The organism is Ensifer sp. ENS11 (genome assembly GCF_014851895.1).
In the GTDB taxonomy this organism is placed as follows: Bacteria; Pseudomonadota; Alphaproteobacteria; order Rhizobiales; family Rhizobiaceae; genus Ensifer; species Ensifer canadensis.
The window spans coordinates 115,344-173,014 of record NZ_JACVAN010000007.1 but is presented as its reverse complement, the minus strand read 5'-3'; the positions used below and the strand labels follow the sequence as shown (position 1 = coordinate 173,014).

Here is a 57,671-nt window from a genome sequence, read left to right as displayed (position 1 = left end):
GTTGCTGAGCTGAGGAAGCTTCGCAAGACTATGCCAGTTTCGAAACCGAGCGATCCTGTGGTCCGCTGGCTCTCCACCTATCTATTTAAGAGAGCGCTCAAAGCACCCGACGGCCGGCAGCTTCACCGCTACAGGATGACTGACACCGAATACCTCGAAGCGCAGGAGCTGCTGCGCACTTCGAAGGCGAGAATCTTACGCGAGGATGGATCTGCAGCGGCACTGTTCGTCGTCTTCTGTGCCGAGTGGTTCCGTCGTGAGTCCACGACCTTGTTCCTGAAATGGGACGCCCTTAACCTGGATGTCTTGACCAACGTCCCTCACGACGTCCGACGACACCTCTCGGAACAAGGCCTGAAGTACTGGAAGCGCCCTCTCCTAAGATTCGACGGCGGTCGAGAATTCCTGCTTTCGCTTGCTGTGGAAGGTGGAATTTCGGCACATGTAATCGCAGACGGCGGGTCAAGCTGGCTCTCGGACTATCTTCGAAACATCATGCGTTTCTCGCTAATGGACGCCAACGCGGATCACGTCAAAGGATTCGCCCATGACATGTCCTGGATGGTCCGCAAGTCCTACAGGCAGGAAGGATTCGTCGACCTCTGCACGGAGCTCGTACTGACGTTGGTCGACTGGCGTCGAACGGTGGAGACCGCGCCCGCAGGAGTCGATCCTGTAGCCTTCCTCGACGCGCAGAGCCCCGAATGGAAGTCCACGCTACCCATATTCATCCCCACGAATGACGAACAGATCGCGCGTCGGCTTTTGGGCGGTCTGCTGGTCGAGAAGGCGGAAGCTGGAACGGCAGGGAGCGGGGTCGGTGCCGAACGCTATCTTGTTCTCGACGGGGACGTATGGCGCCCTGCGCTGCTGCTGAAGGCGCGCGGCGACATTCCCGCCGGCAAGCTCCCCTGCGTTTCCTCAAAAGGACGATGGAAGGCGGGTCCGTCTGGCAAGCTGGCTGACTTCCTTCCAAGCCAGGTGGCGCTCTTCGAGCCGCCCACCGAATTTGAGAAGACATGGCGCGTGCGCCCGACGACGCCGCTTGACAGAGTGCTCGTAGGATTTGAGTTCAACCAAGGCGTCGTCGTCAATCTTTCGTGCGGATCGGAAGTTCAGTCCTTCGCATGGCCCGGTGGTTCGCCTGTCGTAGCGAAAATCATGGCATTCGTCGCAGACGGTTCGGGCGACCAGACCGCGCCGAGGAGACTTCGCCTCGCCAAGACGGGGTCCGCGAGCCTGCCCGCGCCGACAGTCTACGTGCTCGCACCAGCGGACTGGATCGCAACCACGGAGGAAGGAACTGCTGTTGCAGAGACCTGGCCGGCAGCAGGCAAGACCGTCGTCCACGTCGTCACTGGCACCACCTACTTCCAAAAGCCTGATGCATCGATCGGCGAGCGGTACAGGATAGAGGCCGGCAAGGACGAACGGCAAGAAAGTCTCGCGCTATCGGCTGCAGACACCTCCCTGCTTCAGCCTGCTGACGAGATCGAGATATTCGAAGGGTTGGTCACGATCGAGATCAGTTCGCAGACCGGCGTGCGCCAGATCCGTCCAAATGAAGTCCTGATCCGTCAGCCAGGCGGATCATGGACGCCAGTCAAGGAGCGTCGATTATCGCGCCTCGGCGTCTTCGACATTTCCTGGCGCGATCCGATCGCTGACATACAGCTTGAGCGAAGGCGTATCGCGATCGTGCCAGTCGGCGCGCGGCTGCATGGCAGGATGACCAGTGCTACCGAAGCACAGATCATCCAAGAGAACTTTGACGGATGGAGCATCGGACTGGGATCTGGCGACATCGCGGCTCGAAACGTGCGCGATGGGGAATACCGCCTCTCGTTCGCCGGGCGTCCCCGGTATCGGGTCGAGGCAGTTCTTCGTGCTCCGGAAGGCCAGCCGTTTAAGGTGTCCGTGCCGATAAAGAGCCGGTTGGCCTCTGTCATTTCCAGCGACGGCGAGATCGTCCAGCCTGGCCAGGAGATCGATGTGACCGTCCTTAGAGGAGCAATTGCAGAGTCTTCTTCGAAGGCCACGCTCACGCTCACTCCTCGGAATGAACGATCGAGTTCCCTTCAATTCAGCTTCACTGGAGAAATACCGCTATCCGTCTTGAAGCCGGTCGTCGAAGAACTGATGGCGCGTATCAGCGATCAGGACGCCGTCCTCGACATGGACTTTATCGGAGACGCTAGAACGTCGATCAGATTGAAGCGATATCGATACCCCTCTCTTCGCTACCGCGACGGACTCGTCGTCCTTGACCGGACGCTGCCGTCGGACCCTGTCGTGCGTATGATCCTGCGGCCGACCGAAGAGCACGCGCTGAACTCCCATGGAGATGGAACGTTCGCGCTTCCTCATTTCTGCGAGGGTCCGTGCCTTATCTACGTCCGGGATGGCCCGGACGTCGTGTCGAGACCGCTTCTAGTGATCCTTCCCGCGAGCGAGGCGAACGGCTCTGTCCTCCGAACGGCCCTGTTCTCGCCCGACACTAAGTCGAGGACTACAGCCTTTACCGAAGCACTCGCCGAGTTCGAGGCTGGGACGCTGGCGGCTGAAGACGTAAAATATCTACTCGACCTCGCCAGCAACCTGAATGGTCTTCCTGCCGCAGCCTTCGACGTTCTCAAAGTCATGGCCCGCCGGCCGCAATCGTTGCTACGTCTGCTGTTCAAGGCTAAAGACGATGCGCAGAGACAAGCGATATGGGGCCTGCAGGATCAGTTGCCCTTCCTCTGGCTCGCACTCCCTTCGAAGGCCTGGCGGGACACGCTCGTTTCCGAGAGAGATGAGTTCGAGCGGGCGCTGTCGTTCGTATCCCTACCGCCGGAAAAGCTTGTCGAGCTACTTGCCGGCCACTTTCAGAGCTTGCGCATTGCTCTCCTCTCGATCGAACCTGCACTGACCGCGGTGTTGGACGCCACTCGCGCGCAGTTGCAGCCCGCATTGGACATCGTGCTGATGGAGTACGTCCGCGACCAGCACCTCTACGATGACGAGGCGGCGGATCGGAAGGTCGGACGCAATCCGGTGCTGGAACTTCTGTCGCAGTCCTCGATCCGCCTTCCGGTCGAGTTCGACAACCACAGCGTGGCCGAGTTCGAGGGAATCGCGGTCCCCGCGTTCCTTGCAGCCGCTGCGACCGGCAAGATTGCTTCAAGCAGTCTTTCCGATATCGTAGTGCGCCGGACGCTTCGCGAGCATGGCCGGTACATCTCCTTTGCCTACCCGCACCTTTTACGTTTTTACGAGGCCCTTTCTTGAAGCCCTTTCATACGCTTTCCGCTATTCGTCGCAGATCAGCCGAAGCAATCATCGCGCAGTCCGGGATTAGAGACGTAGCGCTCGCCGATCATATGAGGCGCATGTTCGGCTCCGACTCGTCAGACACGGGCGCCCTTCTACAGCAGCCGGTCATCGAGGGGTCTCATCCTTATGTCACGGCCAAAGAAACGATGGCCGACGTCGAAGCGTCCGTGCTTCATCCCCGTTTCGTTTCGATGCTGGATGAAATTCCCGAACCCAACGACTACCGGTTTCCCAAGAGCCGCCGCCCGTTTGCCCACCAGTTGAAAGCCTGGGAACACCTCGCGAGCAGCGCCTCGCCCCAGTCCGTGCTGGTCACGTCCGGTACGGGTTCGGGCAAGACCGAGTGCTTTCTCTTTCCGATTCTGAGTGACCTTGTCCAGCAGCTCGATACGACGACGACGCCTCTCGAAGGCGTCCAAGCGATCATGCTGTATCCGTTGAACGCGCTGATCGAGAGCCAGCAGGAGCGTCTTTCCGCGTGGACGACGCCGTTTGCCGGAAGAATCAGGTACTGCCTCTACAACGGCAACCTCCCTCAATCGGAAAAGAACTCGGTGCGTCGCGAGACGCCCGAGAAGCTTCGGGATCGCGAGCAGCTACGTGCAAGCCCTCCACCGATTCTGGTCACGAACATCACAATGCTCGAATACATGCTCGCCCGTACGGACGACCAGCCCATCATCGAGAGGTCCAAAGGAAAGCTGAAGTGGATCGTTCTCGACGAAGCTCACTCGCTGGTTGGCGCCGCAGCGGCCGAGATCGCACTGTTGCTGCGCCGCGTCCTCCTTGCTTTCGATTGCAAGCCTGAAGAAGTTCATTTCGTGGCGACCTCTGCAACGATCGGCAGCGGTGACGACATCCAATCCCAGCTCAAGCGGTTCCTCGCCGACGTGGCAGGGATCGAACATGCGAACGTCAATGTTGTCGAAGGTCACCGCCAGCTTCCTGGCCGTCCTGCAAAACGCGCCAGGATCACGGACGTCGAGCCCCTTTTCGACGCCCGTCCTGATGAGCGGTACGAAGCTCTTGCGGGCGATGATCGCGTATGGAGCTTCATTTCGGAAAGACTGTTCAAGGAACCGCTGACACTCGCTGAATTCGAACGTTCCGCGCAGACGCTGGGGCTCGATGCGGAACGATATCTTACGTTACTATCGAGTGCGGTGAGGCCGCATCCAGAGTCGAAGGGCGACGAGGAGCGACTGGCGCCTGTGAGGGTGCACAGCTTCGAAAGAGCGATACCCGGCCTCTGGGCCTGCGTTAACAGCGGCTGCCCGGCGTCTCCCGCCGATTGGTCGTTCGGTGCAGTATATCTCGATCGCTGCGACTCCTGCCCCGCATGTAGCGCTCCCGTCCTTGAGATCGTGAGCTGCTCGGAGTGCGGCGAAGTCCTTCTGGAAGCGGAAGAGCTTTCGAACGACCGTATCCGTTCCACACGCCGCGACCTCGACAAGGACGAGTTCGAGCTCGAGGCCACCAGAGATGACGACGGCATGGGCGATGATGTCGACGCCGATTTGGCGGAAGAGGGCGAGAGCCTGGCGGAGATCGTAGCTACCGAGATTCTAATCGGCCCGGCCTCTGGTCCCGAGTTTCGGGCTTTGCACCTCTCCCGGATCGATTGGACCATAGAGGCCGTCGAGTCCGCGGATTCGGTCTCGATGTACTCTGCGTTGAAGCTGGATTCCTGTCCCTGCTGCCAGACGAACGCTGCCAAAGACGTCGACAGGCTGCTGCGTCCGATCCGTTTCGGCGCGCCATTCATGATAACGAATGCGGCGCCAATCCTGCTCGAAGGCGTGGATCCCGAGACGACCAGAGAAACAGCGCCGTCTCAAGGCAGACGTGTCCTGTCCTTCACCGACAGCCGACAGGGTACTGCGCGCATGTCGGCGAAGATCCAGGCGGAAGCCGAACGAAATTTCGTTCGCTCGTTCGTCTTTCACACTGTTCAGCACTCATTAGGATCCGGAAGCACGGTTGACACTACTGATATCGAGAACACGATCGCCGGTCTGGAAGCAGCATTGGCTCTTTCTCCGAACGCAGTCTTGCAAGGTCTCCTCGATAAGGAGAGACAGGCGCTCGCCGATACGAACAAGCCGTCTCTCGGCGGTATTGCATGGGACGACATGGTCACCCGACTTTCGCAGCGTAAAGAAGTCGCTGAGTGGGTCAAGGAAGTCTGGCAGCCGCGCGATCCGGAGCTGTTCCACGACAGCAGGAAGCTCGCCGAATTCCTTCTGCTCCGCGAGTTCGCGAGACGTCCTCGTACCGCGCTCTCCCTGGAAAGCCTGGGGCTCGCCAGACTTCGGTTCGCAGCCATCGACAGCCAGACTGTCGTACCGCCCGCGTTTGCCCGCTACGGAAAGGGCGTCGAAGACTGGCAGGCGTTCCTTTATGCGATCACGACGTTCTTCCTACGCGCCAATGCTGCCGTCGCGATCGACGAGGGCGTCATGCATTGGATCACTCCGAGAGCGAGGATTCGATCCTTACGCGCTCCCGGACGAACCACGGATGGCGACCGCCGATACCTGGCATGGCCGATGGTTCCGAAGAACCCATCCAATCCTTCCACGCCTCAGATGCTCTTGATGAACGGCTTGGGATTGGATCCGTCAAGGCCAGATCACCGCGCCGATTTCGAAGAGATCTTCGATAGGGCTTGGAACCAACTGCAGGCGGTTCTAAACAATAATCCAGACCACCCAGCCTTGGATTTGCGCAAGGCCCACATCGCCCCTCTGTTGGACGGGTTCTTCTGCACACTGACGCGCAGGATCGTCGACATCGCTCCTTTCGGTGCGAGCCCGCTTGTGAGGGCTTCGAGGCACTTGGCCCGACGCCTGGCGGAGCCGAGGAAGCTGCCTACCCTGCCATCGATCCTTCTAGGCGACGTCGATTTCGAGGAAGGCCGGCAGGCGATCCGCGACTGGCTCGAGAGTTCCGACAAGGTGAAGGAGCTGCGCGCCGACGGTGCCTGGAACAACATTTCGGACCGTGTCGCTCTGTTCGCCGAATATTCTCGTTCGGCAGAGCATTCGGCGCAGCAGGACGCTTCTGTTCTTCATCACTACGAAGGACAGTTTAAGGCCGGGGCGATCAACATACTGAATTGCTCGACGACGATGGAGATGGGCGTCGACATCGGATCGGTATCGACAGTCCTGATGACGAACGTTCCGCCGTCGGTAGCCAACTACAAGCAGCGGGTGGGACGCGCGGGCCGCCGTAGACAGCCATTCTCGCTCGCCTTCACGTTCTGCCGGGACAGGCCGCTCGACCGCGAGGCGTTCAATTCGCCGGCACGATATCTTGCCCGCAGTCTGGCCGCGCCGAAGGTGGCCCTGAGCAGCCGGCCAATCGTACAGCGACACGTGAACGCATTCCTGCTGAGGCGCTTCATGCTCGAGCGCGGTGGCAACGCGATCAAGATGGAGATCGGGGCGTTCATGGGCACGCCGGCGGTGGTCGGTGAAAACCGACCCCTTGTCGACCAGCGACCGATCGCGGCTTTTTGCGAGTGGCTCGCGCTGCCGTCGACGGAAGGCGCGGTGGAGAAGGATCTTTCAAGCCTCGTTAGGCACTCGGTTCTCGAAAGCCAGTCCGATCTCGTCGAAAGCTGCCTCGAGATCGCAACCGTCCTCGAGACGGGCTTCGTGAACGAATGGACGGGACTGCAGGCTCTGGCCAAGGACGAAGGAATCAAGGAGGCGGCGAAGGGGAGGATGGCGTTGGAGCTGAAGCGGCTGTGCCAGGAGTTCCTTCTGAGCGCACTCGCCGACCGCGGCTTTCTTCCCGGTCACGGCTTTCCAACCGGCGTCGTCACATTTGTCCCGCACAAGGCGAAGACCAGCGAGCCGCAGGATGGACGGCGGACAACGCGGCTTGTTGGGCCGCAACGTTCTCTCGACCTCGCCATCCGCGACTATGCTCCCGGCTCCGAGATTGTACTCGACGGTCTGGTGCATAAGTCGGCCGGCGTGCTCCTCAACTGGAAGCGACCCGCAAGCGAAGAGAACGTGCGGGAAGTCCAGAGCCTAAAGTTCCACTGGGTCTGCCAGACCTGCGGCACGAGCGACACGGGCCGGGAGTTCGTCCCTGAATGCCCGGTCTGCGCCGGAGCGGTCAAGAACGACCAGTATCTCCGGCCGGCCGGGTTTTCGGTCGACGCGCGAGATAAGGCCCACGCGGAGACGGACATCATCTCTTACGTGCCGCCCGAGGAGCCGAGCGTTTCCGTCCGCGCGAGCGCATGGACGTCGCTGCCCATTCCAGATCTCGGTCGGTTCAGAAGCACAAGGGAAGGATCAGTCTACTACAGCAATCGGGGACAGTCGAAGAACGGCTATGCCCTTTGCCTACATTGCGGACGCGCGGCACCCGATCACGAAAACCTTGAGAACGGCGATCCCAATCCTGATCTGCGGTCGCCGCTCCAGCTCCATCTTCCGCTGAGGTGGAAGAAGGGAGAGAGCCGGATGTTCTGCGAAGGCAACGACAGTTCTTGGGCGATCAAGCGAAATCTGGAGCTTGGCTACGAAATCACGACGGACGTTTTCGAACTGCAACCTTCCGCTCCCTTGAGTAGGGCCGCGGCGACCGCGCTCGTCATAGCCTTACGCGAAGGGATCGCTCGCGACCTCGGCATCGAAGCCGACGAGATGGGTTTCGCGACGCAGAACTGGGAAGGTACCCTCGCCCAGCGCGTCCGGTCGATGCTTTTATTCGACCGCGCGGCAGGCGGCGCTGGGTTCTCATCCGCGATACCCGCGCGGCTGCCGACGGTGCTGCGAGAGGCTCGGGCGGTCCTAAACTGCTCCAATCCTGGATGCATGACAGGATGCGCGGCATGCGTCCTGGTGTCCGACGCTCCGTTCGAGGAAGGAAAGCTCGATCGAAGCGCTGCTCTGAAATTCCTTGACGCGCATCTCTCGTTGAACGACGCCCTTCCGGACGACGAGCGTTTTGCAGAGGACGCCGTTCTCTCCACGTCCGCCCTGGATGAAGTCAACCGGCTTCTCATCGACTCGGCGAAGCCCGTCGTGCATGTCTTCCTTCCCGAAACGACGGACGCCGGACTGTTATCCGAATGGGCGGCACTGACTCAGTTCGCAAAGTGGCACTCGCAGGGACACGACGTTCGTTTCGTCGTCCCGGACGTCGCTCTGCGTGCCTATGACGGCGCAAGAAAGCTGGCGCTCTACGACCTCGGACAGCGGTTCAATAGGACCGGCGGCGCGTTCCCGATCCTTTCTGGAACCACGACGACGGCGGCCAATGGCGCGGTCGCTGGCATTGCCGTGACCTCGGGATCGAGAACTACAGCGTGGGCGTCGAGAGATCTGTCGTCCTGGCTTCCAGGAGCGAGCTGGGGCGAGCCGGCGACGAGGCCGGTCGTAAAGGCGACAGTAGACTGGGCGCCCTCGCCCACGTCGATAGACAAGAAGTCCCTGCTCCCATCGGCGGCGTCGAAATACGACCAGATCGAGAACGAGCTTGATCGGGCGCTGACGATCTTCGGCGGCAGCATGGCTTCAAGGATTCGAGGTCTTCTTGAGGACCTGGGAATCCCGAAGACGACCACGATCGAGTCCATCGTTTACAGCGACCCCTACGTGAAGTCGCCGTTGGTGGCGAAGATGTTCGTCGACACGGTTTCGGCTCTGACCAAAGGGGCGACCCCTCGTCGTGTTGTCGAGCTGCTGACTGGAGATCAGCCGGGAAACAAGCCGGGAATGCAGAACTCGATATCGAACGACTGGCGGGACGGTACGATCGCCGAAGCGGTCTTGAAGGAGTACGCTAAGAAGAAGGACGTTGACGTCCGCGTCACGTTCAAACGCGTCGCCCACGGCCGTTACATGCACCTCCGGTTCGACGGCGGCAAGTCTGCAACGATCGTGTTTGATCAGGGTTTCGGCGCATGGAAGACGGCTGGAAACGGTGCGTCGTCGTCGGCCCGGTTCGACTTCCGTGACTCTGCCGTAAGGCAGGCGGACGCGATGAGCAGATCGAGCGCGATGGTTAGCAAGAGCGGTCACGGCCCGACGTATCTCGTCGCCAACATCGACTAGGGGGGCCAGACGCCAGCGGTCGCCAGCCACGTGATTAAGGCACTACATTGTCTATGATTTCATTGGTGGCTTTTGCGGCATGTAAGTGGGCTCTCAGTCGCGGAAGAACTTCTCGAAGGACTGGAAGTCCCGGACAGCCACCGGGACGTCGGCAATGGTCATCTCGTCGATCACTCGGGTTTCGGTCAAGTTGACGCTGAATTCATCTTGAATCGCCTTCGCGATGCTGGAGAAGGCCGCCTTGCCACAACGACCGTCCAAACAAGGACTCGCGTCGCTAGAGGAGTCTCTTGAATACTTGCGGGATGCCTGTTCCACCCTCCGGAAAATCTCGCGGAAAGACCGCCTCGGTCGCATGGCGGCGAACAAGGAGCTCCGGAGTTAGCCGCGCGCTCGCTGCCGATCTCGCCTGGATTGACGAAGTCCGTCATGCCGAACCTGCGCGCCATTTCCACTTTGTCGGGATTCAAATCGATCCCGACGATCTTGTCCGCGCCGACCATTCTTGCGGCCTGGATGACGTTCAGGCCGATTCCCCCGAGACCGAAGACCGCGACGTTGGCGCCCGGCCAGACCTTGGCTGTGTAGACGACGGCGCCTATTCCCGGGGTGACGCCGCAGCCGATGTAGCAGATCTTGTCGAAAGGGGCGTCCTCGCGGACCTTGGCCAGGGCAATTTCGGGCAGGACGGTGAAGTTGGAGAACGTAGAGCATCCCATGTAGTGGAAGAGATCGCCTCCGCTGCAACTGAAGCGGCTGGTCCCGTCCGGCATGAATCCCTGCCCCTGGGTTGTCCTGATCGAAGTGCAAAGGTTGGATCGGCGGGAAAGGCATGTTTTGCACACCCTGCATTCGGGCGTGTCCAGGGGAATTACGTGATCGCCCACTCGAAGGCTCGTGACGCCATCGCCGAGCTCTCTCACCACCCCCGCGCCTTCATGGCCAAGAATGGCCGTTCACCTGCCACGGCCACTTGAGCTGCATGGCAACGCCTATTCTCAATTCCCGCGGCTAGATTCTCGGCCTGCTGGACGCTTCGTGCGCCCACGAAGCACGTCAGGAGCACACCCACGCGCTTGTGCGGATGGCGGCCGCCCAGATCGAAAATGGATTGATCTACCAGGAATGTTCGGAGAGCTTCATTTTCGCCTTCCACCCGCGCGTGGAATACCTCGATACATTGTCCGCCGGACTGCTGTCTGTCAGCCGGGACGGACGCGTGATCTCGCTGAATCGACCGGGGCGCGCGCTGCTGACCGGGTTGCCCGCAATGATTGGCAATCACTTCGACGACTTGTTCGAGGCCGGATTCGGAGCCGCGATGGACGAGCTCCTCGGCGGTGGCGCCATTCGCATCCGTGACAAAGCCGGAAGCGGCGTCTTCATGGTCTGTCGCCAGATCGGCCTGCGCAAAGCGGTCATAGCTTCCAAGCCCGTGCTTAGGTCACCTGCCCTTCTGCCGCGTGCGGGCGCACCTGACTTCGTGTGCGACGACCCGAAGGTCAGTCGGTCGATTGCCGACATTGCCGACGCCGCAAAGCTGCGCATGCCGGTCCATATTACGGGTGAAACGGGTGCCGGAAAGGATTTGATGGCTCGCCATGTGCACACATTGAGCGGCCGCAAGGGCGAGTTTGTTGCCGTGAACTGCGGGGCTTTACCGGAAAACTTGTTTATCGCCGAGATCTTCGGCCATGAACGCGGAGCGTTCACAAACGCACGGACCGAGGGCTCGCCAGGCCTGGCCCGCGCTGCCGACAAGGGAACGCTGTTCTTTGATGAGGTTGCCGACATCCCATTGTCTGCGCAGACGTCGCTTCTGCGGTTCCTGGACAGCATGGAGGTTCGGTCCGTAGGGGGACAGAAGACCGGAAAGGTCGATGTCCAGATCGTGTCTGCCACAAACCGAAATCTGCAGGAGATGGTGGCGGCCCGAGAGTTTCGCGCCGATCTCTACTATCGCCTCAACGCCTTCACGGTGAGTCTTCCGGCGCTCAAGGACCGCAGCGACTTCGCCGGCGTTCTCCGGCACCTAATGCAAGGACTCGCTCCAGACACGCCTATTACGGATGCGGCGATCGCCCGTCTCGCCACGCATTCCTGGCCAGGCAACATACGTGAACTGAAGACCGCACTTCAACGTGCCCTCGTGCGCCGGCGCATGGACTACCTCGACGAAGATTCCTTCGACGACATCGGAGTGGGTGTGAGGCACACCGACGACATTTGCGACAAGTGTCACTCGCGCCCCCCTGGATCGAAGCAAATGCAGCGAAATACGGTCGACGTTCCATATGACCGGGGAGAACGTCGCGAAGACGGCGCGAATCCTGAAACTGTCGCGAACCACCGTCTACAAGCACGTCCGCTAGCCCCTCGTTGGCACCGGGGTGTGTCTGCGAGTTCTGATCTAATGGATGTCGATGGCAACCGGGCTTGTCGGATTGGACAGCTCGCCATCAGTGCGAGGACGTCATATCCAGAAGCGACTGAACTAGCTGAAGCGCTCCACTTGCGATCAGCGGGGAGATCACCGTGACAACGCTCCCCATCAGTTTCCAGATGCTGTCGAATCCTGACATTTGGATCCTTGAATTCGGGATCGAGAGTTCCGTCGGAAAATAGGCAGAGCACATGGCTAGCGAGAAGACAGTCCCCCAGTACCAGGTCATGGCATTACGCAGGTTGGAGTAGTTTTCGAGGGCGCGAATCCCTGTCGCTGGCAGCTTGCCGTCTGCTCCGTCGGGCAAATAGGCGGCTAAAATCATGTCCGCTCCTGGCTGGAACAGCAAATGAGCTGTCACAACGCTCATCAGGAATGTCGCGGCGGCCAACGTCGTCAGGTTCTGAAATGACCTTCGTCGAGTTTCTTCGTCAGATTCGCTCCAAACGATCGCCAATGCTGCCATCCAGTAGGCAGTGCCTCCAACGGCGACTATGCCCATTACAACTCCAACGACATCCGCCAGGCTGTTGCCCGTGTTGCCAATGCCTTGGTCGCATCCGCACATCGGAAGGAAGTACAACGTATTTTTGATGAGGTACTGCGCGATGGCCGCGGGCAGGTAGTCGTCGTTGGCGTAGACATGTCTAAGCCCAATGGCCATCGCGACCATGAAACCGCATGCCACGGCAGTCGCGATCCAACAGCGGAGATTTGCCTGAAAGGCAACCGCACCATAGATGGCGGTTGCGATACTCAGAACCGATGTGAGACAGGCTAAGAAACCGAACGCGTAGAGCGAAAGTACGACCGACGACGGAACGAATGGCATGTGAAAGGGGTGATGGATGTCCGGATCCAAGAAACGGTACTGTATCGTGTGCGAAAGAAAGCCGAAATCGACCTTTCCTACCTCGATGATATTGTTGAAGATCCAGGCGGCCAGCCAGATGATCGCTGGCGGTGCGACCAGCACCAACAGTAGCCACGCGACCTTGACACCATCAATCTTCGCCTCTTCGGCCATCTGCGCAAAGCCCCACTGGCGACCCCGCCTCCCGGGCGGCAGGTTTTGCAACGTTTTCCAATACCCACTCGCGATCTGCGATGGGCGCAGCCCGGCTGACACGCTTCAAAGCTAGTTCGCGTTCAGCACGCCCACCGTTGGGCAATGGTCACTGAGCTTTTGGTTGTCGTCACCGGCGTAGCGTGCGTCGTCTGCGAAGGGTATGCCAACCTTCTTGATTGTTGTGGGATCCAACCTCGGAAGCAGCGACTGGTCGTAGGTTATGAAGTCGATGCTGTTCGGGAAGAACGCCGCGTGCGGCGACGGCCAGCAAACGGTGTTTGGTTCCGTTGGAGCCTTCACGAAGCCGAGCCCCTCCGGGGTGCCGTCGTTCAGCATCTGCCACATGTGATCCGTCGCACCCTCCCTGTTGAGCTGCCGATTGAAGTCGCCAAGGACGATAGTTTGGATGCCTAGCTCCTGCCTCTGTTCCAGCCAGTTCTCCAGAATTGCGGTCTGTGCGAGCAGCGTCCTGCAGTCGTAGCGGCTGGGATTGACCGAGCCGTCCTGGCGCTCGTCGAAAATCGGGCTCAGTGAACTGGCATTGCAACTCGACTTGAGATGGACGTTTAGAACTTCGATCTGCTTGCCGCCTATTGTCAGCGGCAGGATTAGCCCAGACCTGACAGGTCTGTCGCTGGCCTTGCCATCCCTATCGACCTCGAGATGGACGATGTGCAAGGCCTCGAGCGTTCGAATGTCCGGCACGCTCGGAAAGACCGATTTCCGGAGCGCGAATGCAGTGTATATATCGCGCTGATCCGCTGGCTGGTTCTCGGCCCCGTCGACGTAGTCCTTAGACAAAATGAGATGATATTGATCGCTCGGAAACACCCGCGAGAGAGCCTTCGGTGATCCGATCTCCTGCAGGGCGACGATGTCGAGGCTCAGGGATGCCGCGAAGTCCTTCAGCCGGGCGTAGTCGATGTCGTCCCGAGCCTTGGCATCCCCGCGCAGCGGAACTCCCGTTTCATGGTGCAGATTGGTGATGTTCCATGATCCAATTCGGAAGGCCCCCGACTGGGCGAATGCCGCGTTCGGCAAGCACATCAGTCCAATGACGGCGATCGCTCTGAACATGCAGCTCTCCCCTGTTGGAATATATCGATGCAGATCGACGGCGTCCTATGCGCGCACGCGGGGCTTATGACCCTTGGGGAGCTTCCGGAGTCTCGACCCCGCGATCCGGATCCCAGTCTTCAACTCCATCGAAGAAGTCCTTCACTGCCTCGATAGCCTGGTTCCAGAATGCTTCGCCTGGGAGGGGTTGAACCTCCCCGCCGCCGGCTTCAATTTTGGTTCTGACGTCTTCCGGAGTTTCGCGAACGTACTGGCGCTTCCCTCCGATATCGAGAGCGGAATTGATCCCATCCTTCCCCGGCGAGGCTACCGGAATAGGCCCGCTCGATTCCGCGGGATTGAACCAAACGGGAGAACCGCCCGGTTGGGTAAGAGAATCCAAGCCCGGAAGCTCCGCCTTGGCCAGCGCTGCAACAGCAGATGCCTCCTCCATCACAAACAAGGCTCGGGCCGCGTTTACCAAGGTGTTTCCCAGGTCATTGTCCCAATGAGCGACTGTCTTTCTGATGCGAAGCACAGTGGTCCCATCGAGGTCCAGCGCGTCGCCATTCGATTGCGTAAGATTGATCATGTGATCCTCCCTTGCCTCGCGATCAGACGTCAATCAGAGATTGCTTGAATAACGAAGAGTTGTCGAGTCGCATTTCGCACGGTGAAGTCGCGAAATAAGCCAGGATGTCAGGCTCTACAGATCGAAGCGAATCGCGCAAGCAATACTACTATCGGGCGAATTTTTTTCAGAAACGCGCTGACATACGATGGGGTCTCCCTGCAGGAGGATGGAGGTCCCCGGATGCAAGTTCGCTCGACAATCACGCGTGAGGACCTCGCCGAGATCATCGAGATCGAAGGCGAAGGTGAGTACATCTACGAACGCCAGCTAGAGGTGACGGAGCACGATGGCTATGTCGTCGTTTTGCTGGAGAAGTTGCGCGGTGTGATTAAAACGCTGGACAATCCGGGAAACTTTGTGGGTGATCGCTTGAAGGGGCGTGTTGAGCTCTACATACTCAACGCCAAAATCGAATTCAGAAGTCTTAAGCTGCGGGTAGAGTCACAGGCCGGAGCAGCATTCCGACTAACGATGGCGTTCTTCCGGAAGACTGTCACGAACATAAAAGAGGAAATGCCCTGCAAGTTGTGCAAGGCCGCCTGCAAGGTCACCTTGTCGGTGATCCTCGCCAGTCTCGGTATTCCCTATCTTGACCTTGAGGAAGCCCAAGCCGGGATCAATCTAACTGGGTTTAAGGATGAGATAGGTCAGTTTTTGGACAACCCTCAAGCAGCCGCACATGGGATAGTCGCGGAGTTGCTTGAGCAGACCGGTCTCGTTGGGGCCATCAGGATTGCGCTGGAGGTCCTGGGCTGGATTTGCGATGCTGAGGATCGCCTTTACACGTTCGCCTGCTCGCAGGCGGGCTGCTGCCCCTAGGAATAGGCTGGCGACTGATCAACACGAAGGCGATTGCCTCGCGCGCTGCGCCCGCGCTTCGCAAGGCAACTGGAACTTCCCTCGCTAGATGCCCAGCGCCTGTGCTCGATCCTTGCCTGTGCGTCAGCGAAGGCTCCTCGGCCATAGCGCGCCCAGTCCACTGCCAGACCGCTCTCGACGAGCCAGCTATTGACCTCCACGCCGTCGGCGCGAAAGCAAACACCCACGAAACGACGGTATCGATCACGTTCGACAAATTCGCAGCGCTTCGGTCGGAAACTCCTTCGAGAAACCGATCGAGCATCATGGCCGCATCGATATCGGAGGCCGTCGCCGTCTCGCTAGGCACCCTCGAACGCCGAATTGATGCCGGGATCGCCTTCGAACCTCGACGAGTTGATGTCGCGCGAGACACGGTGGAACTGCAGATCGGCATCCAGTTTGCGCTGGATCAGCGCCTTGGCGTCCGGCGTGCCGGTATCCGGCGAAAGCCAGTCGTCGTAGGCTTCAGGTACAAGAATGACTGGTTGACGGTTGTGGAGCCGCGTCATGGGGCGCTTGCCGCCATCCAGTAAACTTCGTTGCAATATTCTATAAAGCAGTATTGTTGCGGATTGTGATGTACCAAGAGGGGAACAATGGGCCAAGGTTTCGAGAGTGAATTCAAGTCTATTGATCTTCTGCTAGTGTCGGACTGCGACAGCAGAGGTGTTGATACTTTCTGTCTCGCCTGGATCAAGCTGGAGAAGCAACTGAGGAAGATTTCCGCGAACCTGATTTACCAGGCTTCGGATGTCACAGCCGCCGACCAGGCGCGAATGCGAGCGGCTCTCTATAGCCATGGAAACCTGTCTCACACGACCTTCATTGGCGCGATACGCCACTTAAGCGGCGTCACAGTCAATGATTTGATTGGCAACCGCTACGCCTTCTTGAAGAGGGCCGTGGATGCTTCGTACCAAAACAGGCAGAAGATTTTCCACGGTCAGCAAACAGGCCAGAGCCTCACCCGTGACGCGCTCATCAGCCGCGTAGGTGACATTCGCGAGTGGTGCGAATTGCTTTCTGCCGGAGCGGATGTTCGTTTTGGCTATGACGGTTTCTCCGGGACGACATCGCTTTTCAAGTCCGGTCGGCCCGACGTTGTGCTCGCCGTGGACAAGGCCCTCAATCCCAAAGGGTGGGAGGAATACGCCCGAACCTTCCAGCGTTGACCTCTGTCTCACCGTTCCAGCGACCATTTTCTTTCGCACCCCCGCCATGCACCCAGTCCGCTGTGGGAAAGACGCGAACGAACGACGAACACAGTTGGCAAACTCAGCAAATCACTGCACGCTTGCGTAGAAAAAGTTCGCCTCACTCCGTTTACAGGCATTCATGGCACTCACTGCTGGTACCGAACTCAAACGCCCCGACACTTACGACGTCTTCGAAACCCAATGCATGAAGTTGGGCAAGGTGATGATCAACGCGCTGACCATGAACAAGAATGGTCGTCGCGGCCAGGCGCAAAAGGGTGTAGACGTCTGGGGGAGGCGCGACAACCACGTGGATCATATCGTCGGGATCCAGTGCAAGCAGAAGGGGTTTGGACAGGAACTCGAAGAGAAAGAGGTTCGCGACGAATGGGAACAAGCCTTGAGGTTTGTCCCCCCGATCAGGGAATTCTTCATCCTCACGACGGCCGATAACGATGCAAAAGTGGAGCAGCTCGCCCGAGAGCTTAGTCTTGAGCTCCTGATGGCCACCGGGCGTTCCGTCCCATTCGACATCTGGGGCTGGGGTCGTATCTGCGACGAACTGATTGATTACCCCGACCTGATCAAGGCCTTTGACCCGGACTACGGTCTCTATTCCCAGCAGCATTCCGAAAAACTCGACAGCGTCATCGAAGGGCAAGCGCGCACCGAGGTGCAACTGAACGCCATTATGGCAGTGGTCCGCAAGTCGGCTGGTGTCGTCATGCTTGATGGCGTCGACGATGCCTCCAGCGCGAACGAGATTGACAAGATCCTGGATCAGCAGATCGACGGGTATCGGTCTATCCTGCAGGGCGGCCGCCCCGTGACCGCCCTGCCGTTGTTCGAAAAGATGCTTTCCGATGTCGAGCCAACGGGTTCCGATCGCATCGTCTTCCGTATCAAGGCAAACATCGGCGCGTGCCACATAGCACTCGAAAAAATCGAAGTAGGCTGCAAGTTCCTTCTGGAGGCATACGAACGCGCGCCTGAAGAGCCGAAAGCAATCTCGAACCGGGCGCTGGCCTACCTCCTGCTCGGTGACTTCGAGAAGGTCCTCGATATCGGAAGAGAGCAATTGTCGGCTGACATCGCCGACGAGGGGTTGTGGCCGCATGTAGTGCAGGCCGCGGCACAAAAGGGCTTCGAGGACGACCCGCTGTCTCTGGTTCCCGAACGACATCGTCAGTCGGAAGGAGTCCTGGTTGCAGAAGTGCACTTCCACCGTATTCGAGGTGACGAGAACTGGAGAAACAAGGCGGCTCACGCCCACGCCCTCTTCCCGGAAAGCCGATACGCCAGGCAGTTTTTCGCCGATTCCCACCTGGACCAGGTGGGCAAGGCTGCGGATAGCTGGGCGACAGGTGCCATCCCATCTGCGTTGCGGGGTCATATCGAGGCAGCGGCCGATACATACGCCGACATCTGGCAGGAAGCGACGCGTGGCGAAGCCGCAGTCGGACCTGACGAGTTCGTAGTTCTCGCGAACCTCCTCGTCGCGCTGCGATTGCTTGATCGGCATGCCGAAGCCATCGCTCTGATCGTGCGCGAGCGCGCTCACATCGAACGCGATCAAGGTGTGCTCGTCAGAGCCGCCATTGTGGCGTACGAGGGAGACAGCGAGCTTGCCGACGAGTTGCTTCCGCTTTTGCCGGAAGGCTCCGCTGCGTCCATGCTGACGCTTCAGCTTGCGCTCCGCCGGGCGGCCTGGGCCGAGATCGCTGAGTTCGACGACAACGTAGCAGACACAGTTGATGAGCCTGAAAGGCTGGCCTACCGCACTGCGATCGACATGTGTCGGATCTGGAAGGCGGCCGGAGGATTTCCTGCTGCAACCGATCTCGAAGCGCCGGTCGCCGGCGCGTCAACCGACCCGAGAGCCAGCATCCTGGCTGCAGACATTTGCATGGCCTTCGGGGCGCGGGATGTCGCCGACAGGGCCTGGGAGAACAGCCGACGCTTGGTTACGCCCACGTCTCATTGGACGTCTCGTGTCAGCGTCGCAAAACATGCCTTCCGGCGCCATAGATGGAGGGATGCCGCCGACCTCTATCTAGGGGCGATCGACCAGAGCCTCGACACCGAGGAGCTTCGTCAACTGGCAATTTCCTTGGCATACGAGGTCCCGCAAAGCGGTAGGGGTGCACGCTTCTTTCGAGAGCTGTCGCCCGAACTTCGCAAGGACCAGTTCTTCCGCCACTTTGAAGCCGTGATGTTCTTCAATGCCGGCGATATGAAGAGAGCGGAGAAGGCAGCTCGGTCACTTCTCAAGGATGCGCAGCGACTAGACACATTCAAGCTTCTGGCATTGACGCTGCAAAGAAGCGATCGGCTGGACAAGATCAAAGACTTCCTCAAGGACACCGATGTCTTGTCGTACGAGGGGTCGCCGGGGGACCGGATGGCGGCGACCCAAGTCCTTCACCAGGCCGGACGGGTGCCTGAAGCGCTGAAAGAGCTGTATCGCCTGTATCTCGCCAACCGAGACAGACCGGACATCGCTCTCGCATTCTTTGGGATGATGGTGCAGGAGCGCTCGTTCAAGCACGTTCCGCGTCCGCGTTCGGTCGCCCTCGATGTGTGGGTTCGCGCAGAGGATGACGCTGGGCACTCTTTCACGTTCATCGTCGGGGAGGATTCGTCCGTCGCCGATGGGATACTATCTCCGACGCACGCCTTCGCCGCACAGGCGATGGGCAAGAAGATCGACCAGTCATTCTCGCTTCCGCGCGACGTAGGTGGCGAGATCGTATGGACGATCAAGGAAATCCGCCACCGTTGGTCTCAGGCCGCGAGAGACATTGGACAGAACTTCGAGACGCAGTTCCCAGACGAGAACGGTGTCTATTCGTACACGATGAGGGACAACGACATCCAGCCTATGCTTGACCTCATCCGGCAGCAGGCGGAAGCCAACAAGCAGTTTGCCCAGCAGTACGTTGATGGGCTGCCACTTGCTTTCGTGTCTGGAAGGTTGCATCGCGATCCCGTCAGCTTTGCGGAATACGTCCGGTCTCTCGGGAACGAGATCAGGACATGTTTCGGCAGTGCCCCGGAGCGGGAGCAAGCTTTCACGATCATCGGACGCCATCGCGCGTCTGGTGCCGTCCTGGACACGTACACCGCTTGGACGGCAGCGACACTGAGCCTCTTCCCCGCGCTGAAAGGGCTGTTCGGATCGTTGTTCATACCGCAGTCGGTGCGGGACGATCTACTTCTTCTCAAAGGGATCGATAAGCCCTCAGGGAAGTCGTTCTCGATCATCTATCACGACGGCCAGTTCCTGAAGCACGAGACCACGCGGGAAGCGGCGACAAAGCGTCGTAAGTTCATTGAACAGCAGCAACAGAAGATTGAAGCCTTTTGTGAAATCCTCGCTGTATCCGCTCCAGAAATAACGGGGGACGGTTCCGAGGAGAGGATCGAGTGGCTCGAAGTGGCTGTCGAGAATTTCGGCTCGGGCGTGCTTGATCCCGCGGCCGTGGCGGCGAACGGGTACGTCCTCCTCAGCGAGGACATGACCTATCGAGTCCTCGCGAACAGCATCTGGCCAATAAAGAGCACATGGCTGCAGCCGGCCCTGACCAGCGCGGCAATCCTTGGGATCATTTCCTACGACGAGTATGTCGCCAACGTCGTAGCCCTCGCAAAGCTTCGCCATGGATTTGTTTCGATCGACCACAACATTCTATTGAAGACCCTTGGGAACGGCGATGACACCGCCCTCGCCGACTTCGCGGCTGCGGCCGAGTTCATTGGGACGCCGACTGCCGATGTTCACTCGCATATCGGTGTTGTCAGTCGCTTCATCGACGCCGTCCTCGAAACCAAGTCGATACCTTACCTGCTGCGCTTGAACGCGATCTCAATCCTGTTGGAGAAGCTCGTTCGGAACAGGCCGCAGCTCTATGCGAAGATTCTGGTGGGCGTCATCGTTGGCTGCGACGACAAGGGACAGGCCGCGGTCGCACACTGGATCCAGGGCCATTTCATGATTCCCGAAGTGAATGACGCGTACAGCGAGTTCTGCAGGCAAACATTGCACCACGCGATCCGAAACATCATCGGCAGTGATGACAGCTTTGTTGGCAACGTGCAGCAGCTATGGGCTTCGCGTCCGATCCGATTACCCGCCGCCTTTTCGAGATGGCAGAAGTAACGATTACCACAAGCATTTCTATCGCCGCCGTGGCTTTCACTCGTCATATGCAAGCCCTGAAATGATCGCTCGGAGACAAAATTGAAGAAAAGACGCGGGACACATCGTCATACGAGGCGACCAGGAAAGGCAGTGTCCCAGAACAAGCCGGAACGCGGATCTGGCGTCCGCTTCTCCGAGTTTGCAATCGGTGGAGAAGACAGGGAGGAATATAAGGCGGCGATGCTCAAGGCTTCGGCTCAAGCTGTGGCCGACCTCCCTTCCCTTCTGAAGAAGTTGCGGGACATGCTTCACGACCGCGATCCATTCGACATCCTCTCGATCTTCACTGGCTACGGCCTGCTGACGACGGTCGATGACAAAGGGGTGACCAACAAGAAGGCCCTGGCAAACATCCTGCCCCACCACGGCGAGTTGCTTCAGGCAATCATGCTCACTATCCCGGTAGACAAATTAGGTCGCAAGCCCGTTGGCCCCGACATTATGGAGACGGTTTTTGAAACCGTACCATTGATCGCGAAGGCCTTTATTCACCAGCGAGTCCTTGAGGGCGCCAAGATCAACGATGAACAGCAGATGGTTGTGCTTTCTCTGCAGGAACGCATCAGGATGCATACCCATGCCGTGAGGAATTGGGGATACTATGGCGACGTCAAGCAGATTTCTCTCGACCTGTACCAGTCAATTGACCAGGACGTTGCGAAACACCATGGGTTCAGTTGCACCGATCTCATCGAGTTGATGGCCGCACTTGTAGCGGAATTCGAACGACGTCAATCCGAGCGCTGGGATACGCTGAGCAAGATCCTGCAGGGAAGAAAACCGAGCAAGGTCTTTGAACTGTATTTTCAACTTGTGCCCGGGCTTGTCGGCACTGCCGACGAGATTATCGCAGGGTGGCCAGGCGTGAATCTGGAAGCGGCGCGAGCGATGGTCATGTCGCACTTTGATCTGCGGATGAAGGAAACCGCCACCTTCGAAATCGAAGATGTTGCAACGATCACAAGCCGCCCAGCCGATCAGATCGAGAAAATGCTACGGTCCATCGCCCGTGAACCAGGAAGCCTTGTTGGAACGAAGGACGAGTTCCTCTTTCTGGGGAATCCGATCTGGGATGCTCCCGTCGTCGACATGGGGGAATCCTTCTTCATACCGATGCCGCAGGCATTCTTTAGCCACATACATCGGATCATGGAGAGGCTGGCAACCGAAGCCGGTGCAAAGGAGAAGCTCGAAAGGGCACGGAACGCCTATCTTGAGGGGCGGCTCGAGCACGCCTTGAGGTCCGCGTTTCCTCACGCCACCGTTACGTCTGGCTCCAAGTGGAAGATCGGCGTCGAGCAATATGAAACGGACGCTCTGGTCGTCATCGATCGGACGGTGTTAATCGCCGAAGCCAAGGCGAACCGCGTCACTCCAGAAGGCCTCCGCGGCGCGCCGGACCGCGTGAAGAGGCATGTCCGAGATATGGTGCTGGATCCTTCCGTTCAGTCAGAGCGGCTGGCCAAGCTCATCAACGACGCGAAGGCGGGTGACGCGACCGCAACCTCCACGGTCAAGGAACTGGGCATCGATCCGAGTATCGTCGACCAGATCGTTCGGATTTCCGTGACGCTGGATGACATGTCCGTACTCAGTTCGGCCGTCGATGACTTCAAGAAGGTCGGATGGGTGCCGCAAGATCACGAACTTGCGCCGACGATCCTCATCGCAGACCTACTCTGCGTGATCGACATTCTCGACAATCCCCTGCTCTTGTTGCACTACCTGAGCGAAAGGGTTCACTTCCAGAGCTCGTTCGAACTGATGGGCGATGAACTGGACTTCCTGGGCCTCTATCTAGCGACAGGATTTAACCTCGGTAAAGGGGACAAGACCCGGGTCTTCGCGCCCTCAGGAATGTCCGAGCCGATCGACCGATACTTTAACAGTCGCGATGCTGGCATCAGCATTTCGAAGCCAACGGCGCGCCTTTCGCAGCACTTTCGAAAGATCGTTGATCGCCTGACAGACCGGCGGCCTCATGGCTGGACCACGGTAGGGCTTCATCTGCTTAGCGCAGCGAGTCCTTCCGAGCAGCGCGCATTGGAAAGCAACCTGGAAAGACTCAGGAAAAACGTGCGAAAGACCTATCAGAATCCCAAGCACATCAACACAATCCACATCCGCCCGCCCCTGGCTCGGAAGGCACAGGTTGGATTCTACCTGTTTCCCGAGGAGCTGCGCCCGCAGCACCGTCACATCATGGAGGGTCTCGCGGCAGAAGCCTTGTCACGGGACGGCGTCGAGACCGTAGTGATCTTCGGACGTTCGACCGAAAACTGGTGTGTCCCCTACGAGACGGTCATGCTTACCAAAGAATGCCCGCCTCTAACAAGCTAGCGCGCCGACGCGGAGCAGGCGTCTCAACAGTCCCCCGCGTTGACAAGGGGCGGCCTATTTTTGGCCCTCGTGCCATCGCTTCGCGGTAGGCGCGTTCCATGCGATCGATCTTCGTCGACTACAACCGGCCAATCGAGAGGAGAAGGGATAGCAAGCTCCTGCGGCCAGCCTCGATCGTTTCAGTTTGTTCAGGAGAAATCCCGCCATGTAGGGTCTGACGCAAGGGCCATTGGGTCAGCGACGGAACCAGCTTGAAGGGGTCTCAAGCTTTCAAGGTAATCTCGCGTCGCATTGTCCGCGCGGGCCTGCGATTGTCTCGCAATTCCGTAGCGGCGTCGAATAAGATGCTTCTCAGCCATCCCGCATCTGGCGTGTGCCGCCAATCTTCCAAACATCCAAGTGAGGCAAGCAGCTCCAGTTCGGCGTCCCACACGCCATCTACCGCCCAGCGACGGCAGAGCTTATAGACAGCACGGTAATCGCCATAGCGCTCAGGCATCGAAGCCCAGGGGCAGCCGACCCTCTGCATGTGCATCACAGCGTTGAGGACGTTTCGCCTGTCTCGCCTTTTCGCCGGGAGCGATGTGCCGATAATTCCCCACTCTTCGTCGGTCAGGTCGCTTAGCTCCTGCTGGTACGGTGTTTTCTCATACTTCATGTCACACCTCACATTTCTATGCGGGATTTCGAAACTGAAGGCATTGGGCTGCCCCAGTTCGTCTTGGATCTGGAAGTCGCCCAAACATCTGCGAGGGGCTTGAAACCGCGGCGGCTATTCTCCTTTGAGCAGCTTGACGCAGTCGTCCAATAGCCCACCTCTCGTGCTTTGCCTGTTTTGAGTTCACAATGGCCATCAGCTTCGACGCGAGCCCTGTGGCGAGCCGTCATTCAGATTGTAGTGCTCGTTAATGACAGCCAACGCGCAAGGAAGCCGGCGCTCCGCTATGTTCATCGCCACGGCCAATCGCAGATCTACGCCATGGGCGCAGGCCCACTCGTCGAGGGCAAGAAACAAACGTCCGTCACCCACTAGGTAGACCATTCTTGGGTAGCCGGATTTCCGAGACACCCGGTCCAAGGTTTCCTCGATGTCCCGGCACCGCAAGCTTGAACTTGCAGAAACATCGAGACACGTGCGTGTACCGATTTCGAAGACACACAATATCTCTACCTCTTGACCCGCTATGTCACAGGGGATGATGTCTACAGTCCATAACGCATCGGCACCGTTTCATTCGGACGCTTACTGCCCTGATTGTAATATCTACGCTCCATGTCACACCTCAGCTTTACCAGGTTTCGAAATTGATACCGACCCGGCCGCCCGGGGATTGTTCGCCTATCAGCCCATTCCGCCAATGCACTTGATCCAAGTGCTCTCTGGTTAGGCACTCGCCAGAACATCTGCGATGGGTTTGAAGCGGCGACGACTGTTGTCCTTGAGCAAAGTGGCCCGTTCGACCAACAGACACCTCGCCAACCCACTCCCTGCTCTGAGTTGCCTGTGTCCATCTTCGATTTTCGGGAGAGGCCAATCAGCCAAGTTCAATGATACCAGCTCACCCAGTATTCGATCCCAGGTGCCGTCTTCGGCCCAAATCTGAAATCGGCGTCTCAGATGTCCTAGCCGCCCATGAACCTTACCAAATGAGCACCAAGTGCTGCCCGAACGAAGAACGGCAAGCATATCCTCCAGATCCCGACGGTTCTCCTGGTCGCGGTCACCTCTGGATCGGGTTAAAGTCGAAACCAGTGACCGGAGCCTTAGCCATTGAGTCTCAGATAGTTGCGAGCGCTCCGGCGGCTTACGCTCTTCAATTGCCGCTTGCAGTGAGCCAAAGTCTATGGACTGACGGAACCATATGAATCGCTCACGTCCTGTAAGCCGGAGTGCAGGCGACACACCTCGCGCAGCCAGTAACTTTCGGAGGGTATAAACGTCGACATCGCAGCCTCGAAGACCAAGCACCGTCTGGATTGCGGGCGTCGATATATATTGATCAGCAAAGCGGCGAGCTTCATCGATCGTCGGCCTCTTGGAAAGAAGTCCGTATTCGACGGCCAGAGTGATGGTGTTGGGATTCTCGCCCGCCAGGAGAGCGACCTCGCTTTGCACAAGGCGAACACCTCGCTTGTCGTGAAGATAACTCGCTAGTCGACTTATGTCCTCGACTGCGAGAGACGTCATGACTGCTAATAGTCGTCCGCGAATCTGCCAAACCGGAAGCTCGCCTTCCAGGATCGCTTTGAATATTTCTTCCCAGCGCGCATTCAGCTCCCCGCCGAGCCGGTTGATACCGACGGTGATCCGGATCGCGCCTTTCGGGGGCGGTCCAGACTGCGCCGTCTTCATCATGCAAGAAAGAAGGCTCTCGAGACTGTCCTTGTGATAATAGGCCTTCCCCGAAGAACAACTGACGATAGGCCCCCGCTCCCGGACGATCAGACCTGCGTCAGCCAAATCGGCGACTGCCGATGGAGGGATGCCCAACGCTACCGCCGCTTTCGTTGACGGTTCGAGCTTCTCTTTCAGTGAAAATGCCTGCTCGAGTTCCGACGCCCTGAACAGGGTCGGCCCTTTGCCTCCAGCAGTCCTTATGACCGTGAAATCGGGACTGGCAGCAATCTGGTTCGCCACGAACTTTCGCGTGCGTCCCACCAATTTTGCCGCCGCTTGCGTCGTCACTAGATCGTCACGATGGCGGTTTTCTGCGCGCCTGACCGTTGGTAGCCGCGAGGCGCTTCTCTCCATGTTAGCGTCCAACTCCTCACGGAGAAGTTTGCGAAGATCGGGATGAACATGCGGGTCCAACGTGACGGATAACAGTGGGCCAAGTTCCTTGTGGATCCCGAAGAACCCCTGCCGTCGCAGAGCACCCTCCCGGATTTCCTCAGCGATCCCCTGGATTGTGTCGGGCCAATCGATGAGTGCGCGGCCGACGCGCGCGAGTAAATCCGGAGTGAACCGCTTGTAGTCTTTCGCAGCGAATGGCCTGTTCAGTGTTTTCCCACGAAACTCGGAAGGCGTGGTCATCGCACAAACAATTGCTAGGGCCAACTCGAACAGATCTCCCCTGTCGAAATTTGATAGGACAGTGGCAGCCGATGTCGATATGCGCGCTCGAAGGACTGGGCTTGGATCGATCAGACCGGTTAGATAGTCGAGCGCGGCTTCATCGTGAACGTGCACAAGCCGTTGCGGATAGGCTGCTAAATCGACCCCACTTCGGACGAATCCCTCGCCGTCCAGTTTCTCACAACGAGGGCAATGAGACACTCCCAGGGTGCGAGCGAAGTTAAACGGAGCTTTGCAGACGGGGCACGCGTCTAGTAACCATTCTCGACTCTCCGGATCAAAAGACAGCACTTTAAGTCGCCAGATGGATCGGAGATAAGGAGAATGGCGCATCGATCGGGGGGCCACCCGGAAGCGGGTCCACGTCAGATGTACGGCACGTAAAGCGGTCCCAAAAAAGTTAATCCAACCTGGCCGGTCTTTCACCGGAGTGGGCCAGATCACGTCGTGCAAAACGTCACTTGCAGAGCCCCCAAAGAGGTTCGCTATGCGTTGACGTTCGTAAGTAGAAGCCCGCCCCAGATCCTTTAGAAAAAACTTTCGCATCTCTAAAGCACGCATTATGTCGACCGGCCCTTCGTACGAGTTCTCAGCGCTGGCACGAACCATCAACTCGGCGATGCCCTCGCCGGGTCGGGGCGATGATGCAACGGGAAGCCTCGCGCCATCAGACCGGCGTTGGGCTGTCATCAGGGCGCTCATTTTTGATAACCTTGATTGAGCGAGGATTGACGAAAGGATTGTGATCGATGAGACCAGCTCCGCGCGCCCATTCGTCCGTAGCTTGGACGAGGTGTTCACGCTGGACGCAGCGGGCACCTTGCTCGAAACCAATTATGCAGGCGGCTAGAACGACGCCTGAAACGCTGCCAATTTTTCCCCGGGAGATGATGTGCAAACACGCCGGGACATCGCCGCTGAGCAGGTCAGTTTCATCCGGGAAAATCCCGTGCTGACGCAGCTTCAGACCCAAGCGACCGCAGTATTCGAGGAATATCTTTCGCTCCTTGGGCTTGAGTAGATCGAGGGGGGCAAAATCCAGTTCTTTTAGGCAGCGCTCCGCCAGTTGCGGGTCGCCGAACAGGTGATGCCTTGCCTCCGGAATTCCGATGAAAACGATTGGCACAAGACCCACGATCAACATGATTTTCATGGTATCTGTGACAGCCGTGGAATCTGACGTGCCAGCAGATCGTTTACGTTGTCGATCGCCGGAAAGATGCTGGATCTCGTCAATGATCAGAAGTTCCGTCCCAAACTTGCGCATGAGATCGTAGGCGCGTCTCTTCATCGCCGCTTCGGTGCCGTGTGGATACGGGTCACCCAGGGCGACCAGCACATCATGCACAAAAGACTTCGTCGTGGCTTTCGCCGTAAGCGTTACATGCAGTACGATCTTCTGTTCTCGGGCGATCGTCTCGCAATCTAAACTTTCGTCGAATAGGCCTGCTTTGATGACGTCATCGACGACCTTCGTATCGATGTACGTCCTGACACTCATAGACTTTCCCGAGTGCGTCGGCGCGAAAATTGATATGAACTTCTTGGGGCTGCGGGGGCGCTTGCGTTTGGTTTCTCTGAGGATGTCAAACCACATGTGCGCCTCCTCAAGCCGCGGATGCTTGATCCGAATGCAATCGAATTTGTTCAGGATGTCACTGATGGAAGTTGCAGTTGACATGTTACGTCCTCCTCAATCGAGATCTTCCGCCAGGCAGCGGAGAGCGGCATTAGAATCCTCAACCATCGTCGGAGCTCGAGGTATGTCCACTGACGGGGCTGGGACGTTGTGGCTAGGCAACTTGGCCTTCGCGGCCTTGCTCTGCCTGGCACGGGCGGAGGCACGAGTTGCCTTCTTCCCGCCTCGGCGGAAGCTCTTTGCTGCGAACCCCTCGTCCTCCCGGTATTTCATCGGGAGGTCCACGAAGAGGTTGCAGCCGTCCATGCCGGTGACGCTGGGGTCGTCGAAACTTTCGACAATGGTGTCACCCGGCACCAGGCGCATTTCGCTGTGGTAGGCGCGGGCTTTCTTGCGGGCTTCACGATACGGCCCGGACTTGGCTTCGGACTCAAGGCGGCGGCGGAACGCAGCGCGCGCTGCGCATTTCTCTTCGTCCGTATGAAAAGCGAGGTTCTCCCGTTCAGCATATTCGCGAATGAGTTCTGCCGTGCGCCACGAACATCCGGCCGAGAATCTTGCATCGACGTTCGGCAATCGAACAAGCCGCTTCCGATGGTAGTCCCAGACATCAATGTGAGCGCAAGTCGGCAGGTCTATGGAAAATTGCACCGGCACCTTGCCCGTGCTGAGCGGAGTGGTTCGCTGTTGTCGTGGTTTCGAGTAGCGAAGCAAAGAATCGAGTAGGTTGGAGGTCTCCGGGCCGGCGTGGAATCTGTGCCTCTTGTAGGTGACTCCTTGATTTGTAAGCTGACCGTGTCTGACACCGCCGAACAATCGATCGACCATATTGATGTCGTCAACTAGATGGCGATTTCCCTTGGCGACCCCATCGCGCCACTCCTGCGCCGGAGCGCGACCAACCCCAGAACCCGCTTCCACGTGATAACACGTCACAACGAAGTCCCAGAACAAGTCCTGCAGTACTTCAATTCCGGGGCCAGCCTCCTTCTCTGGAGCTAAGCCGCGCAAAGACATCTCAGACGGTTTATAAGGGATACCACTTTTCATTCGATGCCAGATCGCATCGTTGAAAGTCTTGAATAGCCGCTCGCAGACGGCTTTGTACTCTGGAGTCTTGACGGGTGCCCACTCGACACTGATCCCCACGTTCTCGCAACTCGCCTGGAACGAGGGGCCTGTATTCTCCCAACCGTTGTCCACCACCGCGGTGTCTATCTTGCCGTACCCGTCAGTCGCCCCTTTGTAATGCCCATACTTGGCAACCAGAAAGTCTTTTGGTCGGAGAACCTGCTTCAACGCCTCCATTATCGTTAGCAGCGATGGGGGTTCGAACGTCAGTATCCCGGCCAAAAGCATCGTCGATTTTACATCAACAGCAATCGTAAGCCACGGACGCTCAACGAGAAGTGTCTCGCCAGCCTCATCAGCGATCGGTGACCAGTTATCGACACGCGTCGCGTCGAAGATTACCCTTTCAAGAATGCGATCCGCGTGGATGGACGGGCTGGTGCCGCGGTAGCGTCGCATCCCCGCGCGCTTCCCCCATTTTTGAGTGTACAACTCCTCAGACGCGGCCCTGCGGAGCCACAGGCGGACAGTCTCTGGGTCCGGGCGCTGCAACGGCGGGAGCCCGTTCGAGACCCTGCGCTGTGATTCCAGATCCACCTTCTCCAGAAACGTGTTGGTCACGTCGCAGATGCGGATGGTGCCACCTGACCCGGGAGTGTAGTAGTCTTGGATCGCCTCCTCCTTCAACTGGAGGATCGCTGGCGGCCATCGGGCTGTTTCTTCATGCGTGTGGTAATCTTCATAATACGCCAGGACAGTCCGATTGCCGGGTTCACCGACGTCCAGCGCGCGGAGGACAGTTGATTTGGAAGGCTCCCATTTAAAACCCTCTTGACGCGCATCCTTTCGCAGTTCGCGAAGAAGTCGAGGCACTGACTTCTTGCCTGACTGCTGATCATAAGCGTTCACGTAGAAACACAACGTCCGGGCGCGTTCGAGTCGCCACGCTACATCCTGGCGAGCCTTTCGCTCTGTCTTACTGATCAACGCCTCGTTTGGATCCTCGACCACACGAGGATCGAAGCCGACCGTCTCCAAACCATTCTTGAGGTGCCGCACACGGATTGCCAGGCCATCGTTGCGCATCTCAATAAACTCGTGGTCCCGAACCGGGAACTTGCGACCAGTAGCGCGGTTCTCGAAGACGAGCGTTCCAGAACGCTTTTGCTCAATGAAAGTGCAGTCAACTTCGCGCCTTCCGAGCATCAAGCGGTACATCTCGCCAACTTGAACATCGCAGTGCAACATTGTCATCGCTCCCGCTCTACCAACACTACGCGGCGTCGATCGCGTGGGGCGGCAAGTTCGATGCACAGGACCCGATCGAAGTGAAGGGCACTGACCGAGGCCATGGCGGTTGGCAAACCACCTAGCGCGTTGATTAATTCCGACAGAAGCGAGCATCCCCCCCGATTTGCGAGATAATCCTGGACGAACAAGGCGTCAGTTTTCGAAAATTTGCAGAACCGGTCTGCGGTTATCTCGCGAACCGAGGCGAGATCGACACAGTCGATACCGTTGCTTCTGGTGACCACGGCGAAGTAATACCCAAGCTTCCGATAAACTTCCTTCGCCAACCTAAGCTTAGATCGGTATTGGCGATCATCGTTCCTTGGATCATCGTCGTTTTTGATCTCGAGGACTAGCCGCGCAGGGCTGACGCTGAGAACAGGCTTTGGATCCCACGCCATCGAGGCGACGGCCAATGGGACGCCGGAACATACCTCCTGGGCGAAGGAAGGCTCCACTATTAGCTCGAGGTCAGGAATATAGTGAAGTGGAACAGGTTGTCCCCGCGCGAAGATATCCAAGCGGTGGGGTTGCGACATCACATACGCGACACGCCACGACACCTCGCAAAGAATTATTGCCGGGAGTTCAGCTAGTCTGGATTCCCAAGGTAGATGTCGCCCCTGGGATTTCCGGGCGCTATAGTAGCCTGTCCGAGATGGCCGACCGCCACACAGTATGCGGCGTATCGGGCCGCCCTCTTTGGATCTCACTATACGGCCGATGAATAGCGACGCTGCCATCGCTCGCGCTCCGTCGGGACTCAAGAGAGAGCAAGCTCACCATGTATTTCAGTAAACGTCAATAACTATTTGATTTAATTATGTATTGCATCATGAGACTCCAGCAAGCATCTTCCACCTTTTCCTGGCCACGCCGATCACGGTAGCTGCCCAAGCGGCGCACCCGACTACCACCGCCCCCGGCGAGCCTTGAATAACCACGAAGGACCCTCAGGTACTGCGAGAAAACCCATATGCCCGCGAGGAGCCCCCGAAGGAGGTCTAGCAACTCCAAGCGGAGATGGGCGAAGGTCCCGAACGCCTTTTCGGCAGCTCTCCGCTTTTTCAGCTCGGAATGGACGAGCGAGGGTTCGAGGACGACCACGCAGGGCAGCAGCGATACCCCCCCGCGCGCCACTCGAATCCTTCCGTTCTACGCCGGCGCGCTTTGACGTCGGATAAGCTGCAGACTTGATCGCGAATCCTGGTTTCTAACGCCACAGTCCCGAGATCGCTCATCTCGCTTCTGTGGCGAATTTAACGTGGCGCGGTACTCACCGCCCACGACGACGCATGGGTTTGCGTAGCATGTCGCCTTCGCCGATGCCGGCAGAGTGCAGCTCTAAGACCGGTGACACCCAATCGGAATAGCCGCCTTACGGCGAAGGATTCGCCCATGGAGCTTCGTCAGCCTTCCTGCAGCAGCCGCACCTTTCGAACGTGTGCACGAGATCCAGGGAAGAACTCGCTTGAGCACAATGCTCACCACATGATCATTGTGTTCCATCCTCAGCAGAATGTCAATCTTTCCGTTTGGCACAGGGAATTTGGAAGGCTCTCGTGAGGATCTACCAAAGAACCTATACAAAACAAAATGTTAAAAGTAACAAAGGATTCGAAATTTACACAATAAGTCTTTTTGTAATATAATGTTGACAATACTCAGTCACTCTCACGCCATTTAAAATTACACCCCGTGGACTTCGGCTTGATATCGGCGTATTATCCCAGGTATACTTAGGGTGCCTCAGTGGCAAACACGCACCAATACTTTACCTCATAGCGCACAGGTGGGACTATGTCAGGTTTATACGCTCACTACTACACTTGGGCAGAGGTCTGCCTCCTCACAACGCTGTCGGAATCGACCATCCGTAGCATGGGGAAGAAAGATACCTTTCCTGTGAGAGAGAAGTTGTCACCTGGACGGGTCGGTTTTCCGAAGAAGCAGGTCGATCTTTGGCTGAAGGATCGCCCAGCTTGGGAACGCTGGAACCGTCGCCGCCTAGAGAAGGAAGCGGCTCGCGGTCAGCATGAGGAAACCCGGGACAAAAATGCCCCTGACAAGGCCGTGGATAACAGCATTTGGCAGCTATGATCGCATCAGGTTTGTTTGGTTTTCTACGCTCATCTAACGCGAAGGAGCGGTGCCGCACGTGCAGTTCGCGGCACCACTAAATGTGGCGAAAATGCGGACAGTCCCGGTACGACAAGACGCTTTTTTCATAGCATAAACAGAAACATAGGTCGAAGTTTAGGCGCGACCCGCGTCAGGATTCTTTGGCTTCGCGTCACCTTTTTTTGGTTTCGCGTCAAATTAGATTTGGTTCACCACGAAGCACGCCGAATTAATATAGTGGAATGGCCTCTTGACCTTCCAACGGTGGGAAACCTCATGTTTGTCTCACATCGAAAAGAAGGAGACAAGCGATGCAGAATTACAAGATCGACAACATGACCTGCGGACATTGCGCCGGCGTCGTGCAAAAGGCGATCCTGAGCGTTGATCCGCAGGCAACCGTCAAGGTCGATCTCGGCGCGCGCGAAATCAGCGTCGACACCGCCGCCCCATCCGGCCCGATTGCCGACGCGCTGAAGACGGCAGGCTATGAGGGCCGCCAGCTCTAAATCAAGATCGCAACGGTGCCTCCAGTCACCGGTTGGCGCGCCTCGGCTCCCAAAGCCGGGGCGTTTGTCGTTTGACCCCGCCGCACGCCTTGACCTTACAACGGTGGGAAGCTCTAGCTTGCCGGCTCCGCATCTTCACGGAGACCGAGCATGCAACACGACGAACACGGCGGGCACCGACATGATCACCGCAGCGTGACCGCCGGTCCCTCGAAATCCGAAAACATGTCACTCAACCGTCTCGCGCTCTCTGCCACGGTGCATTGCCTGACAGGATGCGCCATCGGCGAGGTGCTCGGCATGGTCATCGGCTCGGCGCTTGGTTGGGGCAATGTCCAGACCATTGCACTCGCCGTCTTCCTTGCCTTTGTCTTCGGCTACGGCCTGACCATGTTTCCGCTGCTGAAGGCAGGCATGCCGTTCGCGGTGGTCCTGAAGCTGGCGCTTGCCGCCGACACGGCGTCCATCGTCATCATGGAAATCGTCGACAATGCCCTGATGCTGTTCATCCCCGGAGCGATGGATGCAGGCGTAACGTCTCTCCTCTTCTGGGCGAGCCTTGCGGTCGCGCTCCTTGTTGCCGGGGCCGCCGCGTTTCCCGTCAATCGCTGGCTGATTGCACGTGGCAAGGGTCACGCCGTCGTGCATTCGCATCACCAGCACTGAGCATTTGAATGCGATGCCTTGCTGCATGAAGAAATGTTTCAAACCGCCCTTGACCTTCCCATCGTTGGAAGCCCCATCTTCCGATAAAAGAAAAGGAAAAGGAGCACGATCATGGGATCCGTGACCACCATCGAAACGAAGAGCGCCGTAGCAATCGCCGGCAACGCCCTGACGGCCAGCATACCGGTCGAGGGAATGACCTGTGCCTCGTGCGTCGCGCGCGTCGAGAAGGCCATCCGAGCAGTCCCAGGGGTGACATCCGCCTCTGTCAACCTTGCAACGGAACGGGCCGATGTCCGGTTCGATGGATCGACCAAGACCGCCGACATCGTCAAGGCAATCGAAAACAGCGGCTATGGCGCCGCTGAGGAATCGATCGAGCTGGCAATCGAAGGTATGACCTGCGCCTCCTGTGTCGCCCGTATCGAAAAGGCATTGAAAGCGGTGCCCGGCGTCGCTGACGCCAGCGTCAACCTGGCGACCGAGCGCGCCTCGGTGCGCCTCACCAAGGGCATTGCAACAGTCGCCAGTCTCGAAGAGGCCGTGCGCGCCGCCGGTTATGACGCCAAGCGCATCACCGGCGATGAGAACACCGATGAGGAGGCCGAAAAGCGCGAGCGCGAAAGCCGGCGTCTCAGCCGCGCGTTGCTGGTTGCCGCAGCCTTGACGCTGCCGATCTTCGTCCTGGAAATGGGCTCGCACTTCATCCCGGCCGTGCACGACTTCGTCATGATCAATATCGGCATGCAGGAGAGCTGGTATCTGCAGTTCGTGTTGACGACGCTCGTGGTCTTCGGCCCGGGCTTGCGCTTCTACCAGAAGGGCATACCGGCCCTGTTGCGTCTCGCGCCCGACATGAATTCGCTCGTCGCCATCGGCACGGCCGCCGCCTGGGGCTATTCGGTCGTTGCCACCTTCGCATCCGGGCTTTTGCCCGAGGGCACGGCCAACGTCTATTATGAAGCCGCGGCCGTCATCGTGACGCTGATCCTGCTCGGTCGGGTGCTCGAAGCCCGCGCCAAGGGCCGCACCTCCGAAGCGATAAAGCACCTGATGGGCCTGCAGGCAAAGACAGCGCGCGTCGTTCGCGACGGAGAAACGATCGAAATTCCGCTCGCCGACGTGCATGCCGGCGACACCGTGCTGATGCGCCCCGGCGACCGCGTGCCGGTCGACGGTACCGTTGTCGATGGCAATTCCTACGTCGACGAATCGATGATCACCGGCGAGCCGGTTCCCGTCGAGAAGATCGCCGGCGCTGACGTTGTCGGCGGCACCATCAACAAAACAGGATCCTTCACCTTCCGCGCCACCAAGGTCGGTGCCGATACGGTGCTTGCCCAGATCATCCGCATGGTCGAACAGGCCCAGGGCGCCAAGCTGCCGATCCAGTCGCTGGTCGACAAGGTGACGGCCTGGTTCGTTCCGGCCGTCATCGCCATGGCAGTCCTTACTTTCGCGGTCTGGCTGGTCTTCGGCCCGGATCCGGCCTTGACCTTCGCGCTCGTCAACGCCGTCGCGGTGCTGATCATCGCCTGCCCCTGTGCCATGGGCCTAGCGACCCCGACCTCGATCATGGTCGGTACCGGCCGTGCCGCCGAGATGGGTGTGCTGTTCCGCAAGGGAGAGGCGTTGCAGACACTGCGCAATGCCGAGATCATTGCCGTCGATAAGACGGGCACGCTCACCAAGGGTCGCCCGGAACTGACCGATCTCGACACGTCTGCCGGTGTTGAGCGCAGCGAGGTGCTTGCACTCGTCGCCGCCGTCGAAACCCGGTCGGAACACCCGATCGCCGAGGCAATCGTCGAAGCGGCGAAGTCCGAAGGCATCGCCATTCCGACCGCCGCGAACTTCGAGGCTGTTCCCGGATTCGGCGCCAGCGCCACGGTGAATGGGCGGAGCGTCCATGTCGGCGCCGATCGGCTGATGACCCGGTTGAAGCTCGACGTCTCGGTGTTTGCCGACCAGGCAGGCCGCCTCGGGTCGGAAGGCAAGAGCCCGCTCTATGCAGCAATCGACGGCAAGCTTGCCGCCATCATCGCCGTTGCCGACCCGATCAAGGAAACGACGCCGCAGGCGATCCGCATGTTGCACGATCTCGGTCTCAAGGTGGCGATGATTACCGGCGACAACCGCCGCACGGCCGAAGCGATCGCCGCCAAACTCGGGATCGACGAAGTCATCGCCGAGGTGCTGCCCGACGGCAAGGTTGCCGCTCTGAAGCGCCTGAAGGCTGACGGCCGCGCCGTCGCCTTCGTCGGCGACGGCATCAACGATGCGCCCGCTCTTGCCGAAGCCGATGTCGGACTTGCGATCGGTACCGGCACCGATGTCGCGATCGAAAGCGCCGATGTTGTGCTGATGTCCGGCGATCTCCTGGGCGTGCCCAACGCGATCGCGCTCTCGAAGGCAACGATCCGCAACATCAAGGAAAACCTGTTCTGGGCCTTTGCCTATAACGCGGTCCTGATCCCGGTTGCAGCGGGCGCGCTTTATCCGGCCTATGGCCTGTTGCTGTCGCCGATCTTCGCCGCCGGTGCCATGGCGCTCTCCAGCGTCTTCGTGCTCGGAAACGCGCTCCGGCTGAGGGGTTTTCGCGGCGTCGTCGCGCAAACGCCAGCGGCGCGATAACATCAAAGCCTCTCCCCGGCGGGACACGCCCGCATGGCGTCCGCCGGGGAGAGTTCCTATATTCGACATGAATACCCGCGCTCTGCGCGCCTCTTGAAAGGTGAAGCCATGAACATCGGCGAAGTCGCACGCGCCTCCGGCGTCTCGACGAAGATGATCCGCTATTACGAAACGATCGGCCTCATTCCTCCGGCCGATCGCAGCGAGGCCGGCTATCGCAACTACGGCGACAACGACGTCCACACCTTGCGCTTCATCCGCCGCTCCCGCGATCTCGGTTTCACCGTCGAGCAGATGACCGACCTGCTGACGCTCTGGCGTGACCGTTCGCGCGCCAGCAGCGAGGTGAAGAAGATCGCGCTCGAACACGTCGATATCCTCGAGCGCAAGGCGGAGGAGTTGAAGGCCATGAGCCGGACGCTCAAGCATCTGGCCGCCAACTGCCACGGCGACGGACGACCGGATTGCCCTATCCTTGATGATCTCGCCGACATGGCCAACGAACCGGGCAAGGCTCTGGAGCCTGCGCGCTTCGGCCCGGCCGGCATCGACCCGGTCCGCAACCGCCGACAGGCCTGAAGACCGAAACTGACCGAGGCTCACGCATTCGTGAGCCTCGGTCCCGTCGGTAGCATTGACAGGAATCGACAGCGTTTCTACGGATTGATGATGGAAAAGGTACGAACTGCATATCAGCGTCTGCTGACGATGCTCAAGCTGGTGACGATGCTGTCACTGGCTGTGCTGCCCTTTTCCAGCGCCGCCGGCATGACCCATGTCGCATCACACACAGCCATGCAGATGCACACGGCGATGCAAATGAAAGCGGCGATACAGACAGATGCCTCGCTTGATATCAGTGCCTCAGCGCTGAGCGAGCATTGCCCAAGTGCCGAAAGCGGCAAGACAAAACCCATTGGCGATAGCGGCAAGGCCGACAAGAAGGACTGCTGCAAGACCTTCTGTGCGGCCGTTGCCGTTCTTGCCGACGTCAGCGAAGCGCGCTTCGGCCTGCCACGCTCCACCTTGAGCTTTGGCCTGCAGTCGCAGCTGAGCCCCGGCGAGCGCGCCGGTTTGCACCGCCCTCCGAGAGCCTGATTTCGTGAAAAGCTGACCGCTACCGCGGTCAAGGTCTTGGCCTGCCCGGCTTTGCCGGTCGGACGCCGATCTCCATCATTCACATTTCAGGTTGAACATGAAACGTCTGTTTCCCATGGCGCTCCTGCCCATCCTTTTGGGCGGATGCGCGACGACAATGCCTGCCGAGGTGACAAGCCTCGCCGATCCCTCGGAAAGTACCGCCGGCGCCAACGGCCAGGCCTACCGCAGCCCTGTTACCGGTTATGTCCATCGTGAGCCTGTCGGTCCAAAACGCTGGGTGCCGCTCAACGACGCCCAATCTCCCGCCAAGGGAGGCGCATCATGATCAGGCAAAGGTTCAAGCTCGCCGCGATCATCGGCTTGCCGCTGGCGCTTGCCGGCTGCACCACAAACGCGGAATATTCGGCAAAGGACGCCGGCTTTACGGCGGTCGAGGCCAGGGTCGGCGCTGGCACTGCGAAGAGAAGCGTCTGGATCCAGAACCGCGAGCAGGCCGCAAAGGCTGAAGCACAGGTGAAAGCCCTGCTGGCACGCAAATCGGTCGATGCCGACACCGCCGTGCAGATCGCGCTTCTCAACAACAGGGGCCTGCAGGCCGCCTATGCCGATCTGGGCGATGCGTCGGCGGATGCCTGGCAGGCAACGATGCTCCTCAACCCGACTGTTTCGATCGGCACCACCGGGATCGGGGCGTCGGAGCTTCAAGCCTATCGCGCCATTGAGGGGCTGATCACCACCAATATCCTGGCGCTCATCACGCGGGAGAAGACCATCGCCGTTGCCGACGCCCACTTTCGCCAGGCGCAGCTTGCGGCGGCCCTTCGGACGCTTGCGCTTGCGGCAGAAACCCGGCGCGCATGGGTCGAGACGGTTTCAGCCTGGGAAACAGTCGGGCAGCTCAACCGGGCGCAGGCCGCCGCCGACGCATCCTCCGAACTCGCCGCCAAGCTCGGCGAAACCGGTTCCATGGGCAAGGCTGACCAGGCACGCGAGCACGTCTTCAATGCCGAACTCGCCGGCCAGGTGGCGCAAGCCCGCCTCGCCGCACGGCTCGCCAAGGAAAACCTCACCCGGCGAATGGGGCTCTGGGGCAGCGACGCCGACTACCAGGTCCCGAACCGGCTGCCCGATCTGCCAAAAGACCTCGCCCGCCGGAACAGCATCGAGGCCGAAGCGCTCAAGCGTCGCGTCGACCTGCAGTTGGCTCGCCTCGAGCTTGAGGCCGTGGCAAAGTCCTATCGGTTGACCGACGCGACACGCTTCGTCAGCGATCTCACGCTCGTCGCAGGGGCAGAAGCCGAGCGCGAACGCGAAGACGGGGACACCAAGGTCGAGACCACCGGCCAGGGTGAGTTGGAGTTCTCCATCCCGATCTTCGACACCGGCCAGGCGCGCTTGCGCAAGGCGGAACTGGCGCATATGCGCGCTGCCAACCTGCTTGCCGAGAAGGCCGTCAACGTCCGCTCGGAAGCTCGCTCGGCCTATCAGGCCTATCGATCGCGCTACGATATCGCCAGACACTATCGCAACAACGTCGTGCCCTTGCGCAGCAAGATCGAGGAAGAGGCCACCCTCAGCTACAACGGCATGATCACCAGCACCTTCGAAATGCTCGCCGACACGCGCGCCAAGGTGGACTCGGTGATCCTCTCCATCAACGCCAAACGCGATTTCTGGCTGGCGGACGCCGATCTGATGACGGCCATCCATGGCGGCGGGGAAGAAGGCACTGCGGTCGAGACCGCCGCTCCTGCCGCAGCGGATGCGGATTGAAAGGAACGATGACCATGTTCAACAGACGACAAATCCTCGGTGCCGGCGCGGCACTCGTTTCTACCACCGCCTGGGCGCAAACCTCGACCTCCGGCCTGCCGGAGGCGGCAGGCATGGACAACGCCGCCACGCAAAAACCGCTCGTGCCGACGAGCGGGCCGGACTATCAGCCGGTCGTCACGCTCAATGGCTGGACGCTGCCGCACCGGATGAACAACGGCGTCAAGGAGTTTCACCTCGTCGCCGAACCGGTGGAGCGTGAGATGGCAGACGGCATGACCGCCTATCTCTGGGGCTATAACGGCCAGTCTCCCGGCCCAACGATCGAGGCAGTCGAGGGCGACCGGGTGCGCATCTTCGTCACCAACAAACTGCCGGAACACACGACGATCCATTGGCACGGGATGATCCTGCCATCGGGGATGGATGGTGTCGGTGGCCTGTCGCAGCCGCATATCCCGGCCGGCAAGACGTTCGTCTACGAGTTCGACCTCGTGAAGTCCGGGACCTTCATGTACCACCCGCATGCCGACGAGATGGTACAGATGGCCATGGGCATGATGGGCTTCTTCGTCATCCATCCCAAGGATCCGGCCTTCATGCGGGTTGACCGCGACTTCGTCTTCCTGCTCAACGCCTATGACATCGACCCCGGCACCTATGTTCCGCGCATCATGGAGATGACGGATTTCAACATGTGGTGCTGGAACAGCCGCATCTTCCCGGACATCGATCCGCTGGTCGTTTCCAAGAACGATCGGGTGCGCGTGCGCGTCGGCAACCTCACCATGACCAACCATCCGATCCACATGCACGGCTACGATTTCGAAGTGACCTGCACCGATGGCGGCTGGGTTCGCCCGGAGGCCCGGTGGCCGGAAGTCTCGATCGACATTCCCGTCGGCGCAATGCGCGCCTACGAGTTCGACGCCAAATACGAAGGCGATTGGGCGATCCATTGCCACAAATCGCACCACACGATGAACGCGATGGGCCACGATGTCCCGACCTTCATCGGCACCGACAAGACCCAGGTCGCGGCCAAGATCCGCAAGATCAAGCCCGACTACATGCCCATGGGCACGGCCGGGATGGCCGACATGGGCGAAATGGAAATGCCGCTTCCCGACAACACCATCCCGATGATGACAGGCTGGGGCCCGCACGGCGCATTGGAGATGGGCGGCATGTTCTCGGTGGTGAAGGTGCGCGAAGGCATCTCCGCCGGCGATTACAGCGACCCCGGCTGGTACGAAAACCCTCCGGGAACACAGGCTTGGGAATGGACCGGCGCGCTGCCGGAGACCACCCGGGCAACCGATGCCAAGACAGTGATTACGCCGCCTCCCGCAAAAAAGGGCTGACCGCAATGACCTCTTCCAAAACAACCAAGGAAACCAAGATGAAGACGACACTTTTCGCGCTGGCGTTCCTCGCCGCTTCCTCGCTCGCCTCGCCGATGCTGGCCAGCGGCTCTCACGCCGGCGGTCATGATGTCATGTCGGTCGGCAAACCGGGCGACGCCAAGAAGGCGACCCAGACCGTACGCGTGACGATGAAGGAAACCGACGACGGCAAGATGATCTTCACGCCGGCAAGCATCAAGGTCCGCCAGGGGCAGACCGTGCGCTTCGCAATCAAGAATGTCGGCGAACTCGAACATGAGTTCGTGCTCGACGACAAGGCGCAGATCCAGGAGCACAAGGCCGCGATGGAGAAGTTTCCGGACATGGAACACGCTGATCCGAACGCCATCCGGCTCGAGCCCGGCAAATCCGGCGAGATCGTCTGGACCTTCACCAACAATGGCACGTTCCAGTTCGCCTGCCTGGTCCCCGGCCACTACGACGCCGGCATGCATGGGCCGCTCGAAGTCGTGAAGAAGTGACTGTAACCCACTGAAAGGATGACACTATGAAAACGCTCATCACATTGTTTGCCGCGCTCGCCATCGCCGCTTCCGCCCAAGCTGCGGAATTCACCAAGGGAACAGTCAAGAAGCTCGACGCCTCGGCCAAGAAGGTGACCATCGCCCATGAGGATCTCAAGAACCTCGACATGCCTGCGATGACCATGGTGTTCCGGGTCAAGGATGATGCGATACTGGCCAAGCTCAAGGAAGGCACTGCGATCGAATTCGTCGCCGACCGGGTCGATGGCAAGCTCACTGTGACCGAGATCAAGTAATCCAATGTCCAAGGCCCGGTATAACGACAATTCCGGGCCTTGGACGACGAGGCCGAACTGAAAAGAAAGGAGTGTCCGATGATGGACCTCAACCGCAGACATTTCATCGCCGGTGCGATCATGGGCATGACGATGCTCACGGCCGGTGTGGCGATCGCAGCTGGCCCGATGACGATCTACAAGGATCCGCAATGCGGCTGCTGCGAACAATGGGCGGAAGCCATGGAGGCCGCGGGCTTCAAGGTCGACATCCGCGACGAAGCCGATATGACGCCGATCAAGACGCGGTTCGGCGTGCCGGCCGACATGGAGGGGTGCCACACCGCCGTCATCGACGGTTATGTCGTCGAGGGGCATGTGCCGCTTGAGGCCGTGCAGAAGCTGGTGACCGAAAAGCCGGACATTGCTGGCATTGCCGTGCCCGGCATGCCCGCAGGTTCGCTTGGCATGGGCAACGATCCGCAGGCGTCCTACGACGTCTACACCATCGCCAAGACCTCCGGCGCTGCTGCGACCGTCTATTACAAGGTCCGGCCGGCGCAATAGCGCGGGCACTTTATCGGCGATAAGGCTCAGGCGGCGCGCCAGGCGCCGTCTTCCCCTCGGGCCAGCAACGGCGTGCGGAACACACCGACCACGCACTCCGGCCAACGCGGCGCAAGATCGGCCAGAGGCTGTCGCCAACGCTCGGTCTGCAGCATGGCTGCACCGATTGCGATCGGCTCGACGCCGCAAGTCTCCATCAGCGTCAAGCCGGCAACGATCGACGTGCCGCTGGAGATGACGTCGTCGACGAGCACAACGCGCTTGCCCTCAAGCAGCGGCAGCATGCGCGGATCGACGTAGAGCCGTTTCTTCTGGTCAGGCGTGGTGATCGACGACAGCGGCACGGAGAGATCGTCGACATACCAGAATTTGCGCGACGTTCCGAGCGGCACGTAACGGGCATGGCCGAGCTTGCGGGCGACGGCAGCTGCCAGGGTCAGCCCCAGCGTCGGCAGACCGGCGATGACATCCGGTTTTAACGGCGCGAGCCTGGTGGCCAGTTCCGTTGCCAGCGCTTCTTCGACCGCAAAACTCACCTGGTTGATGATCAGCGAGGCCAGCGCGTGTTTGCCATCGGAGAGCTGCCGGATCGGCAACAGGATCTGGCGACCGTCTTCGAGAGTTGCCGGGAAGAAATCCCGATAACCGCTTCCAGCATCGAAACTTTTCGGCGGGAGCACATCCTGCCAGAATTCATGCGGCTGCATCGGTACTGTCCTCTTCTGCGCCACCAAGGCTTCGAACGAAAGGCAATGAAAACGCCGGCGCACTGTTCTGGTTCCGGCGGTTTTCGTCTATACCGTTTACCACTTCGATCAAACCGAAAGGGCGCCCCGGCCGACGCAAATCTGGGGAATTCGACGGCCCTTCTCCGACAGACATGCAAGGAACTGCCAGACAATGCGCGTGCCAGATGGGATCACCAACGACCTGCCCTTCCTCACCGAATTCCGTCGCGATCTGCACGCCCATCCGGAACTTGGCTTCGAGGAGGTTCGTACAAGCGATCTGGTTGCGAGACTGCTTGAGGAAGCTGGCCTTAAGGTCCACCGGGGCCTTGGAAAAACTGGCGTCGTCGGCACGCTGCAAATCGGCAACGGCACCCGCTCGATCGGCCTGCGCGCCGACATGGATGCGCTTGCCATGCCGGAACTTGCCGACCGGCCGTACAAGTCGCTGGAAGCCGGCAAAATGCATGCCTGCGGCCACGACGGCCACACGGCGATGCTGCTCGGCGCAGCGCGCCATCTCGCGAAGACGCGCAATTTTTCCGGCACGGTGCATTTCATCTTCCAGCCGGCCGAAGAAGGTCGTGGCGGTGCCAAGCGCATGGTCGAGGATGGCCTCTTCCGACTCTTCCCCTGCGACACGGTTTACGGCCTGCACAACATGCCCGGCCTTCACCCCGACGAGATGGCCGTCGTCGCCGGACCGCAGCTCGCCTCGTCCGACAGCTGGCGGTTGACTTTCCGCGGCGTCGGCACCCACGGCGCCAAGCCGCATCTCGGCCGCGACCCGGTGACGGCAGCCGGCACGTTCCTCGCCTCACTGCAATCGATCGTCGGCCGCGTCGTCGATCCGCTACAGCCGGCCGTCGTCAGCGCCTGCTCCGTTCGCGCCGGCGACCCGAAGGCGCTCAACGTCATCCCCGACACGGTCGAGATCGGCGGCACCGCTCGCGCCTACACGCCTCATGTCCGCGATCAGCTCGAGGTAGAGATCGGCCGGCTGGCGCGCGGTACGGCCGAGATGTACGGCATCAAGGTCGACTACGCGTTCGAGCGTCGCATTCCGCCCGTGGTCAATGACGCCGGCGCCAGCGAACGCGCGCTTTCGGCAGCCCGTGCCGTCTTCGGGGAAAAGACCCGCACGCAGTTTCCGCCATCGACCGCCGGCGACGACTTCGCCTTCTTTGGTCTCGAAGCTCCCGGCTGCTACGTCTGGCTCGGCAACGGACCCGCCGTCGACGGCGCACTGCACCACAACACCGCCTATGACTTCAACGACGACGCGATCGGTCCGGGCGCCACCTTCTGGACGACATTGGTGGAACAGGAACTGAGTGCTTCGGCCGGCCACTGAACATGTAACGCCGTCGCTCAGAATGTCCGCTGCTCCGAAACGTCGCGCCCCTTCGGTAGAGGCTGGTGGTTGCCGAAGGGACCAGCGGGGCGTCAATCGACGCCCGAGCATGATGACAAAGCTTGAGAATGCCTGGTTGACGAAAGGCTCGCTCAGTTCTGCCTCATTCCGGCCCTGTGCCGGAATCCAGCGAGCTGACGTCCGTCAGGTCAAAAGACCTTTCAGCCCGAGGACTTGGGCTGGCTAGATTCCTGTGACAGGCACAGGAATGAAGGAGAATTTGGCTAACGCCGAGCCTTCCTTACTCCTCGTACTGACGTTGTCAGCAGTCTGAGGGCGACAATCGTCGCGGTGCTTGATGCCTCAGAGGACTTCGAGCACCGGATTTTCGAGAAGCTTTCCGGTCAGCACATCGGCGATGCCGCGATCGGTCTGGTGCGGCCCTGCATTGCAGGCAAGCGTTGCCCCGAAGCAGGCCTTGAAGACGAGGTAGGGCGGCTGCCAATCGACGATCCGCCCGACAGCATCACGCAGCGCGGCAAAGCCGGCGGACACATCGGCCAAGGGCGCATCGGAGACGAGGCCACACAGCGGCAACGGCAGGACCGCGTCGATCTTGCCCGCCGATGCGACAGCCATGCCGCCACCGGCGGCGATGACGGCATTGGCCGCCACCATCATGTCACGGGCATTGCCGCCGAAGACCGTCAGGTTGTGGCTGTCGTGCGAAACGGTGGTTGCGAAGGCGCCGCGCCACTCTCCCCAGCCGGTAAGCAGGCCGACACGCGGCCTGCTATCGGCCCGGCCGTGGCGATGGGCGACGGCGATCAGCGTCGCGCCTTGCGGCGGAACCACAAAACCGTTCTCGACTTCGGCCACAACCTCGCCCCATTGCGTGAAGCGTGGGCGGTCGATCGTGGCGACCCTCACCTTCGAACCCGTCGAAGCAATGGCGAAATCTGCCTCGCTCAATGGTTCGATTTTCATGGTGCCGGCAAGCGCTTCTACATTGGTCCTCGGCAGGGCATCGATCATCCGTCCGGCAACGGCGACCTGTTTGCCGCCGGCGATCACGGCACGGGCCTCGAGATCGGTAAGATCCTCGAAGATCACGATATCGGCGCGCCGTCCGGGGGCGATGAGGCCGAGGTCGGCACGGCCGAGGCGGGTCGCGGCGTTCAGCGTCGCGGCGCGAAGCGCCCATTCGGGCCTTAGGCCATAGCGCACGAGCCGCCGCACGACGTCGTCGAGCCCACCCGAGCGATCGAGATCATCAGGAAAGACATCGTCAGTGCAAAGCGTCACGGTTTGCGGCAGATGGCCGAGTGTATTCAGCGCCTCGACGAACTCGGGCAATAGGTGATCGTGCGAGCCGCGCAGTTCGATCGAGAGCCCGGCGCGAAGCTTGGCCATCAGGTCGTCCGAAGAAACCAGTTCGTGGTCCGAGCTGACGCCCGCGGTCACGAATGCCTGCAGGTCCGCACCGGCAAGGCCGCGCGCGTGGCCGTTGACCGGCTTGCCCGCGGCAAGCCCTGCCTGGACGATTGCGTGCATGCGCGGATCGCCATCGATAACGCCGCGCATGTTCATCATCTCGGCGATGCCGCCGATCTCGGGCCAGGAAAGCATCGTGGCGATGGCATCGGCATCGAAGTCGGCGCCCGCCAATTCCAGGCCAGGCGCTGATGGCACGCTGGAAGGCGCCAGCAGAACGCAGCGCAACGGCAGGTCCACGATGGCGTCTGCAGCCCAGCGAACGCCGGCCATGCCGCAGACATTGCCGAATTCGTGCGGGTCCCAGACTACGGTCGTGACGCCGCGCGGCAGCACCGCATTGGCATAGGTTGCGGGCGTGACCATCGAGCTTTCGACATGCATGTGCGTGTCGATCAGGCCCGGCAACAGGAAGGCGCCGGAGGCATCGACCATCGAGGCGGCGTCGCTGCGGCTACCGGGGGCATGCACGCTGGCGATCAGCGGACCGACAAGGCCCACATCGGCAGCGCGCCTTTCACCGGTGACCATGTCGACGACGACGCCGCCGGTGATGAGCATATCGAATGCGTCCGCACCCCGTGCCGCGGCAACCGCGCGCGTGCGCAGCGCCGGATCCATCAGGTCCATCGGTTCCTGCAGACGCGTCACTTGGCGGCTTCCTTCATCAGGGCGCCGAGGATTTGCGCGCGCGCCGTTTCCGCATGCACGTCAGTCGCATACTCGGCATTGAAGGCTGCGTGGCTTTCACGCATCTCGACCACGGTGCGCCCACGCGTCAGCGAGCCTGCAAGCTCCGCATCGATGCGCGCCTTGCGGAAGGAAATCGCCCCCGGATTGACGAATGCAACCGCAGCGGTCGGATCGTAGATCGCCATGCCCGGCCGGCCGCGGCTGGTACCAATGGACACATAGCCGGACAGCAGATCGGCGATCAGCGTGGCATTGACACCGCCCGTGGCACGAATGGGTGCAATATCATCGGGATAGGCGAAGACCTTGCGGCAAAGGTCGAGGTCGACCATGCGCAGCGGCAATTCGTGCGCCAGCACGATCGCCAGTGCTTCCGGGTCGGCGAAAGCGTTGAACTCGGCGGAGGCCGTATGGTTGCCGCTGGTCACGCCACCGCCCATCCAGGTCAGGTCGGTGATCTTCGCGGCCAGATCCGGGCGGGCAAGGCAGAGCGCGGCAAGGTTGGTCAGCGGCCCGAGCGCCAGGATACGACGCGGTTCCTCGGCTTCCTCCAACCAGCGGCAGAGCGCGGCGAAGGCGTCGCTCGTCGGCAGCGGCGGGGCCGCCGGAAGCGTCAGGCCGACGGTCGGCATGCCGGTTTGCCCGAGGATCCGCTCCGCGGTTTCGAGCTTGCCGAGCACCGGCAAGGCGCGGCCCTCATGGATGGGAAACGACCAGCCGAATGCCATCGCCGCACTCGCTGCATTGCGCTTGACCTGCTCGAGCGGCGTGTTGCCGAACACGAGCGAGATGCCGTCAATCGTCTCATTGGCATGGAGAACGACGAGCACCGCAGCGATGTCGTCGAAACCCATATCCGTATCGATCCAGATGCCCATTACTGATTACCCGAACCGCTCGAGCCGGGCCGCCTTGGCGACCGGCAAATCGAAGGTAAGTTCCGTGCCCGGCTGATGCGCGGCGAGGCCGGCATCCTCCTCGGCCTTGATCGCGCCGAGCGGCGTATCGAGCAGGTATTCGCGTGTGCTGCCTGAGAAAGAGGCTCCGCGCACAGTGCCTTGGAAAGGACCAGAACCAAGGGTCACCATGCGCGGACGCCACGCAAGCCCTGCCGTGTCAGGCGGCAGGGATTCGGAAAGGGCGATCGGGCCGTTTGCGGCTTTGAGCTTGCCGCGTTCGACCGCAAAAATGTTCTCGAAGCCGACGAAGTCGGCAACAAAGCGGGAAACCGGACGGTTGTAGATATCCTCGGGCGTGCCGATCTGCTCGATGGCGCCGTTGAGCATCACCACGATCCGGTCAGCAAGCGACAGCGCCTCGCCCTGATCGTGCGTGACGAAGATCATCGTCACGCCAGTTTCCTTCTGCACACGCTGCAGCTCGGTGCGCATCTCCAGCCGCAGCCGGGCGTCGAGGTTCGACAACGGCTCGTCGAGCAGCAGGACCTTCGGTTCCATCACCATCGAGCGGGCAAGCGCGACGCGCTGCTGCTGGCCGCCGGAAAGCTCGGCCGGCTTGCGCGTGGCGAACTTCGACAAGCCGACGGATTTGAGGCCGGCGGTCACACGCGTCTCGATGTCGTTTGCCGGCTGCTTCTTCAGGCGCAGGCCGAAGGCGACGTTTTCGAAAACCGACAGATGCGGAAAAAGCGCATAGGACTGGAAGACGAGCCCGACCGAACGCTTGTTGGCGGAAACCCGCGTGATGTCGACACCGTCGAGGCTAATGCGGCCCGAGGCGGGCGTCAGCAGCCCGGCAATCGAGCGCATCGTCGTCGTCTTGCCGCAGCCGGATGGACCGAGGAACGCCACCAGTTCGCCCTTGCGGATCGACAGGTCGAGATCCTTCACCGCAACGGTATCGCCATAGGCGAGCGTGAGTTTTTCGAGGCTGAGGAAGGAAGCGTCAGACATAGCGGGAAAATCCTAGGAAGCGTTCGGCAAGGAAAACGATGCCGATGGACATGAAGGCGAGCAGCGCTGAAAGAGCGGCCACCGACGGGTCATAGGTGATCTCCATATAGGAGAGCATGTCGATCGGCAGCGTGCGAACGCCAGGACCGGACAGGAACAGCGAGACCGGCACCTGGTTGAAGCTCGTGACGAAGCCGAGAATGAAGGCGGCGAGAATGCCGCTGCGAATATTCGGCATCACCACCCGGAAGAAGGCTCCGGCGCGCGAAGAGCCGAGCAGCACTGCCGCTTCCTCGATATCGGAGCGCAGATTGTTGAGGCTCGCTGAGACGACACGCACAGCATAGGGCAGCACCAGCGCCGTATGCGCAAGGAAGAGCGCCAGCGTGATGTTGAAGCCGAAAGGTACGACGATATAGCGCAGCAGCGCCAGGCCGACGATGATACCAGGCACGATGATCGGCAACGACACGATCGTGCGGATGGTTTCGCCGAAGGGCAGCTTGTAGCGCGAAAGCGCGTAGGAAGCGGGAATGCCAAGCACCAGCGCCATCGCGGTACCACCGATGGCAAGGAACATCGACACGGCGAAGCTTTCACGGAAGCTTTCGACGGTGAAGACCTTGGCGACCCATTTCAGCGAGAAGCCCTGTGGCGGGAAAGCCAGGGTCTCGCCGCCCGACAGTGATGCCGCGACGATGATGAAGAACGGCCCGATCAGGAAGGCGATCACCAGAAACAGGACGAGGGGAGAAAAGACGCGGGGGGTCATCGCTTGTTCCTCGCGGTGGCGAGCCGTTTCAGGAGTAGATTGGCGGCAAAGCTCATGACGATCAGGATGAAGGCAATGACGCTCGCCGAGACGAAATCATTGGCGACGGTGACGCGCTGGTAGAGCAGCGTCTCGAGCATCAGCACCTTGGAGCCACCGAGGATTGCCGGGGTGATATAGGCAGTCAGCGAACCGGTGAAGACCAGGGTACCGCCAATGACGAGACCTTCCTTTGTGAGCGGAAGAATGACCTTCCAGAACACCTGGAACCAGTTGGCACCCAGCACGCGCGCCGCCGGAATGGCATCCTTCGGCATGTTCTCGAGCGCGCTGATCAGCGACAGGATCATCAGCGGCAGGAACAGCTGCAACAGGCCGATAAACACGGCTGTCTCGGTGAAGAGAAAGCGGATCGGTTCGTCCGAAAGGCCGATGAGCTGCAGCGCCTGGTTGACGATGCCGGTGCGCCCGAGAATGACGATCCAGGCATAGGTGCGGGCGACCGACGAAATCATAAGCGGCAGCACGACAAGGCCGATCATCTGCCCCTTGCTGCGCGGTGAAAGATTGACGATCGCAAAGGCAGCGGCGTAGCCGAGCACGGCCGAGACGGCAGTCACCATCAGACCGAGCCGGAACGTGCGCAGGAAGACCGTGCGGTTCAGCGGGTCGGTGAAGAAATCGACATACGCTGTAAGCGACCAGCTGTCGGCGCTGCGAAAGCCTTCGGCGAGCAGAATGACGACGGGCGCCAGAAAGACGATCGCCGCAAAGACCGCCGCCGGCAAAGCGAGCGCCAGTGCCTCGGCGCGGTTCTGAAACATCCCTGGTCTTCCTTTCGTCGCGTTCATTCACTGCGGGATCGGCTCAAAGGTTGCCGGCCGACCCGCAAAACTGCCCCCATCACGGCGATGGGGGCGTTTGTCGATGGCTGTTACTGGCCGACCTGGGCGTTCCACTCGGAAAGCCAGGCTTCGCGGTTGTCGAGAGCGACGGCCGACGGAATGAGCTTGAGGCTCTTCACGGTTTCCTCGCCATAGGTGAGGTTTTCAGCGATTTCCGGCGCGACCTTGACGTCCTTGTTGGCCGGGCTGTCGACCAGCTTTTCGGCAAGTGCCGTCTGGATTTCGGTCGAGAGCCAGAAGTCCATGAATTCCAGCGCCAGATCCTGGTTCTTGGCACCCTTGGTCAGAACCATGACGTTCATGCCGCCCGTCTGGCCTTCCTTCGGCGTCGCCCACTTGATCGGCAGGCCGAGCTTGGTGAAACCCTCCCAGGAGAAGCGACCGATAGGTGCTGCCCAGATTTCTTCCTGCTGCATCAGCTGCACGAGCTGCGAAGACTTGACGTAGAACGTGACGATCTCGTCCTTCTTCGCGCCGACGGCGGCGATGGCTTCCTTCAGATCCGGCGTATTCTTGCCGATCGCCTCACCGACCATGTAGAGCGCTGGCGGGCCCTGGTTTGTGGTGACGTTCGGGAAGGCGACATGGCTGGCATTCTTCTCGTCGAGCAGGTCGGCCCAGGAGTTCACTTCCATCTTGTCGGATCGGTAGACGATCGACGTTGCGTAAAAGGTGTAGCCGACGCTCATGCCGTCGCCGTTCGGGTCCTTGGCAAGGTCGTAGAGCTTGTTGAAGTTCGTGAGCTTCGTGTTGTCGATCTTTTCGATCAGGCCGGCGCGCGAGGCCGAAAGAGCGTCAGCCATGGAGACGACGGCCATATCGACGACCGGACTTGCCTTGTTGGCCTCCATCTTTGCGAGGCGCTCAACGCTGTTGCCGGTCTCGACGACCAGCTTGCAGCCGCATTTGGCTTCGAAGGGCGTGTAGACCAGTTCCTTGAAAGCGTCCTGGGCAAAACCGTAGACGGAAATGGTCAGCGTCTTTTCCTGGGCGGAAGCGGCATGTGCAGCGACGAGTAAAAGCGCGCTGGAGGCGAGCAGGATCTTCTTCATGGCTGGTGTTCTCCTTCGGGGGCTGAGGTTCTGGCGTCGGCAATCGTACTTGCGTTGGCGATCGTCTGGGCAGGCTGGAACTGTGTTCTAGGCGGCGCGGCGCTCGACTGGCGCACGACCAGCTGCATCGGCACCTCGGCGTTAGCGGCGGTCACCGGTGCGCCGATGGCGGCATCGGTCGGGTCGCGCTCGCCGATCGCTTTTACAAGTGCTTCGACGGCAATCGCGGCGATCCGCGTCATGTCCATGCGCGCCGTGGTCAGTGCCGGCGTTACCACAGGCGACCAAATGAGATCGTCAAAGCCGGTAACACTTGCTCTCTCCGGAACGTTGATGCCGGCGCGCTGCAGTTCGGTCAGCGCCCTCAGCGCATGAAGATCGGAGACGCAGGCAAAGGCGGTAAAACCTTGCGCGACCTTCTCGGCAAGGCCGAGCGGACAGCCCTTGCCCTGCTCGCGCTCGAGCGGTTCGATCCACAGGGTTTCGACGAATGCGTCCTCGGCAAGCGCCGAGCGAATGCCGCCGATGCGGTCATTCTGCACGTTGGAGGCCGGATTGTTGCCGATGACGAGCACGCTCCGGTGGCCGAGCGCTTTCAGATGCTCGGCGATCTGGCGGCCCCCGCCCCAATGGTCGGCGGCAACAGTATTGCCTGGCGTGGACGGCGTATCGATGACCGCCACGGGACAGCCGACATCGGCGATGCGGGTCCCTCGCCGCGGCACGATGACCATGCCGTCGACATCGCGATCAATCAGCCGCTCGATGGCCTTGGTCTGGGTGGTGACGTCCCCACGGGAGTCGGCGATCAGAACGCCGTAACCGGCCGAAGAGGCAGCCAGTTCGATTGCCTGCGCGATCTGCGGGAAGAGCGGATTGGCGATATCGGGAAGCACCAGACCGATGACGGCGGTGCGGCCGGTGCGCAGCGCCCTGCCCGCGAGGCTCGGCACATAACCGAGTTCGGCGGCCGTCGCGCGGATCTTTTCGGCCATTTCGGCAGAGACACGCCCCTTACCGGAGAGCGCGTTGGAGACCGTCGCCGCGGAGACGCCCAGTGCTCTGGCAATCCTCGTCAGTTTTGGTCCGGAACGCGCCAAGGCCGTGGTTTCCGTTATCGGTGATTAAACGATTAATCATGCGATATATCAGAATGCCGCAACTGTCGAATCCTTTTGCCGGCACAGGATGAAATTGTGGATCCAATCGTACCGTGGACTGTGGACAAGCGGCCACCGACTCGCGTCCATTGGTTCAGTCTGAAATGCTGACAGTAAAGCGAAGCGGTCAAATGCCACCTGTTCACCGACATCACTTAACGGCCCCAGCAAAACCCTGCAGGATACCATCATGACGTTTCAGCGGAGGCGCCGGATCGTGCGGCGCCAGCGAACCGGGACCGCGCTTCTCGTGGTCGCGCTCATTTCCTTTCTGGCCGGAATGACCGACGCCATCGGCCTGCTGACAGTCGGCGACTTCGTCTCTTTCATGAGCGGCAACACGACACGAGCCGCGACAGCCGTCGCCGAAGGCAACATCCTGCGGTCGCTCATCCTTCTCGGCTCGCTCGCGGTCTTCGTTGTCGGCAATGCCATGGGAACGATCGTTTCAAGCAGGTTTCGTGCGGGCGGCGTTCTTTTCGGCGTCACCGTCACCCTCGCCCTTACCGCCGCCGGTGGCGACCACCTGCCGAACGAACTGCGCTTCTATCTCATCGTCCTTGCCATGGGCGTCGTGAACGCCTCTGTCGAGCATATCGAGGGCCTGCCGATCAGTCTCACCTATGTAACGGGCGCCCTGTCCCGCTTCGGCCGTGGTTTGGGCCGGTGGATCATCGGCACAGGCAACATACAATGGACGATCCAGATCGTGCCCTGGATCGGCATGCTTGGCGGGGCGATCGTCGGCGCCATGCTCGAGTACCGCTTCGGACAGCTCTCGCTCTGGGCCCCGACAATCCTCTCCGGTCTGTTGTTCACGCTGGTGTTGATGATTCCGCGGCGGTGGTCGCAGCGATATGCGCAGCGCTGAACCGGCGGGAGCGGCCCTCCGGTTTTAGGAACGCCCTTCGCTTGCCGATGCCAACAGCGGGTGCAAATTTCAACTTCGCCAAACAAAACGAACCAAAATTCCCACTAAATTGGTAGGGAATTTGTATGATGCTCCGCAACCGCCCGATGTGTACATTCGGATGGCAAGCGCGACCTCGCGTGATGAGCATATATGCAGGAGTTAGGGAAATGACTGGCAACACGATCGACTTTGGCAGACTTTCAGGACCGGGCCGGAAAGGCAGGCGTTCGATCCTCGCCACCGCGGCCTTGGCCATGGTTCTGTCAACGAGCACGGCAGCGCTCGCGCAGTTCGCAAACTTCGATCCGGATGCCTCCATCGTCATCGGCTCGCTCTATGAACCGCAGAACCTGGACAACACCGCCGGCGCCGGCCAGGGCATCAACGAGGCGTTCAACGGCAATGTCTACGAGGCCCTGTTCACGCTGACCGACGCGGGCGACGTCGCTCCCGGCCTCGTGGCCGAGCAGGCGGTCAGCGAAGACGGCCTGACCTATACGTTCAAGCTTCGGCCGAACGTGACCTTCCATTCCGGCGACCCGCTGACGGCACAGGATGTGAAGCACAGCATCGAGCGCGTCGTGGCACCGGATTCCAAGAGCTCGCGCAAGAAGAGCCTGGCGACGATCAGCGAGATCCAGACCCCCGACGACCAGACGGTGGTGGTCAAGCTCTCCGCCCGCTCCATCTCGCTGCCCTATAACCTCAGCTACGTCTGGATCGTCAACGACGCGGCGAAGGACCTGAACGCCGGCGAAGATGGCACAGGCCCTTACCGCCTGGACGAATGGCGCCGCGGCTCCTCGCTGGCGCTGACCCGCAATGACAAATACTGGGGCACGGCGCCGACCAATGGCGAAGTCGTCTTCCAGTACTTCACCGATGCCACTGCGCTGAACAATGCGCTCCTGACCGGTGCCGTCGATGTCATCACCAGCGTCCAGAGCCCGGATTCGATCGCCCAGTTCAAGGACAATCCTGATTACACGGTGACCGCCGGCCAGTCGACCACCAAGGAGCTTCTGGCGTTCAACGACAGGGTCGAGCCGTTCAACAACGTCAAGGTTCGCAAGGCCATCGCCCGCGCCATCGACGACAAGAAGCTGCTGCAGTCGATCTGGGGCGAATACGGCACGCTGATCGGTTCCTTCGTGCCGCCGACCGATCCGTGGTACGTCGACCTGACCGGCGTCGATGCCTATGACGTCGAAAGCGCCAAGGCGCTTTTGAAGGAAGCCGGTTTTGCCGATGGCTTCTCGTTCAAGCTTGACACGCCCAACTATGATCCGCATCCGATCGTTGCCCAGTTCCTGCAGAGCGAACTGGCGAAGGTCGGCATCAAGGTCGAAATCAACATCATCACCGCCAACGAGTGGTACACCAAGGTCTACAAGGCGCATGACTTCCAGGCGACGCTGCAGGAACACGTCAACCACCGCGACATCGTGTTCTACGGCAATCCCGACTTCTACTGGGGATACAACAACCCGAAGGTTGTCGACCTGATCAAGGAATCGGAAGCTGCGGCCAACACCGACGAGCAGACCGCCAAGCTGACGGAGGCAAACCGCATCATCGCCGAGGACGCGGCAAGCAACTGGCTTTATCTCTATCCGCAGATCGTGGTTTCGAGTTCCGCCGTCACCGGTTACCCCGTCAACGGCCTGAACTCACAGTTCTTCGCCTACAACATCAAGAAGAGCGGGAACTGATCGCTCGTTTCCCAAGCGATCCGTTATAGTCGCGTACATGTAAGGAGCCCCCGAGCGAGTTGGGGGCTCCCTTTGCCTTGCAGCTGACGGCGATTCATTGCGTCGACAACGCTACGTCAGATCTTTTCCAAGCAACACGACAGTCATGGCGCGCCAAGGACGCATCAGCGTTCGAAACGTGCTGCATCATTCCCGTGAAATCGATGAGGGTATAAGGGATTATGCAGTAGCCTCCTCGTTGATTTTGTGCAAAAGCCAGCGCTCCGGCCCCGGGTATTACACCCGTCGGACGAAAGGAAGCCGACCATTCTCGCCTATGTCCTGCGCCGCCTCGCCATCCTGATCCTGTCGCTGCTGATTGCGGCGGTGGTGCTGTTTGTGCTGTTGCGCCTGCTGCCGGGCGACCCGGCGAACGCCCTGCTTTCCGTCGGCGCCGATCAGCAGCAGATCGAGGCCGCGCGCGAACAGGTCGGCTCCAACTTACCGCTCTGGGAGCAGTTCCTGCGCTTCGTCGGCAGCCTTGCGCGCTTCGATCTCGGAACGTCCTTCGTCAGCGGCAAGCCCGTTATCGAGGAAATCGCCGCCCGTCTAACCGTAACGGTGCCGCTGGCGCTGCTGGGCTTTGGGCTCGCCGTTATGATCGCCGTGCCGCTCGGGATCGTTTCGGCAGTCAAGGCCAACCGCTGGTACGGCGCGGCCATATCGACCGTGTCGCAGCTTGGCATCGCCATCCCGGTCTTCTGGGTCGGAATCCTGCTTGTCACCGTCTTTGCGGTCAATCTTCGGATCTTTCCGTCGGGCGGTTATCCCCGGCGCGGCTGGCAGAACGAGGGCCAGGTTCTCTATGCGCTCGCGCTGCCGGTGCTGACGATCGGGCTGGTCATGGCCGCCTCGCTGATCCGCTACATCCGATCCGCAACCCAAGATGTTCTCGGCAGCGACTATCTGCGGACGGCGCGTGCGCTCGGCGCCAGTTTCTCGCAGGCGCTGATCCGGCACGGCATTCGCAACGGCGCCGTGCCGATCGTCTCGATCCTGGGCATCGAGCTTGCAACGACCCTGCTTGGCGCGGTCGTGGTCGAGCGGGTGTTCGCCCTGCCCGGCCTTGGCTCGATGCTGCTGCTGGCGATCGAACAGCGCGATTACCCCAACGTCCAGGGCGTGTTGTTCATCTCCACCCTGCTGGTGCTGCTGATCGGCTTTGCCGCCGATCTGCTTCAGCGGCTGATCGATCCCCGCTTGCGCGAACGGGCGACAGGAGCTGCGCCATGACCGCGCTTGACCTTTCGACGGGTAGACCCGCCCGCAGACACTCGCTGTCGCTTTCCATCGGGCTTGCCCTTGTCGGCCTCAATGTCGCGGTTGCACTCCTCACCCTGTTCTGGACACCCTATGACCCGCTCAATGCCTCCGGCGGCCGGCTCGAAGCGCCGTCGCTGCTGCATTGGGTCGGAACGGATCGGCTCGGCCGCGATTACCTGACGCAAATCATGATCGGCGCGCGCACGGCGTTGATCGTCGGTACTGGCGCTGTTGCGATCGGCGCCTCGATCGGCGTGACGCTCGGCATCCTCGCCGCTTTCGCGACGCGCCTGCTCGACGATGTCATGGCCGCCACCCTGGATATTCTGATCGCGTTCCCGACGCTGCTGCTGGCGATGCTGGTGGTCGCGGCCAGCGACAGTGCTAGCCTGTGGTCGGCGACCCTGGCACTTGGCCTGGCGATTTCGGCGATCGTCGCCCGCTTGACGCGGATCCTTGCCAAGCGTGTGCTGCGCCAGGACTACATCGTCGCATCCCGGACCTCCGGCACCTCGTGGCCCGGCGTCGTCGTGCGCCATGTACTGCCCAACATCTGGCCGACGCTCTCGGTGAACTTCGCCTTGCAATTCGGCCTGGCAGTGATCGCGGAAGCGTCGCTCTCCTATCTCGGCCTGGGCGCACCGCCGCCGAACGCATCCTGGGGCAGGCTGCTGCAGGAGGCACAGGGCACGGTCTATACCGCCCCCGTCGGCGCGATTGCACCCGGCATTGCCCTCGTCGCACTGGTCATTGGCATGAACCTGCTTGCCGACGGCCTGCGGGACGTTGGCGACCCGACACGCGGGAGATCGCGATGAGCGCCTTGCTTTCCGTTCAGGGCCTGACCGTCCGCGCTAGCGGCAAGACATTGGTCTCGGACCTGTCGTTCTCCATCGGCTCCGGCGAGCGAATGGGACTGATCGGCGAATCCGGCTCGGGCAAGTCGATGACCGCTATGGCCATTACCGGCCTTTTGCCGGCGAACATCTCCGTCACCGGCTCGATCGTGCTCGATGGCCAGGAGGTGGTCGGCACTGAAGACAAGCGCCTGAACCGGCTGCGCGGGGTCGCAACCGCCGTCGTCTTTCAGGAGCCGCTGACAGCCCTCGATCCGCTGATGAGAATCGGCAAGCAGATCGCCGAGCCGGTGCGCCGCAGGCTCGTGCGCGAACAGGGACGCGCGACGCGTTCTGCGGTCGACCGCGAAGTGCTCGACCTGCTCGACAAGGTCGCCCTGCCGCAACCGGAGCGCATTGCCAACGCCTATCCGCACGAAGTGTCGGGCGGCCAGCGCCAACGTGTTGCGATCGCCATGGCGCTTGCCTGCCGCCCAAAACTTCTGATCGCCGACGAGCCGACGACCGCGCTCGACGTCACCACCCAGGCCGAAATCCTCAAGCTGCTCGACGGGCTTGTGCGTGAAACGGGAATGGCGCTGCTCTTCATCAGCCATGACCTGCCTGTTGTTGCCGAAGTGGTCGAGCGTGTGATGGTGCTGCGCGACGGCATCGCGCTTGAAGAGGGCGCCGTTGTCGACGTGTTTAGCAACCCGTCGCACGACTATACGCAGACGCTTGTCGATGCCGCGCGCATGTTCGACGAGGCCCTTGGACGGACGGGATCGTGATGCTGGACCTGCAGAATGTGAACTTCGGCTATTCCCGTCACCGCAAGATTTTGAGCGACGTGTCGTTCAGCGTGCGCGCCGGCGCCAGCGTTGGACTGGTGGGCGAGTCCGGTTCGGGCAAGACGACACTGCTGCGGCTGCTGCTCGGTCTGGAGCGGCCCACGAGCGGCACGATCCGCTTCGGCGACGATGCACTCGATCCGGCCGATGGCGCGTTCATGCGCCGTTACCGGCGCGC

At 60.2% G+C, this 57,671-nt stretch carries 42 protein-coding genes and 1 pseudogene (2 of these 43 cut by a window edge); 26 read left to right on the top strand and 17 right to left on the bottom strand.

What is annotated here, in order from left to right; translation table 11 throughout:
- Positions 1-3,270: the 3' portion of an STY4851/ECs_5259 family protein gene (locus IB264_RS16040; protein ID WP_210335627.1), read on the top strand. 141 nt of this gene lie to the left of the window's left edge; only the last 3,270 of its 3,411 coding nucleotides appear in the window; its start codon lies off the left edge, out of view; it ends in the stop codon at positions 3,268-3,270.
- 101 nt (positions 3,271-3,371) lie between these two features.
- Positions 3,372-9,395, top strand: a complete 6,024-nt coding sequence (locus tag IB264_RS16035) for a DEAD/DEAH box helicase (RefSeq protein WP_246811773.1) — start codon at positions 3,372-3,374, stop codon at positions 9,393-9,395.
- 377 nt (positions 9,396-9,772) lie between these two features.
- On the opposite strand, the pseudogene IB264_RS16030 reads toward IB264_RS16035, so the two are convergent.
- Positions 9,773-10,348: pseudogene (locus IB264_RS16030) on the bottom strand (alcohol dehydrogenase catalytic domain-containing protein); the annotation flags it as partial.
- A 131-nt stretch (positions 10,349-10,479) separates the two neighbouring features.
- On the opposite strand from IB264_RS16030, the gene IB264_RS16025 reads away from it, so the two are divergent.
- Entirely contained in the window at positions 10,480-11,934 is a 1,455-nt protein-coding gene (locus IB264_RS16025) for a sigma-54-dependent Fis family transcriptional regulator (protein ID WP_192433785.1), read from the top strand.
- On the opposite strand, the gene IB264_RS16020 is transcribed toward IB264_RS16025, so the two are convergent.
- The 3 genes from IB264_RS16020 to IB264_RS16010 form a co-directional block, all read right to left on the bottom strand.
- Complete coding sequence (locus IB264_RS16020) at positions 11,855-12,865, bottom strand: hypothetical protein (protein ID WP_192433783.1); 1,011 nt, start codon at positions 12,863-12,865, stop codon at positions 11,855-11,857. The two genes, IB264_RS16025 and IB264_RS16020, sit on opposite strands and share 80 nt — an antisense overlap.
- A 111-nt stretch (positions 12,866-12,976) precedes the next feature.
- On the bottom strand, positions 12,977-13,984 hold the full coding sequence (locus IB264_RS16015; RefSeq protein ID WP_192433781.1) for an endonuclease/exonuclease/phosphatase family protein: 1,008 nt from the start codon (positions 13,982-13,984) through the stop codon (positions 12,977-12,979).
- Between the two features lie 64 nt (positions 13,985-14,048).
- Entirely contained in the window at positions 14,049-14,555 is a 507-nt protein-coding gene (locus IB264_RS16010) for a hypothetical protein (protein ID WP_192433779.1), read from the bottom strand.
- Positions 14,556-14,777: 222 nt separating this feature from the next.
- Between IB264_RS16010 and IB264_RS16005 the strand changes: the two genes are divergently transcribed.
- On the top strand, positions 14,778-15,416 hold the full coding sequence (locus tag IB264_RS16005; protein ID WP_192433777.1) for a hypothetical protein: 639 nt from the start codon (positions 14,778-14,780) through the stop codon (positions 15,414-15,416).
- Between the two features lie 341 nt (positions 15,417-15,757).
- Here IB264_RS16005 and IB264_RS16000 read toward each other — a convergent pair whose 3' ends face one another.
- Positions 15,758-15,967 carry an SOS response-associated peptidase family protein gene (locus IB264_RS16000; RefSeq protein WP_192433775.1) on the bottom strand — a complete coding sequence of 70 codons (210 nt, stop codon included), beginning with the start codon at positions 15,965-15,967 and terminating at the stop codon, positions 15,758-15,760.
- Positions 15,968-16,054: 87 nt separating this feature from the next.
- On the opposite strand from IB264_RS16000, the gene IB264_RS15995 reads away from it, so the two are divergent.
- From IB264_RS15995 to IB264_RS15985, 3 genes are all read left to right on the top strand, one after another.
- Positions 16,055-16,630, top strand: a complete 576-nt coding sequence (locus tag IB264_RS15995; protein WP_192433774.1) for a hypothetical protein — start codon at positions 16,055-16,057, stop codon at positions 16,628-16,630.
- Positions 16,631-16,793: 163 nt separating this feature from the next.
- Positions 16,794-20,813 carry a hypothetical protein gene (locus IB264_RS15990; RefSeq protein WP_192433772.1) on the top strand — a complete coding sequence of 1,340 codons (4,020 nt, stop codon included), beginning with the start codon at positions 16,794-16,796 and terminating at the stop codon, positions 20,811-20,813.
- Between the two features lie 132 nt (positions 20,814-20,945).
- A complete protein-coding gene (locus IB264_RS15985) occupies positions 20,946-23,195 on the top strand; it encodes a hypothetical protein (protein WP_192433770.1) in 2,250 nt (749 codons plus the stop codon).
- Between the two features lie 262 nt (positions 23,196-23,457).
- Here the strand turns inward: IB264_RS15985 and IB264_RS15980 are convergent, their stop codons facing one another.
- The 4 genes from IB264_RS15980 to IB264_RS15965 all read right to left on the bottom strand — a co-directional run bounded on the left by IB264_RS15980 (position 23,458) and on the right by IB264_RS15965 (position 30,229).
- Complete coding sequence (locus IB264_RS15980; RefSeq protein ID WP_192433768.1) at positions 23,458-23,853, bottom strand: transposase; 396 nt, start codon at positions 23,851-23,853, stop codon at positions 23,458-23,460.
- 726 nt (positions 23,854-24,579) lie between these two features.
- Positions 24,580-26,973, bottom strand: a complete 2,394-nt coding sequence (locus tag IB264_RS15975; RefSeq protein ID WP_192433766.1) for a transposase — start codon at positions 26,971-26,973, stop codon at positions 24,580-24,582.
- Positions 26,939-27,952, bottom strand: coding sequence for an AAA family ATPase (locus IB264_RS15970; protein ID WP_192433764.1), 1,014 nt, complete (start codon positions 27,950-27,952; stop codon positions 26,939-26,941). Before IB264_RS15970 ends, IB264_RS15975 begins: the two co-directional genes overlap by 35 nt.
- A 12-nt stretch (positions 27,953-27,964) precedes the next feature.
- Entirely contained in the window at positions 27,965-30,229 is a 2,265-nt protein-coding gene (locus tag IB264_RS15965) for a DDE-type integrase/transposase/recombinase (protein WP_192433762.1), read from the bottom strand.
- 1,842 nt (positions 30,230-32,071) lie between these two features.
- Here IB264_RS15965 and IB264_RS15960 point away from each other — a divergent pair.
- The 12 genes from IB264_RS15960 (at position 32,072) to IB264_RS15905 (ending at position 41,808) form a co-directional block, all read left to right on the top strand.
- The gene (locus IB264_RS15960; protein ID WP_192433760.1) at positions 32,072-32,371 is read left to right on the top strand and encodes an AlpA family transcriptional regulator; all 300 of its coding nucleotides are present in this window, start codon (positions 32,072-32,074) and stop codon (positions 32,369-32,371) included.
- 332 nt (positions 32,372-32,703) lie between these two features.
- Positions 32,704-32,901, top strand: a complete 198-nt coding sequence (locus IB264_RS15955; RefSeq protein ID WP_057226698.1) for a heavy-metal-associated domain-containing protein — start codon at positions 32,704-32,706, stop codon at positions 32,899-32,901.
- Between the two features lie 150 nt (positions 32,902-33,051).
- Positions 33,052-33,567, top strand: a complete 516-nt coding sequence (locus IB264_RS15950; RefSeq protein ID WP_025428583.1) for a DUF4396 domain-containing protein — start codon at positions 33,052-33,054, stop codon at positions 33,565-33,567.
- Positions 33,568-33,762: 195 nt separating this feature from the next.
- Positions 33,763-36,201, top strand: coding sequence for a heavy metal translocating P-type ATPase (locus tag IB264_RS15945; RefSeq protein WP_246811777.1), 2,439 nt, complete (start codon positions 33,763-33,765; stop codon positions 36,199-36,201).
- Positions 36,202-36,309: 108 nt separating this feature from the next.
- Complete coding sequence (cueR, locus tag IB264_RS15940) at positions 36,310-36,780, top strand: Cu(I)-responsive transcriptional regulator (RefSeq protein WP_025428581.1); 471 nt, start codon at positions 36,310-36,312, stop codon at positions 36,778-36,780.
- Between the two features lie 90 nt (positions 36,781-36,870).
- Positions 36,871-37,299 carry a hypothetical protein gene (locus IB264_RS15935; protein ID WP_156613073.1) on the top strand — a complete coding sequence of 143 codons (429 nt, stop codon included), beginning with the start codon at positions 36,871-36,873 and terminating at the stop codon, positions 37,297-37,299.
- 97 nt (positions 37,300-37,396) lie between these two features.
- Positions 37,397-37,627: a hypothetical protein gene (locus tag IB264_RS15930; RefSeq protein ID WP_063991881.1), complete on the top strand. Its 231-nt coding sequence runs from the start codon at positions 37,397-37,399 to the stop codon at positions 37,625-37,627.
- Positions 37,624-39,075, top strand: a complete 1,452-nt coding sequence (locus IB264_RS15925) for a TolC family protein (protein WP_192433757.1) — start codon at positions 37,624-37,626, stop codon at positions 39,073-39,075. The genes IB264_RS15930 and IB264_RS15925 overlap by 4 nt, the downstream gene beginning before the upstream one ends.
- 14 nt (positions 39,076-39,089) lie before the next feature.
- Entirely contained in the window at positions 39,090-40,439 is a 1,350-nt protein-coding gene (locus tag IB264_RS15920) for a multicopper oxidase family protein (protein ID WP_192433755.1), read from the top strand.
- Positions 40,440-40,477: 38 nt separating this feature from the next.
- Complete coding sequence (locus tag IB264_RS15915) at positions 40,478-40,963, top strand: plastocyanin/azurin family copper-binding protein (protein WP_057218308.1); 486 nt, start codon at positions 40,478-40,480, stop codon at positions 40,961-40,963.
- A gap of 26 nt (positions 40,964-40,989) precedes the next feature.
- Positions 40,990-41,262, top strand: a complete 273-nt coding sequence (locus IB264_RS15910; protein ID WP_025428575.1) for a copper-binding protein — start codon at positions 40,990-40,992, stop codon at positions 41,260-41,262.
- Between the two features lie 81 nt (positions 41,263-41,343).
- Entirely contained in the window at positions 41,344-41,808 is a 465-nt protein-coding gene (locus IB264_RS15905; protein ID WP_192433854.1) for a DUF411 domain-containing protein, read from the top strand.
- 26 nt (positions 41,809-41,834) lie between these two features.
- On the opposite strand, the gene IB264_RS15900 is transcribed toward IB264_RS15905, so the two are convergent.
- Positions 41,835-42,515, bottom strand: coding sequence for a phosphoribosyltransferase (locus tag IB264_RS15900; RefSeq protein WP_192433753.1), 681 nt, complete (start codon positions 42,513-42,515; stop codon positions 41,835-41,837).
- Between the two features lie 193 nt (positions 42,516-42,708).
- On the opposite strand from IB264_RS15900, the gene IB264_RS15895 reads away from it, so the two are divergent.
- On the top strand, positions 42,709-43,890 hold the full coding sequence (locus tag IB264_RS15895) for a M20 aminoacylase family protein (RefSeq protein ID WP_192433751.1): 1,182 nt from the start codon (positions 42,709-42,711) through the stop codon (positions 43,888-43,890).
- Positions 43,891-44,253: 363 nt separating this feature from the next.
- On the opposite strand, the gene IB264_RS15890 is transcribed toward IB264_RS15895, so the two are convergent.
- The 7 genes from IB264_RS15890 to IB264_RS15860 form a co-directional block, all read right to left on the bottom strand.
- A complete protein-coding gene (locus IB264_RS15890) occupies positions 44,254-46,014 on the bottom strand; it encodes an adenine deaminase (protein ID WP_210335632.1) in 1,761 nt (586 codons plus the stop codon).
- A 17-nt stretch (positions 46,015-46,031) separates the two neighbouring features.
- On the bottom strand, positions 46,032-46,955 hold the full coding sequence (locus IB264_RS15885) for a nucleoside hydrolase (RefSeq protein WP_057220114.1): 924 nt from the start codon (positions 46,953-46,955) through the stop codon (positions 46,032-46,034).
- Between the two features lie 6 nt (positions 46,956-46,961).
- A complete protein-coding gene (locus tag IB264_RS15880) occupies positions 46,962-47,990 on the bottom strand; it encodes an ABC transporter ATP-binding protein (protein WP_057211284.1) in 1,029 nt (342 codons plus the stop codon).
- Positions 47,983-48,762 carry an ABC transporter permease gene (locus IB264_RS15875; RefSeq protein WP_025428568.1) on the bottom strand — a complete coding sequence of 260 codons (780 nt, stop codon included), beginning with the start codon at positions 48,760-48,762 and terminating at the stop codon, positions 47,983-47,985. Before IB264_RS15875 ends, IB264_RS15880 begins: the two co-directional genes overlap by 8 nt.
- Positions 48,759-49,586, bottom strand: a complete 828-nt coding sequence (locus IB264_RS15870; protein ID WP_025428567.1) for an ABC transporter permease — start codon at positions 49,584-49,586, stop codon at positions 48,759-48,761. Before IB264_RS15870 ends, IB264_RS15875 begins: the two co-directional genes overlap by 4 nt.
- A gap of 110 nt (positions 49,587-49,696) precedes the next feature.
- On the bottom strand, positions 49,697-50,719 hold the full coding sequence (locus IB264_RS15865) for a polyamine ABC transporter substrate-binding protein (protein WP_025428566.1): 1,023 nt from the start codon (positions 50,717-50,719) through the stop codon (positions 49,697-49,699).
- Positions 50,716-51,819: a LacI family DNA-binding transcriptional regulator gene (locus tag IB264_RS15860; protein WP_082523803.1), complete on the bottom strand. Its 1,104-nt coding sequence runs from the start codon at positions 51,817-51,819 to the stop codon at positions 50,716-50,718. Before IB264_RS15860 ends, IB264_RS15865 begins: the two co-directional genes overlap by 4 nt.
- Before the next feature lie 250 nt (positions 51,820-52,069).
- Here IB264_RS15860 and IB264_RS15855 point away from each other — a divergent pair, with 250 nt between their 5' ends.
- The 6 genes from IB264_RS15855 to IB264_RS15830 form a co-directional block, all read left to right on the top strand.
- On the top strand, positions 52,070-52,750 hold the full coding sequence (locus IB264_RS15855; RefSeq protein ID WP_025428564.1) for a YoaK family protein: 681 nt from the start codon (positions 52,070-52,072) through the stop codon (positions 52,748-52,750).
- Positions 52,751-53,046: 296 nt separating this feature from the next.
- Positions 53,047-54,504 carry an ABC transporter substrate-binding protein gene (locus IB264_RS15850; RefSeq protein WP_375154970.1) on the top strand — a complete coding sequence of 486 codons (1,458 nt, stop codon included), beginning with the start codon at positions 53,047-53,049 and terminating at the stop codon, positions 54,502-54,504.
- 321 nt (positions 54,505-54,825) lie between these two features.
- Positions 54,826-55,776 (top strand): ABC transporter permease, encoded by a 951-nt coding sequence (locus tag IB264_RS15845; RefSeq protein WP_256435857.1) that lies wholly within the window; start codon positions 54,826-54,828, stop codon positions 55,774-55,776.
- Positions 55,773-56,624 (top strand): ABC transporter permease, encoded by an 852-nt coding sequence (locus IB264_RS15840; protein WP_057211290.1) that lies wholly within the window; start codon positions 55,773-55,775, stop codon positions 56,622-56,624. The genes IB264_RS15845 and IB264_RS15840 overlap by 4 nt, the downstream gene beginning before the upstream one ends.
- Positions 56,621-57,433 (top strand): ABC transporter ATP-binding protein, encoded by an 813-nt coding sequence (locus IB264_RS15835; RefSeq protein WP_025428560.1) that lies wholly within the window; start codon positions 56,621-56,623, stop codon positions 57,431-57,433. Before IB264_RS15840 ends, IB264_RS15835 begins: the two co-directional genes overlap by 4 nt.
- On the top strand, positions 57,427-57,671 hold the beginning of the coding sequence (locus IB264_RS15830; protein WP_025428559.1) for an ABC transporter ATP-binding protein. 502 nt of this gene lie beyond the right edge of the window; the window shows 245 of its 747 coding nt (coding positions 1-245); the start codon lies at positions 57,427-57,429; the stop codon falls past the right edge of the window. The genes IB264_RS15835 and IB264_RS15830 overlap by 7 nt, the downstream gene beginning before the upstream one ends.

Excerpts from the sequence above, each read along its gene's own strand:
- IB264_RS16035 (WP_246811773.1), top strand. The coding sequence starts at position 3,372 with ATGTTCGGCTCCGACTCGTCAGACACGGGCGCCCTTCTACAGCAGCCG.
- IB264_RS16025 (WP_192433785.1), top strand. The coding sequence starts at position 10,480 with ATGGCGGCCGCCCAGATCGAAAATGGATTGATCTACCAGGAATGTTCG.
- IB264_RS16020 (WP_192433783.1), bottom strand. The coding sequence starts at position 12,865 with ATGGCCGAAGAGGCGAAGATTGATGGTGTCAAGGTCGCGTGGCTACTG.
- IB264_RS16015 (WP_192433781.1), bottom strand. The coding sequence starts at position 13,984 with ATGTTCAGAGCGATCGCCGTCATTGGACTGATGTGCTTGCCGAACGCG.
- IB264_RS16010 (WP_192433779.1), bottom strand. The coding sequence starts at position 14,555 with ATGATCAATCTTACGCAATCGAATGGCGACGCGCTGGACCTCGATGGG.
- IB264_RS16005 (WP_192433777.1), top strand. The coding sequence starts at position 14,778 with ATGCAAGTTCGCTCGACAATCACGCGTGAGGACCTCGCCGAGATCATC.
- IB264_RS16000 (WP_192433775.1), bottom strand. The coding sequence starts at position 15,967 with ATGACGCGGCTCCACAACCGTCAACCAGTCATTCTTGTACCTGAAGCC.
- IB264_RS15995 (WP_192433774.1), top strand. The coding sequence starts at position 16,055 with ATGGGCCAAGGTTTCGAGAGTGAATTCAAGTCTATTGATCTTCTGCTA.
- IB264_RS15990 (WP_192433772.1), top strand. The coding sequence starts at position 16,794 with ATGGCACTCACTGCTGGTACCGAACTCAAACGCCCCGACACTTACGAC.
- IB264_RS15980 (WP_192433768.1), bottom strand. The coding sequence starts at position 23,853 with ATGAAGTATGAGAAAACACCGTACCAGCAGGAGCTAAGCGACCTGACC.
- IB264_RS15975 (WP_192433766.1), bottom strand. The coding sequence starts at position 26,973 with ATGAGCGCCCTGATGACAGCCCAACGCCGGTCTGATGGCGCGAGGCTT.
- IB264_RS15970 (WP_192433764.1), bottom strand. The coding sequence starts at position 27,952 with ATGTCAACTGCAACTTCCATCAGTGACATCCTGAACAAATTCGATTGC.
- IB264_RS15965 (WP_192433762.1), bottom strand. The coding sequence starts at position 30,229 with ATGTTGCACTGCGATGTTCAAGTTGGCGAGATGTACCGCTTGATGCTC.
- IB264_RS15960 (WP_192433760.1), top strand. The coding sequence starts at position 32,072 with ATGTCAGGTTTATACGCTCACTACTACACTTGGGCAGAGGTCTGCCTC.
- IB264_RS15955 (WP_057226698.1), top strand. The coding sequence starts at position 32,704 with ATGCAGAATTACAAGATCGACAACATGACCTGCGGACATTGCGCCGGC.
- IB264_RS15950 (WP_025428583.1), top strand. The coding sequence starts at position 33,052 with ATGCAACACGACGAACACGGCGGGCACCGACATGATCACCGCAGCGTG.
- IB264_RS15945 (WP_246811777.1), top strand. The coding sequence starts at position 33,763 with ATGACCTGTGCCTCGTGCGTCGCGCGCGTCGAGAAGGCCATCCGAGCA.
- cueR (WP_025428581.1), top strand. The coding sequence starts at position 36,310 with ATGAACATCGGCGAAGTCGCACGCGCCTCCGGCGTCTCGACGAAGATG.
- IB264_RS15935 (WP_156613073.1), top strand. The coding sequence starts at position 36,871 with ATGGAAAAGGTACGAACTGCATATCAGCGTCTGCTGACGATGCTCAAG.
- IB264_RS15930 (WP_063991881.1), top strand. The coding sequence starts at position 37,397 with ATGAAACGTCTGTTTCCCATGGCGCTCCTGCCCATCCTTTTGGGCGGA.
- IB264_RS15925 (WP_192433757.1), top strand. The coding sequence starts at position 37,624 with ATGATCAGGCAAAGGTTCAAGCTCGCCGCGATCATCGGCTTGCCGCTG.
- IB264_RS15920 (WP_192433755.1), top strand. The coding sequence starts at position 39,090 with ATGTTCAACAGACGACAAATCCTCGGTGCCGGCGCGGCACTCGTTTCT.
- IB264_RS15915 (WP_057218308.1), top strand. The coding sequence starts at position 40,478 with ATGAAGACGACACTTTTCGCGCTGGCGTTCCTCGCCGCTTCCTCGCTC.
- IB264_RS15910 (WP_025428575.1), top strand. The coding sequence starts at position 40,990 with ATGAAAACGCTCATCACATTGTTTGCCGCGCTCGCCATCGCCGCTTCC.
- IB264_RS15905 (WP_192433854.1), top strand. The coding sequence starts at position 41,344 with ATGGACCTCAACCGCAGACATTTCATCGCCGGTGCGATCATGGGCATG.
- IB264_RS15900 (WP_192433753.1), bottom strand. The coding sequence starts at position 42,515 with ATGCAGCCGCATGAATTCTGGCAGGATGTGCTCCCGCCGAAAAGTTTC.
- IB264_RS15895 (WP_192433751.1), top strand. The coding sequence starts at position 42,709 with ATGCGCGTGCCAGATGGGATCACCAACGACCTGCCCTTCCTCACCGAA.
- IB264_RS15890 (WP_210335632.1), bottom strand. The coding sequence starts at position 46,014 with ATGGACCTGATGGATCCGGCGCTGCGCACGCGCGCGGTTGCCGCGGCA.
- IB264_RS15885 (WP_057220114.1), bottom strand. The coding sequence starts at position 46,955 with ATGGGCATCTGGATCGATACGGATATGGGTTTCGACGACATCGCTGCG.
- IB264_RS15880 (WP_057211284.1), bottom strand. The coding sequence starts at position 47,990 with ATGTCTGACGCTTCCTTCCTCAGCCTCGAAAAACTCACGCTCGCCTAT.
- IB264_RS15875 (WP_025428568.1), bottom strand. The coding sequence starts at position 48,762 with ATGACCCCCCGCGTCTTTTCTCCCCTCGTCCTGTTTCTGGTGATCGCC.
- IB264_RS15870 (WP_025428567.1), bottom strand. The coding sequence starts at position 49,586 with ATGTTTCAGAACCGCGCCGAGGCACTGGCGCTCGCTTTGCCGGCGGCG.
- IB264_RS15865 (WP_025428566.1), bottom strand. The coding sequence starts at position 50,719 with ATGAAGAAGATCCTGCTCGCCTCCAGCGCGCTTTTACTCGTCGCTGCA.
- IB264_RS15855 (WP_025428564.1), top strand. The coding sequence starts at position 52,070 with ATGACGTTTCAGCGGAGGCGCCGGATCGTGCGGCGCCAGCGAACCGGG.
- IB264_RS15850 (WP_375154970.1), top strand. The coding sequence starts at position 53,047 with ATGGTTCTGTCAACGAGCACGGCAGCGCTCGCGCAGTTCGCAAACTTC.
- IB264_RS15840 (WP_057211290.1), top strand. The coding sequence starts at position 55,773 with ATGACCGCGCTTGACCTTTCGACGGGTAGACCCGCCCGCAGACACTCG.
- IB264_RS15835 (WP_025428560.1), top strand. The coding sequence starts at position 56,621 with ATGAGCGCCTTGCTTTCCGTTCAGGGCCTGACCGTCCGCGCTAGCGGC.